A 57,137-nucleotide genomic window follows, 5' to 3' on the forward strand; every position below is an offset into this window, starting at 1 on the left:
GATACGGCAGGTCGCAAAATGGCGCGATAAAGGCATTAACCTGCGCGTCGCGGTCAACATTTCCGCACGTCAGCTGGCCGATCAGRCCATCTTCACCGACTTAAAACAGGTACTGCATGACCTGAATTTTGAGTATTGCCCCATTGATATTGAGCTGACGGAACGTTGCCTGATTGAGAATGAAGAACTGGCTCTTACTTTTATTCAGCAATTCAGTCGGTTAGGCGCACAGGTTCATCTGGATGATTTTGGTACCGGTTATTCGTCACTTTCTCAACTTGTGCGGTTCCCTATCGACGCCATAAAACTCGATCACGACTTTGTCAGGGACATTCAGAAGCAACCCGTTTCTCAGTCGCTGGTGCGTGCTATTGTCTCTGTCGCACAGGCATTAAATTTGCAGGTCATTGCCGAGGGCGTTGAGAGCGCTAAAGAAGATGCTTTTTTAACCAAGAACGGGGTAAATGAGCGGCAGGGCTTTCTGTTTGCGAAACCGATGCCAGCAGTCGCTTTTGAACGCTGGTATAAGCGCTATCTGAATAAGAAAATGCGCTAAGCCGGTCAGAAATGAGGACGAACATTCAGAACATATCTGGTTGTAATTACGGAATATATGATATTCCGTAATGGTTCCGGTTAATCCTGTTTCTCCTCTTCTCTTTTGATGTTATTTTTTGCATCATTAATTCCAGCCTCATTTCGATGAAAGGATAATGCCTATGTCTGATATCAACGCACAGCGCGTTGCCGAACGCATTGATACCGTACTGGATATCCTTGTCGCTGGCGATTACCACTCTGCGATCCGTAATCTTGAAATTCTTAAGGCGGAGCTGTTAAGTCAGGCGAAGGAAGACGCTGATTCCCCAGCCAGCAACCCCAGGGCACCCTGGGAGATTTGAACGTTTCATGCACGGTCTGAACGCGGGTACGCCCAGAATCAGGACCGTGCGTTATTAATCGACTCCACGGTTCCACACCGTAATAAAAATTAATGCTATGAATTCGCGACAACAGACAATTTTACAAATGGTGATCGATAAAGGTCAGATGAGCGTGGCTGAACTGGCTAAGATCACCGGTGTTTCCGAAGTGACGATTCGACAGGATCTCAACACCCTTGAAAAACAGAGTTATTTACGCCGTGCACACGGTTTTGCTGTCTCGCTGGATAGTGAAGATGTCGAAACGCGGATGATGACGAATTACACGCTCAAGCGGCAGCTGGCGGAATTTGCAGCGTCGCTGGTTAACCCCGGTGAATCGGTCTTTATCGAAAACGGCAGTAGCAATGCGCTGCTGGCGAGAGCCCTCGCGGAGCAAAAAGATGTCACCATCATTACGGTCAGTAGCTACATAGCCCATTTGCTCAAAGAGACCCCCTGCGAGGTTATCCTGCTGGGCGGGATCTACCAGAAAAAGAGCGAAAGTATGGTTGGGCCGCTCACTCGTCAGTTTATTCAGCAGGTTCACTTCAGTAAGGCATTTATCGGTATTGATGGCTGGCAGGCCGACACGGGCTTTACCGGGCGCGATATGATGCGCTCCGACGTAGTCAACGCCGTTCTGGAAAAAGGTAGTGAAGCCATTGTCCTGACGGACAGCTCAAAATTTGGCACATTACACCCCTACCCGCTTGGCCCGGTAGAGCGATTCAGTCGCGTGATTACTGATTCTAAAATCAGCGCCAGCGCGCAAATGCACATGGAACAGAGTGGGCTGACGGTAAATATTATCGACGCTCAGTAAACCCATATTTTTTCAGGTGATTAGCCAGCCGGCATATCACCTTTCCTCTGAGATGATTCTTATCTGCCAATTAAGACTATTTACCTGTCGTTTGCAGAGTAAAGTCGTAAAATTAATGTTAGCGATATAACAGGAAGTGACTATCACCTGCGTGATTAAAGTACCCCTGCGCAACACGGTTTTGCGGAAAGACTCTTTAATGTGCTTCTTTATTAACTATAATTAAAGAGAACTGGATCCCGTGAATCATTAATTCAGGAGAAAGTATTATGTTTGTAACGAGCAAAAAAATGACCGCCGCCGTACTGGCTATTACTCTGGCAATGTCTCTGAGCGCCTGTTCTAACTGGTCTAAACGCGACCGTAACACCGCAATTGGCGCGGGCGCTGGGGCTTTGGGTGGTGCAGTCTTAACTGACGGCAGCACGCTGGGTACGTTGGGTGGTGCCGCAGTCGGTGGCGTCATTGGCCACCAGGTAGGTAAATAATCGTAATTGATCTACGGTTGACCGGCTCGACACAATAATACGATTATTTTTTGTCTGTAATACAACATATATACTCTACATAATTCGGGTTGCGGGACAAAAGCCCGCAGGGGCGAGGTTAACAGATGGGACGGGTAACAAAGCCAACGCACCAGCAACGCGAAGTATGACGAATATATACAGTTAACAAAAAGCCACGGTACACATAATACCGTGGCTTTTTTCGTCAACCGCCAGCCAGCTTAACCTTCATGCCTTTGGCTTCGAGGAACGATTTAATCAAATCACGCTTATCACCCTGAATTTCAATAATGCCGTCCTTTACCGCGCCGCCGCATCCGCATTTTTTCTTCAGCTCTGCGGCTAATTTGGACAGTTCCGCATCAGCAAGGTCAATGCCGGTAATCAGGCAAACGCCTTTCCCTTTCCTTCCGCTGGTCTGACGCTGAATACGTACAATACCGTCACCTTTCGGACGCACCAGAGTCGCTTTGGGTTCATCAATTCGCCCCGTCTCTGTGGACCAGACCAGGCGGCTGTCAGAGTCTTTCATCAGGCACCTCGCTTCAGCGACGCATTAATCGTTTTCAGGGTCTGCGCTGGATCGTCTGACCGGGTCACCGGACGACCAATCACCATATAATCGACACCTGCGGCCAGCGCCTGCTCTGGCGTCATGATACGACGTTGATCGCCAGCCTCGCTACCCTGTGGACGGATACCTGGGGTGACCAACTTAAATTGCTCACCAAACGTCTGCTTAAAGCGCACCGCTTCCTGCGCTGAGCACACCACACCGTCCAGCCCGCACTTTTGCGTCAGAGCGGCCAGACGCTCTGCATGTTCCGCAGGTGACAACGTCACCCCCAGGTCCAACAAATCGCTGGCTTCCATACTGGTTAATACCGTTACTGCGATCAGAAGCGGCGCATCTTTACCAAATGACATCAGCGCTTCCCGCGCCGCTGTCATCATGCGCGCCCCGCCCGATGCGTGGACGTTAACCATCCATACGCCAAGATCCGCTGCCGCCGCAACTGCATGGGCCGTGGTATTCGGGATGTCGTGAAACTTCAGGTCCAGAAAGATATCGAATCCGCGCTGCTGTAGATCACGAACCAACTGTGGTCCAAATAGCGTAAACATCTCTTTGCCCACCTTCAGGCGGCAATCACGGGGATCGATTCTGTCGACAAATGCCAGTGCTTTATCGCGGTTATTATAATCCAGAGCAACAACGACAGGAGAATCGGTAACAGCGCGGGAAGAAGATGAAGCAGTAAACGTCATAACCAGACCTTCTTTAAGATGGGCGCCAGATGCGGCGCAATATGGGTAAACGGCGTGCATTCTACCCGGGGTAGCGAAGAATTAACAGACGCGATTCCCCTCTGCCAGACAGTTCTGGCACCGAAGCCTGAGTTTACGCTAAAAAAAAGCAATAAGGATGTTGTAACTAAATTTGCGTTTTTTTTGAAATTACAGACCATCCATTCCACGAATCGGCTTAATCGTTGACCAGGCGCGGCAGGAGGGACAGTGCCAGTACATGGTGTAAGCCGTAAAACCACACTTAGAGCAACGATAGCGCGGTTTACTGCGTACCTGTTCACCCACCATATCACGCAGCACCATCAGGCTCTCTTTTGCACGGCCCTCTTCGGCTTCATTCAGGTGGTAATCCATCAACTTATGGAATACACGCATGGTTGGATGACGCTGCAGCTGACGGGTAATGTAGATCTGTGCGGTTTCAGTTCCTTCCCGGGCTTCCAGAATATCGGCAAGCATTAGCTCAGCCGCTGCGCCAGTATTCTCTTCTACCGCACGGCGCAGGAATTCTGCCCATTCGTCATTTTTGCCCAGCTGTTGATAGCAGGTCTGCAGCATCTCCAGCGTCTCGCTGACCAGCTCTTTATCCTGGGAAATCACGCGCTGCAAGCTTTCCACCGCTTTCGCATAATCCCCTTTCGCCATCAGAACCCGGCCCATCATAATGGAAACCCTGGCGCTGTTTTTATCTGCTGCGGCCCCTTTTTTCAGCAGCGCCATGGCGCGATCCATATCTTCACTGCCCATTTGCTGCAAGGCAAGCTCACAGTAGAAATGGGCGATCTCAATACGCTGTTTATCTTTACCAAGCTTCACCAGCCGCTCAGCAACGTCAATCGCCTTCTGCCATTCGCTGGTTGCCTGGTAAATTTGCAGAAGCTGCTGTAGCGCCCCAACGCGGAAATCAGTTTCATCCGTCAACTGGTTGAACATGTCTTCCGCACGGTCATACAGGCCGGCAGCCATGTAGTCGCGCCCCAGTTGCTGAACGGCCAGCAGACGTTGCTCGTAGGTCAGCGACGCACTTTCCATGAGGGTTTGGTGGATACGGATAGCGCGGTCGACTTCGCCGCGCGAGCGGAACAGGTTTCCGAGAGTGAGATGAGCCTCAACGGTGCCGGTATCCTCTTTCAACATATCGAGGAACAGATCCACCGCTTTATCTTGTTGGTTACTCAGGAGGAAGTTAACCCCGGCGACATAGTCACGCGACAGGCGATTAGCTTCATCCTGTTTTGTTTGTTGCGCACTTCTGCGACCCATATACCAGCCATAAGCTGCAGCAACAGGTAAGAGCAGAAACAACAACTCCAGCATAGCGGATTATTCCTTCACAGCCGAAGAGTCGGCAGTGACTGCAATGTCGGTCGCTGGGGTGAGTTTAGTTTCCAGCCGCTTGATTTTACGTTCAGCCCGCGCCAGAGAGACACGTACGCGCAGCCAGAACAGACCGCAAATCAACCAGCCAATGGCGAAACCGGCAGCAAATAATACGGCCAGTAAGGTGGAGATACGATACTCCCCCTGCGCCAGCAGATAATTGAAGGTCACCTGTTGATCGTTTTGCGCGCCCAATGTTACCGAAATAACAAAAATCGCCAACACCAGTAAGAAAATGAGTAAATATTTCACATTACTTCCCGTTATGTGGTTTAAGCGAATAAATCGTGTTCAACTTACCGCATTCAGCCCTTTAAATTACCATTTTCACGGCGTGTGCGAAATGGGAAAGCTCCCTGCTATCTCATGATTTAAGGGCAAAGTGCGGAAATTCAACGGTGGTCAACCTTCTTGTTCTCGATCTGCAATCTCTTGCCTCTCTTCTGCTGGCGGCGATAAAGGGCCACAGATTCGCTGCGCCAGCCACGTTGCAAGTGTCACCAGAACCCACGAAATAAGCGTGGCAACCACTAAATCACGCGGCCAGTGCATTCCCAGCAGCAGACGACTCCCCATCACACCGGTTGCCCAGACTAACAAAATAGCAATCGTCACGGTACGCCTGCGCGGCCATAATAACCCAACGGCTAATAGCCCCCAACTGGCTGCAAACATAGTATGTCCAGAAGGAAATGCAAACCCGGTCTCTTTTTGCCAGTGCTGACGTAAGAAAGGCGCAATATTTTGCTCAGCAGAAAGCTGTTCTTTCACTAACTGACCGCGTTCCTTACGCTTTAAAGTGTAGAACTCATCCACCGGGACATGGTGCGTTTTTTCCAGCCATATGACAAACGGACGCGGTTCCTGAACCCGGTCTTTTACCCAGGATTTCAGCCCCTGACCCACTAAAATTGCGCCCGCCAGAATCATAAACAACACGACGGCGGCTTTTAAGCGAAAGCGTAAACACCAGAGAAACCAGGCACAAAGGATGACATGCGTAATAATCCCCCAGGGCTGAGTTACCGTTTCAGTGATCCAGTACAACGCTTTTAACCACCAGGTATTCTGCCCTGGCTGCCAATTCCAGCCCGAAATCCACACGGCTACAGGCATGATAAGAAGCAGAGCTGCCCCCACCGTCGTACGCTTTGCTATTGAGAGCATGACCACCCCTTTCGTCGATAAGTCTCACAATCATAACTGAAAATTACCCAGGCCGTAAAAATTGACAGATTTGTGCCATTCGGTTGTCATTCACACGGCGGCGATTAGGTGAAGTCCGTTGCCTTATGGCAAAATAAGACCATACAGAAGCCTGACAGACGATGGCACCAGCATTATCTGGAGAAATACATGCAGCTTAAACGAGTGGCAGAAGCCAAACTGCCAACCCCATGGGGTGATTTCCTGATGGTGGGATTTGAAGAACTGGCAACCGGACACGATCACGTCGCCTTAATTTTTGGCGATATTTCAGGCCAGACCCCCGTGCTGGCTCGGGTCCACTCTGAATGTCTGACCGGAGATGCACTTTTCAGCCTGCGCTGTGACTGCGGTTTCCAGCTTGAGGCAGCGCTGACGCATATTGCTGAAGAAGGCCGTGGAATTCTGCTTTATCATCGCCAGGAAGGTCGCAACATTGGTCTGTTGAATAAAATTCGTGCTTATGCGTTGCAGGATCAGGGATATGACACGGTTGAAGCTAACCATCAGTTAGGTTTTGCCGCCGATGAGCGCGATTTCACGCTGTGTGCAGATATGTTCAAACTGCTCGGCGTGGACGCTGTTCGCCTGCTCACCAATAACCCCAAAAAGGTGGAAATCCTGAGCGAAGCGGGAATTAATATTGTTGAACGCGTACCGCTGATTGTCGGGCGTAACCCAAATAACGAACATTATCTGGATACCAAAGCCGAGAAAATGGGGCATTTGTTAGGCAAATAGCGATGCGTTTAAAAAGCCTGCATTTTTCAATGCAGGCTTTTTTTGCTATTAATTCAGCATATTACGGATTACATAATGTAATATACCGTCGTTCTGGTAGTAGGTTAACTCCGTTGCGGTATCAATACGACAACGGCAAGGGACCACCTCCTTGCTGCCATCGGTCCTGGTCAGCGTCACCGGCACCGTTGCGCCTGGCTTGAGATTTTGCAAATCGGCAATATCAATCGCCTCTTCACCGTTCAGCCCCAGCGTCTGGCGCGTGACGCCTTGCGGGAACTCCAGTGGCAGGATCCCCATACCAATCAGGTTGGAGCGGTGAATACGTTCAAACGACTCCGCTATCACAACGCGAATACCCAGCAGGCGTGGCCCTTTTGCCGCCCAGTCACGGCTGGAGCCGGAACCGTATTCTTTACCGGCAATCACCGCCAGCGGCGTGTTGTCCTGCTGATAACGCATGGCCGCATCATAAATAGCAACCACTTCCGTTCCTGGCAGGTGACGCGTCATGCCACCCTCCACGCCCGGCACCATTTCGTTTCGGATACGGATATTGGCAAATGTACCGCGCATCATCACTTCATGGTTCCCGCGTCGTGAGCCGTAGGAGTTAAAATCTTTACGCTCAACGCCGTGGCTTTGCAAATAGCGCCCTGCCGGGCTGTCCGGCTTAATGGTACCCGCAGGCGAGATATGGTCGGTGGTAACGGAGTCACCCAACATAGCCAGAATCCGCGCGCCATGGATGTCCTGCACCGGGGCTGGCTTAACCTGCATATCGTCAAAAAACGGCGACAGGCGAATGTAGGTAGAGTCATCCTGCCAGCGGTAGGTATCTGAACGATCAACATGAATCGTTTTCCACTCAGGAGTACCTTCGAAAACTTCTGCGTACTCTTTGTGGAACATTTCCGAAGAGACGAGCTCAACAGCGCGGGCGATCTCTTGCGCGGACGGCCAGATATCTTTCAGATACACCGGGTCGCCTTTGTTATCATGTCCCAGCGGATCTGTTGCCAGATTGATGTTCATATTTCCGGCCAGCGCATAGGCCACAACCAGCGGAGGTGATGCCAGCCAGTTGGTTTTTACCAGCGGGTGGATACGCCCCTCAAAGTTACGGTTCCCGGAGAGCACCGCGCCGACCGTCAAATCCCCTTTCCTGATAGCCGTTTCAATCGGTTCCGGCAGCGGGCCTGAGTTACCGATACACGTGGTACACCCGTAACCCACCAGATTGAAGCCAAGCTCGTCGAGATACGGCGTGAGTTTCGCCTTCGCCAGATAGTCAGAAACGACTTTGGATCCCGGTGCCAGCGAGGCTTTCACCCATGGCTGACGTTTCAGCCCCAGCGTTACCGCTTTTTTAGCCAGCAGGCCCGCGGCCATCAGCACGCTGGGGTTTGAGGTGTTGGTACAGGAAGTGATAGCCGAGATCACGACCGCGCCGTCGGGTAACTGATACTGGTGACCGTTCAGAACATAATCGACCGGCTGGCGGTCCTTCTGCGCCGCATTTAGCTCAAGCTCACTACTGGCAGCAAATGCTTTCGGCACATCGCCCAGCGCAACACGATCCTGCGGGCGTTTGGGTCCAGCGAGGCTCGCCTCGACGTCGTTCATATCCAGTTCTAACGTGCTGGTAAAAACCGGTTCATCACCCGAATTTCGCCACATCCCCTGCGCCTTCGCGTAGGTTTCCACCAGCTCGACCTGATCCTCACTTCGTCCGCTCAGGCGCATGTATTCGAGGGTCACGCCATCAATCGGGAAGAAACCGCAGGTTGCCCCATATTCAGGCGACATGTTGGCAATAGTGGCACGATCCGCCAGCGGCAGAGAGTCCAGACCATCACCGTAGAATTCAACAAATTTGCCGACTACCCCGTGCTTACGCAGCATCTGGGTGACGGTCAATACCAGGTCAGTTGCGGTAATACCTTCACGCAGTTTTCCTGTTAATTTGAAACCCACCACGTCAGGGATCAGCATTGAGACGGGCTGGCCCAACATCGCGGCTTCTGCTTCAATGCCCCCCACGCCCCAGCCCAGAACGCCAAGGCCGTTGATCATCGTGGTGTGGGAGTCAGTCCCCACCAGCGTATCCGGGTACGCAATCCACTCGCCGTTTTGCAACTCGCTCCAGACCGCTTTGCCCAGATATTCAAGGTTAACCTGGTGACAAATCCCGGTTCCAGGCGGCACGACGCTGAAGCGGCTAAATGCCTGCTGTCCCCATTTCAGGAACACATAACGCTCATGGTTACGCTCCATTTCCAGACGCACGTTCTCTTCAAACGCGTCGTCGTCGCCAAAGCGATCAACCGTAACCGAGTGGTCAATAACCAAATCAACGGGCGACAGCGGGTTCACTTTTGCAGTATCACCACCAAGGCGTTTCACCGCCTCACGCATGGCAGCCAGATCCACCACCGCCGGAACACCGGTGAAGTCCTGCATTAAGACACGTGCCGGACGGTAGGCGATTTCGCGATCGGCATGGGCATTTTTCAGCCAGCCTGCCAGCGCGTGGATATCGTCTTCAGTAACAGAATCGCCGTCCTGCCAGCGCAGCATGTTTTCCAGCAGGACTTTGAGAGACTTGGGCAGACGGGTAATATCGCCCAGTGATTTTGCAGCCAGCGGCAGACTGTAGTAATGGTAGGTTTTGTCTTTGGCCTGCAGCGTATCCTTACTGGCTTCTCGTAGGGTTGACGACATAACTCCTCCTTAATGACAGGGTTGGATACCCTGAATCTCCTCAGGGTTAGTATTAAAGATAACACAAACAAAACGTAACGTTTTGATAACAACCCAAATTGATAAAAGAGGAAAAACCGTGCAGATGACTGGGCTAAGAAGCAAAACCTCGCCGCAGCGAGGTTTTCGATCAGTTTACAACAATCCAGATAAGTTCGGCCCAGAATAGCAGCGATAAAGAAAACGCCCCGATCCACGACCAATATTTCATATTTGCAGTAAGCATAGATGGCACCGACATAAGTTTAATTCTTAGTACTGAGAAAATCTCAGTGCGTTATTGCTGCGGTGTATAAAGAAATGGCGTGCAGCGTATTAATACCGGGCACGCAAAAAATGATAATAAAGGTGGTACTAATTATTGTTTCTGTTCTTCATCTTCATCAAATGAATCAATAAAAGCGCGCTGCTGTTCAGTAAGCTTCCATGAAGTCGGAATACCCGTAACAGACTTGTTTTTCTTATCCTGCACGCTGTCACGGCGCTGACATGTTTGATCCGAAGGTTGTACGGGTTGCCAGGAGGCCATCATTTACCCCCACACTTTCCAGATTAACAGCGCAACCACCACCCAGAACAGCGCGGAGCCGAGAAAAACAGTAAACCATGCTTTGCGTTTCAGTTCGGGGTCCCTGCGTGGTTCCTGGTTTCCGGAAGGCATTGCTGACCTCATACAATCGGTATCACTTATCATTTAAGCACCAACAATCGGTACAATTAATCATCAGATGAGACAAATCCTAATGAAACTTTAGCCAAAAATCCAGTGAATTTACGAATCGTTTCCAGTGAATAAATCAATCTTTTGATCGGAAATAAATATCTGGCAGGTGAAATTTGCGAGGTGGGTAATTAGACGCTACTTTATGACCGTTTTCCCCGATCATGAAAAGATGTTTATTTTTACAGATGCGATTTAATACAAATTTCGGTATCTCCCGATCGCAAGAGATACCGAACAAATAACGGCAGTGACTACTTTTCGGGTAATTTGATATCGTTAAACATGGCTTCGATTTCTTCATTCGAACGCAGCGCCACCGCCGCATCGACCACGTCACGCGTCAGGTGAGGCGCAAAGCGTTGAATAAAATCATACATATAGCTACGCAGGAAGGTACTACGGCGAAAACCGATTTTCGTGGTGCTATGGCTGAAAATGTCATGCGCGTTCACACGCACTAAATCAGGATCTGAAATCGGATCCACCGCCATACTGGCAATCACGCCGACCCCCAGCCCCAGACGAACGTAGGTTTTAATCACGTCAGCATCGGTTGCCGTAAACACAATACGCGGCGTCAGACCGGCCCGGTTAAAAGCCGTATCCAGCTCGGAGCGACCGGTAAAGCCGAAAGTGTAGGTGACCAGTGGATACTGCGCCAGCTCCTCTATCGTGACTGACCCTTTCGCCGCCAGTGGATGCTCCGGCGTGACGACAATTGAACGATTCCAGTGGTAGCACGGCAGCATCACCAGATCCTCATACAGGTGTAACGCCTCGGTGGCGATCGCAAAGTCGGCATTGCCTTTAGAAACCGCTTCTGCGATTTGCGTTGGCGATCCCTGGTGCATATGGAGTGAAACGCGGGGGTAGCGCTCAATAAAACCTTTGATAACGTTTGGCAGGGCGTAGCGCGCCTGGGTGTGGGTCGTTGCAATATAGAGTGACCCCTTATCGGGCCAGGTATGCTCGCCCGCCACAGACTTAATAGCGTCGACTTTAGACAGAACCTCACGCGCGATGCGAATAATCTCCTGACCAGCTGGTGTAACCTGGGTCAGGTGTTTACCGCTGCGGGCGAAAATCTGGATGCCAAGCTCGTCCTCCAGCATGCGAACCTGCTTGCTGATGCCCGGCTGAGAGGTGTAAAGTCCTTCGGCTGTTGAGGAGACATTAAGGTTGTGATTAACCACCTCAACAATATAGCGAAGCTGCTGTAATTTCATGTTAAACCGTCCAGATTAGCGCCATCAGATCATCGTTTGTACGCAGGCTTTGTGAGCTGCTAATACGATTTAATAATAAGAAAGTCATAAACTATAACCACTATATCATTTCTGTTCTTACTGTACAGACACGTTAAAAAAAGGGCCGCTTGCGCGACCCTTTAAATGCAATGACAACAGGTTGTTGTTATTTCTTACCTTCTACCCATTTGCCATCCACATAGAAGGCAGACCATCCGGTCGCCTTTCCATCTTTTTCAGCTGCGACATACTGCTGTTTGGTTTTACGGCTAAAACGCACCAGCGTCTTATTACCTTCCGGATCCTGCTGAGGCGCATCGGCCAGGTAACGCAGCTTTTCCGGCAAACGGTCGCGGAAACGATGAAGTTCTTCCACAAGCGGCGCACGCGTTTCGCGTGATTTCGGGAAGGTATTCGCAGCCAGGAAGACCCCGGCGGCACCGTCACGCAGCACGAAATACGCATCCGATTTTTCACACGGCAGTTCAGGCAGCGGCACCGGATCTTCTTTCGGCGGCGCCACTTCGCCGTTACGCAGGATCTTACGCGTGTTTTTACACTCGTCGTTGGTACAAGCCATGTACTTACCAAAACGCCCCATTTTCAGGTGCATTTCTGAACCACATTTCTCGCACTCCACGATCGGACCATCGTAACCTTTGATGCGGAACTCACCCTCTTCGATTTCATAGCCGTCGCAGGTCGGATTGTTACCACAGACATGCAGCTTACGCTTCGGATCGATAAGGTAGCTGTCCATCGCCGTCCCACATTTCTGACAGCGGCGCTTCGCACGCAACGCGTTGGTTTCGGCATCGTCGCCTTCCAGCACGTTCAGTACTTCGTTTTCCGGCACCAGGTTAATGGTGGTTTTACAGCGCTCTTTCGGGGATAACGCATAGCCGGAGCAGCCGAGGAAAACGCCGGTACTGGCGGTACGAATGCCCATTTTGCGACCGCAGGTCGGACAGTCGATGCTGGTCAGCACCATCTGATTCGGGCGCATCCCGCCCTCTTCCGGATCTTTCTCAGCCTTATCCAGCTGCTGAGTAAAATCGCTGAAGAAATGATCCAGCACGGCTTTCCACTCGGCTTCGTGGTTGGCTACCTGGTCAAGACTGTCTTCCATCTGCGCGGTAAAATCGTAGTTCATCAGTTCCCGGAAGTTCTCTTCCAGACGATCGGTGACGATTTCACCCATTTTTTCCGCATAGAAGCGACGGTTTTCAACGCGAACGTAGCCACGATCCTGAATCGTCGAAATGATCGACGCATAGGTGGACGGGCGACCGATACCGCGTTTCTCAAGTTCTTTAACCAGAGAAGCTTCGCTGAAGCGTGCTGGCGGCTTGGTAAAGTGCTGGGCTGGCGTCAGCTCTATGAGCGTCAGCGTGTCCCCTTTGTTCACCGCTGGCAGCGTACGGTCTTCATCACCCTTACGCAGGGCCGGCATGACCTTCGTCCAGCCGTCAAAACGCAGAATACGACCGCGTGCCTTCAGGCGGAAATCCCCCGCGCCAACGGTCAGCGTGGTGGAGTCGTACTGCGCTGGCGTCATCTGACAAGCGACAAACTGACGCCAGATCAGCTGATACAGTTTTTGCGCGTCGGCTTCCATGTCCTTCAGCGCTTCCGCCAGAACGGAAACATCAGAAGGACGAATCGCTTCGTGCGCTTCCTGCGAATTCTCTTTACTGGCGTACTGATTCGGGCTTTCCGGGAGATATTTTTTACCAAAATTATCGCCGATATAGCCACGAACCATGTTCACAGCATCCTGGCTCAGATTGGTGGAGTCGGTACGCATGTAGGTGATGTAGCCCGCTTCATACAGACGCTGCGCCATCATCATGGTTTTCTTCACACCGAAGCCCAGACGTGTACTTGCCGCCTGTTGCAACGTGGAGGTGATAAACGGCGCGCCAGGCTTGCTGCTGGTCGGCTTATCTTCGCGTTCCAGAACGCTATAGCGCGCTTTTTCCAGCAGGCTTACCGCAGCCAACGTCTGCTCGCGATTAACCGGACGGAAAGGCTTATCGTTCTGATGCGTTACCTGCAACGGCAGTGCATCACCGGACGGTGTATTCGTACTGGCGTCAATTTCCCAGTACTCTTCCGGGACAAACGCTTTAATTTCGCGCTCACGCTCAACGACCAGGCGTACCGCCACGGACTGGACGCGCCCCGCCGACAGGCCACGGGCGATCTTCTTCCACAGCAGCGGAGAGACCATGTAACCCACCACGCGATCCATAAAACGACGCGCCTGCTGGGCATTAACCCTGTCAATGTTCAGCTCACCGGGCTTATCGAACGCCTGACGAATCGCGTTTTTGGTAATTTCGTTAAACACCACGCGGCTGTAACGCGCGTCATCACCCCCGATCACTTCCCGCAGGTGCCATGCAATGGCTTCCCCTTCGCGGTCAAGGTCGGTTGCGAGATAGATATGATCGGCCTTTTCAGCCAGTTGTTTCAGTTCAGAGACGACCTTCTCTTTGCCGGGAAGCACTTCGTAGTGCGCATCCCAGTCATGCCACGGGTCGACCCCCATACGATTGACGAGAGCGCCACGTTCATCCTTTTTAGGCTTTTTAGCCGTTTTGGTGGAGGTAGAGTCGGCGCTCTTTTTAGCTGCTGAGCCACTGGTCGGCAAATCACGGATATGACCGACGCTGGACTTAACCACGTAGTCACTACCCAGATACTTGTTGATCGTTTTGGCTTTTGCCGGGGACTCAACGATGACAAGAGCTTTACCCATATTCACCTTTACCTAATTTGATTCTTCCAGGAATGCGTCGCACGTTGATTCACCTTCCACTGGCGACGAGACACCGATATGGTCTCTGCGACGGCGGATATCAACCCCTTGTTCCAACTCTGTACACGAAATAGTCAGGTGACTGAGTTATCAGGCTTTTTGGCCCCACAGGCGCTATAGCACGACGGAATTTCGGTCGAATGTCAAGCAAATCTGTTGCCAGATTGACGAAAGCGTCACACTGTACCTGATAAAATTCGTTACGCAACTTTATTAGCATGCAAAAACAAATCTCGCCAGTTATCCCCCCTTGACTCACCGCTACGCTTCATCATGGAATATTTGCCCATAAGCGACGCTCAGCGTAGACTAATGTCCTTGTTTAAGGAGTCAATAATGCATAAAGACACTCAACCTATCGATCGCGAAACACTGCTGAAAGAAGCCAATAAAATCATTCGTGAGCATGAAGACACGCTGGCGGGGATTGAAGCCACCGGTGTGACGCAGCGAAATGGCGTACTGGTCTTCAGCGGAGAGTACTTTTTAGACGAGCAAGGGTTACCCACCCCAAAAAGCACTGCGGTGTTTAATATGTTTAAACACCTGGCTCACGTGCTCTCTGAGAAGTATCACCTCATTGATTAATGCAAAACGCGAGGCTCCAGGCCTCGCGTTCTTGGTTCACATTAGCGGTTTTTGCCCCCGCTGCCACCAGCGTAACAGCAGACGGTCGGCGCTTTCCGCCGCACTGCCGGTGAAACGGTCCATCAGTTTCTTACGCTGCATGTAACGCACGTTCAGCACTTCATGCCCTTCCATCAGGCTGAGGATCACCTCATCACTGGTATTCACTTCATCCACCAGCCCTTTTTCCAGCGCCTGTTGACCATACCAGTGCTCACCGGTTGCGACCTGTTCAATGTCCAGAACCGGACGCATGCGATGAACAAAATCTTTAAACAGATGATGCGTTTCATTCAGGTCTTCGCGGAATTTCTGTCGCCCCTCTTCCGTGTTTTCGCCAAGCAGCGTCAGCGTTCGTTTGTATTGTCCTGCGGTGTGCAATTCAATATCAATATCTTTGCCTTTCAGGAAACGGTTGAAATTAGGGATCTGCGCCACGACGCCAATAGACCCCACGATGGCAAACGGCGCGGAGACAATTTTATCGGCCACACAGGCCATCATATAGCCGCCGCTCGCCGCCACTTTGTCGACCGTGACGGTCAACGGGATCTGCTTGTCACGCAGACGCTGGAGCTGCGATGCGGCCAGACCATAGCCGTGTACAACGCCGCCAGGACTTTCCAGGCGAACCACCACCTGATCCTGCGGTTTAACCACCGCTAACACTGCGGTTATCTCTTCACGCAGCGCGCTGACCTCATGCGCATCCATGCTGCCCTTAAAATCCAGTACCCAGACGCGGGGTTTGTCGGAAGACGGGCTTTCCCCCAGCTTCGCTTTGGCCTTAGCCGCCTTCGCCTCCAGTTTGTGTTTTTTCTTTTGTTCTTTGTGCCAGAGCTTCTGTTGATGGCTATCCAGTAGCGCCATCGCCAGTTCGTCCTTCATCTCTTTATATTGTTCGCTGAGATTCGTTACCCGCAGTTCGCCCCGCAGGCGTTTGCGCTGAGCAACATTCACGATAATGATGGCAATCGCCGCAATAGCGCCCACAACAGTGACGATTTTAGCCAAAAACAACCCATATTCAGACAACAATTCCACACGTCCCACCTTGGTTAAACAACACAACTGCGGTTCAGTTTACATCAGCGATCCTGAGTCGTCTCGCAGAGATATTCAGGGATAAAAAGTATGACAAAGTGTTCATTTTGCGGCGTTATCACCGTTGACTGATTGAAAAAGCGCAGGGTTTCAGGCATAAACCCGAAAAGTTAACGAAAAGATAACTGGCAGGGTGACCGATCGCGTCACCGAGGAGTAGCCGTGCATTACCAACCAAAACAAGATTTACTGCGGGATCGCATCATTCTGGTTACCGGTGCCAGCGATGGCATTGGTCGCGAAGCCGCACTCACCTATGCTCGCTACGGTGCAACCGTCATACTGATGGGGCGCAACGACGAGAAATTACGCCAGGTTGCCCATACCATCGCCCACGAAAGCGGCAGCCAGCCACGATGGTTTACCCTTGACCTTTTGACCTGCACATCGGCGGAATGTCACCAGCTTGCGCAGCGTATTGCTGCGCACTATCCCCGCCTCGACGGGGTTCTGCATAATGCCGGACTGCTGGGTGACATCGGTCCAATGAGCGAACAGGATCCGCAGATCTGGCAGGATGTCATGCAGGTCAACGTCAATGGGACGTTCATGCTGACTCAGGCGCTGCTTCCTTTATTACTGGCGTCCGATGCCGGTTCGCTGGTCTTTACCTCATCCAGCGTCGGTCGTCAGGGGCGTGCAAACTGGGGGGCCTATGCCGCCTCAAAATTTGCGACCGAGGGAATGATGCAGGTGCTGGCAGATGAATATCAAAACCGCCCTCTGCGGGTTAACTGTATCAACCCCGGTGGAACGCGAACCGGTATGCGCGCCAGTGCTTTTCCGGGCGAAGATCCGCAAAAGCTCAAAACCCCTGCCGATATCATGCCACTTTATTTATGGCTGATGGGCGACGACAGTCGTCGCAAAACCGGCATGACTTTCGACGCCCAACCGGGCCGTAAACCAGGAATTGCCCAATGAGTGAAGAACGCTATCAGCAGCGCCAACAGCGCGTAAAAGATCGGGTGGATGCCCGGGTCGCACAGGCCCAGGACGAGCGTGGCATTGTTATTGTCTTTACCGGCAACGGCAAAGGGAAGACAACCGCCGCATTCGGGACGGCGACCCGCGCTGTCGGACATGGTAAAAAAGTGGGTGTGGTGCAGTTTATCAAAGGCACCTGGCCCAACGGCGAACGTAATCTGCTGGAACCGCATGGCGTAGAATTTCAGGTCATGGCGACCGGATTTACCTGGGATACTCAGAATCGTGAATCCGACACGGCGGCCTGTCTGGCTGTGTGGGAACAGGGTAAACGAATGTTAGCCGATCCTGGTCTGGATATGGTTGTGCTGGATGAGCTGACTTATATGGTGGCCTATGATTATCTGCCGCTGGAAGCGGTGATCGACGCCTTAAACAACCGTCCGGCGCAACAAACGGTGATTATCACCGGTCGTGGCTGCCATCGGGATATTCTTGAACTTGCGGATACCGTCAGCGAGCTTCGTCCCGTCAAACATGCCTTCGAAGCGGGGGTGAAGGCGCAGATGGGCATCGACTACTAAAAAAGGCCCCTGGGGCCTTTTTCCTGTCAAGCTTACGGGTCATTAACCGTTGTTGTTACGACCACCTGAACGGCGACCACCGCCCATCTGGCTGTGACGTTTAACGGCACGACGGATCTGGTTAGCCTTCATGCGGCGGCGGTCTTTTTCCACCGCCACTTTAGAGGTGGTTTCGGGTTCCAGCTCCACCAGTTCACGCAGGTAGTTGGTCTGCGCAAGATCCAGTTCCGTCCAGCCACCGCGTGGCAACCCTTTCGGCAGTGGTATATCACCGTAGCGAACGCGAATCAGACGGCTCACCTGCACGCCAACCGCTTCCCACAGGCGACGAACTTCACGGTTACGCCCTTCAGTCAGCGTCACGTTATACCACTGGTTAATGCCTTCACCGCCGGTAAACTTGATGGTTTTAAACGCCGCCGGACCATCTTCCAGCTGCACGCCACGGCTCAGGTCGCGCAGCTTTGTTTCATCAAGCTGACCAAATACGCGCACTGCGTATTCACGCTCAACTTCGCGACTCGGGTGCATCAGGCGGTTCGCCAGTTCACCGTCGGTGGTAAACAGCAGCAGACCGCAGGTGTTAACGTCCAGACGTCCGACCGCAATCCAGCGCGCACCGCGCAGTTTAGGTAAGCGATCGAACACAGTTGGACGCCCTTCCGGGTCGTTACGGGTACACAATTCGCCTTCTGGTTTGTAATAGGCCAGAACGCGACAAATTTGCTCCGCAGACTCTTTCACGGAGATTAGATGACCGTCGATACGGATTTTCAGCGCCGGCGTCACTTCAACGCGATCGCCAAGCTTTGCGATTTTGCCGTCAACGCTCACGCGTCCAGCTTCAATAATCGATTCGATTTCACGGCGGGAGCCGTGGCCGGCACGCGCCAGCACTTTCTGTAACTTTTCGCTCATAGAGCTTCCTTTAGTGTCGCCTTCCCAGGCGTCGAACAGGAGAATCAATGGCGCTTTGTCACGCCATTTTAAGGCCGCGTAGTATACAGAGTTGTGCCCTTATAAGAAAGGTTTTACATCACCCACGCCTTCACGCAAGACCACCGGAGAATCATCGGTCAGATCGATAACCGTTGTCGGCTGTTGACCGAGATAACCACCGTGAATAATCAGATCCACCACTTTCTCCAGGCGATCCTTAATCTCTTCCGGATCCGACTCGGTAAACTCACTGCCAGGCAACATCAGCGAAGTCGAGAGCATTGGCTCACCAAGCGCTTCCAGAAGCGCAAGAGCAATGGGATTCGACGGTACGCGCAGCCCGATGGTTTTACGTTTTTCCTGCAACAGGCGACGCGGCACCTCTTTCGTCCCTTTCAGGATAAAAGTGTAATTGCCCGGCGTGTTGTTCTTGATAAGACGGAAGGCAACGTTATCAACAAATGAGTACGTCGACAGCTCGGACAAATCGCGGCACATCAAGGTGAAGTTGTGACCATCCGGCAGCTGGCGAATACGGCAAATGCGGTCCATCGCGCTTTTGTCTTCAATTTTACAACCGAGCGCGTAGCCGGAGTCGGTTGGATACACAATCACCCCGCCTTTACGCACAATCTCAACGGTCTGGTTGATCAGACGTTGCTGCGGGTTTTCAGGATGAATATAAAAAAACTGGCTCATACTTCCCTCACTGTGGTCTGGGGCTGTTCCCATAACTGCCATACACCTTCAACGCCCGCTGGCAGCCAGAGTTTGCGACCCAGTTCAATCCATGGGCAAGGTTGATGAAAATCAGACCCCTGTGATGCCCATAGATGATTCTGTCGCGCTAGCGTCGCCAGCTGGGTACGTTCATTGGGCGATTGCTGGCACTGCGCCACTTCCATCGCGTCTCCGCGATGGTCGGCAAAATGCGCAACCAATCTTTTCAGCCACTTGGCGCTAAGGTCGTAACGCCCCGGATGGGCCAGCACCGCCTTACCGCCAGAATGATGAATCACATCAATAGCTTGTTCTATTGTACACCACTGTGGCGGAACGTAACCGGTTTTCCCACGGGCAAGATAATTTTTAAAAACATCGGCCATCGTCGTCGCTTTTCCACTTTCCACCAGAAAGCGGGCAAAATGACCACGGGTCACCCCGCCGCCATTCGACAGCTTCAGCGCCGCCTCCCATGCGCCGGGGATATGGGCTTTCTCCAGCCTTTCGGCAATCAGCCGCCCGCGCGTTTGTCGTCGTTCCGTCTGCTGCGCCAGAAAATCCCGCAATCCCGGATTATCAATATCGATATTGAGTCCTACGATGTGAATTTCATGATTTTCCCACACCGTCGAGATCTCCACGCCGGCGATCAGGTTGAGCGCCAGGCCTGAACGTGAAATTTCATCTCTTGCTGCCGCAATCGCGGCGGTGGTGTCATGATCGGTAATCGCCAGCGTGCCAACCCGCATCTCTACCGCACGGTGTACCAACGCTTCTGGCGTCAATCGCCCATCAGATGCCGTTGTGTGACTGTGCAGGTCGTAAATCACTGCGTAATTCGTGTCGCTCAAAGCGAGCTCCCATCTCAATAAATGTACTTTCACGTACATCATAACGTTTCCGGGAAATTTACTGAAATCAGGTGTTGACAACAGACCATCGAACTAGTTAACTAGTTAACTAGTACGCAAGTTCACATGAAGAAGGTATCTGAGATGAAAGCAGCATATGTAGTGAAAGGTTGGTGGCGCACTTCCTGATTTCGGGCAGTGTATTCGCATGCTTACAGCAACCAGATACCCGGCCCGCCAAATGCGCGGGCTTTTTTTTGAACAAAATTAATGAGAATAACGATGCAAACACCAAAACCCACACTTGAACTCCTGACCTGCGATGCCGCCTACCGCGAGAATCCGACGTCGCTGTTTCATCAGGTCTGTGGCTCACGTCCGGCTACCCTGCTGCTGGAATCAGCCGATATTGACAGTAAAGATGATTTGAAAAGCCTGCTGCTGGTCGATAGCGCGTTGCGAATTACCGCGCTAGGTGACACCGTCACTATTCAGGCATTGTCTGACAATGGCACATCCCTGCTGACGTTGCTGGATGCGGCGTTGCCCACAGGCGTCGAAAACGAACGACAGCCTACGAGCCGGATTTTGCATTTTCCTGCCGTTAGCGCGTTGCTGGATGAAGATGCCCGTCTGTGCTCACTTTCCGTATTTGATGCCTTTCGCCTGCTCCAGGAACTGGTCAATGTGCCAGCCGACGAGCGCGAAGCCATGTTCTTCGGTGGTCTGTTCGCTTACGACCTCGTTGCAGGATTTGAAGATCTGCCGCAGCTCGAAGCCGACAACCGCTGCCCGGATTACTGCTTCTATCTGGCGGAAACGCTAATGGTGATCGACCACCAGAAAAGAAGCACCCGCATTCAGGCCAGCCTGTTTACGCAGAATGACGCGGAGAAACAGCGCCTGACCGATCGTCTCGCTCATCTCAGCCAGCAGCTGAACGAGCCTGCGCCGCCGCTGCCAGTGGTTTCCGTTCCACAAATGCGCTGCGAGTGCAACCAGAGCGATGAAGAGTTTGGCGCCGTAGTGCGTAACTTGCAGAAAGCGATTCGTGCGGGAGAAATTTTCCAGGTGGTACCGTCCCGTCGCTTCTCTTTGCCCTGCCCGTCACCTCTGGCAGCCTACTACGTGCTGAAAAAGAGCAATCCAAGCCCGTATATGTTTTTTATGCAGGATAACGATTTCACCCTGTTTGGTGCTTCCCCGGAAAGCTCACTCAAATACGACGCGACCAGCCGTCAGATTGAGATCTACCCGATTGCCGGAACGCGCCCACGCGGGCGTCGCGCCGACGGCTCACTGGATCGCGATCTCGACAGCCGTATCGAGCTGGAGATGCGTACCGACCACAAAGAGTTGTCCGAGCATCTGATGCTGGTTGACCTGGCACGTAACGATCTGGCACGCATCTGTACCCCCGGCAGCCGCTACGTTGCCGACTTAACCAAAGTTGACCGTTATTCCTTTGTGATGCACCTCGTCTCCCGTGTGGTCGGCGAACTGCGCAGCGATCTGGATGTGCTGCACGCCTACCGTGCCTGCATGAATATGGGCACGCTGAGCGGTGCGCCGAAAGTTCGCGCGATGCAGCTGATCGCCGAAGCGGAAGGCCGCCGCCGCGGGAGCTACGGTGGCGCGGTCGGTTATTTTACCGCCCATGGCGATTTGGATACCTGCATCGTCATTCGCTCCGCTCTGGTTGAAGACGGGGTTGCCACCGTGCAGGCCGGTGCCGGGATTGTGCTGGATTCTGTTCCGCAGTCTGAAGCCGACGAAACCCGTAATAAAGCACGCGCCGTTCTGCGCGCTATCGCCACCGCGCATCATGCACAGGAGACTTTCTGATGGCTGATATTCTGCTGCTCGATAATATCGACTCATTTACTTACAACCTGGCGGATCAGCTGCGTACTCACGGTCACAACGTGGTGATTTACCGTAACCATATTCCTGCACAGACCTTAATTGAGCGTCTGGCAACGATGAAAAACCCGGTGCTGATGCTCTCTCCGGGTCCCGGCATTCCCAGCGAAGCCGGCTGTATGCCGGAGCTGTTGACCCGGTTACGCGGCAAGCTGCCAATCATTGGCATCTGTCTGGGTCATCAGGCGATTGTCGAAGCGTATGGTGGCTATGTGGGCCAGGCAGGTGAAATTCTGCATGGTAAAGCCTCGAGCATTGAACATGACGGTCAGGCGATGTTTGCCGGTCTGGCGAATCCGCTACCGGTAGCACGCTACCATTCACTTGTCGGCAGCAACGTCCCGGCCGGGCTGACCATTAATGCCCATTTCAACGGAATGGTGATGGCGGTGCGTCACGATGCGGATCGCGTTTGTGGTTTTCAGTTCCATCCGGAATCGATTTTAACCTCCCAGGGGGCGCTTCTGCTGGAGCAGACGCTGGCCTGGGCCCAGCAGAAACTGGAGCCGGGCAATACGTTGCAGCCCATTCTGGAAAAACTGTACCAGGCACAGACGATGAGCCAGCAGGAAAGCCACCAGCTTTTCTCCGCCGTGGTTCGCGGCGAGCTGAAACCCGAACAGCTGGCCGCCGCGCTGGTTAGTATGAAAATTCGCGGTGAGCATCCGAATGAAATCGCCGGCGCCGCCACCGCGCTGCTGGAGAATGCTGCCCCGTTCCCGCGTCCTGACTATCTGTTCGCCGATATTGTCGGTACCGGCGGCGACGGCAGCAACAGCATTAATATCTCTACCGCCAGCGCCTTTGTTGCGGCGGCCTGTGGTCTGAAGGTGGCGAAACACGGCAACCGCAGCGTCTCCAGTAAATCAGGTTCTTCTGATCTGCTGGCGGCATTTGGTATCAACCTGGATATGAACGCGGATAAATCACGCGAGGCGCTGGATGAGCTGGGCGTGTGCTTCCTGTTCGCACCTAAATATCACGCCGGGTTCCGCCATGCGATGCCGGTACGCCAGCAGCTGAAAACCCGTACGCTTTTCAATGTACTCGGCCCATTGATTAACCCGGCGCACCCGCCGCTGGCGCTGATTGGCGTTTACAGCCCGGAACTGGTGCTGCCGATAGCAGAAACGCTGCGCGTATTGGGTTACCAGCGCGCCGCGGTAGTTCACAGCGGCGGAATGGATGAAGTTTCCCTGCACGCGCCCACTATCGTGGCGGAACTGCATGACGGTGAAATCAAAAGCTATCAGCTGACGGCGGAAGACTTCGGCCTGACGCCATACCATCAGGAACAATTGGCTGGCGGCACCCCGGAAGAAAACCGTGACATTTTAACACGCTTGCTACAAGGTAAAGGCGATGCCGCCCATGAGGCCGCCGTCGCTGCCAACGTCGCGATGTTAATGCGTCTGCATGGTGAAGAGGATCTCAGGACCAATGTGCAAACTGTTCTCAATGTTCTGCACAGTGGTTCCGCTTACGACAGAGTCACCGCACTGGCGGCAAGAGGGTAAATGATGCAAACCGTTTTAGCGAAAATCGTCGCAGACAAGGCGATTTGGGTAGAAGCCCGTAAACAGCAGCAGCCGCTGGCCAGTTTTCAAAATGATGTTCAGCCAAGCACGCGTCACTTTTATGACGCCCTTCAGGGCGCACGCACGGCCTTTATTCTGGAGTGCAAAAAAGCCTCCCCCTCCAAAGGGGTGATCCGTGACGATTTCGACCCGGCACGTATCGCGGGCATCTATAAGCACTACGCCTCGGCGATCTCAGTACTCACCGACGAGAAATATTTCCAGGGGAGCTTTGATTTCCTGCCTGTCGTGAGCAGTATTGCGCCGCAGCCGATTCTCTGTAAGGACTTTATTATCGATCCTTACCAGATTTATCTTGCGCGCCACTATCAGGCTGATGCCTGCCTGTTAATGCTTTCCGTGCTGGATGACGAACAATACCGTCAGCTTTCCGCCGTTGCCCACAGCCTGAAGATGGGCGTGCTGACAGAGGTCAGCAACGAAGAAGAGCTGGAACGTGCTATGCGGCTTGGGGCAAAAGTCGTCGGCATTAACAACCGCGATCTGCGCGACCTGTCGATTGACCTGAACCGCACCCGTCAGCTGGCGCCGAAGCTGGGCCACGGGGTGACGGTGATCAGTGAATCCGGGATTAACACATACGGCCAGGTGCGTGAGCTCAGCCACTTCGCCAACGGCTTCCTGATTGGCTCTGCGCTGATGGCGCACGATGACCTTAACGCAGCGGTTCGCCGCGTGCTGCTTGGCGAAAATAAGGTCTGCGGTCTGACCCGCGCTCAGGATGCCAAAGCGGCTTATGACGCAGGCGCGATTTACGGCGGCGTTATTTTTGTTCCCTCCTCGCCGCGCTTCGTCACCCTGGAGCAGGCTCGCGAGGTGATGGCTGCCGCACCGCTACAGTACGTCGGCGTGTTCCGTAATACCGATATTGCCGACGTCTGCGAAAAAGTGAACGCTCTTTCTCTGGCAGCTGTCCAGCTGCACGGCAGCGAAGACCAGGCCTGGGTCGATGCCCTGCGCGCCGCGCTGCCTGAGCATGTGCAAATCTGGAAGGCGCTGAGCGTTGGCGTCACGATCCCCGCCCGCGATTATCAGCATGTTAACCGGTACGTGCTTGATAACGGTCAGGGGGGCAGCGGTCAGCGTTTTGACTGGTCGCTGTTGCAGGGGCTATCGCTGGATAACGTTTTGCTCGCCGGTGGATTAGGCGCAGACAACTGCGTGGAAGCGGCGAAAACCGGCTGTGCCGGTCTCGATTTCAACTCTGGTGTAGAGTCACAGCCGGGCATCAAAGATGCACGCCTTCTGGCCTCGGTCTTTCAGACACTGCGCGCATATTAAGGAAGAAAAGATGACAACATTACTCAATCCCTACTTTGGTGAATTTGGCGGCATGTATGTGCCACAAATTCTGATGCCCGCCCTGCGTCAACTTGAAGAAGCATTCGTCAGCGCGCAGAAAGACCCTGAATTTCAGGCTCAGTTTACTGACCTGTTGAAAAACTATGCCGGGCGTCCAACTGCGCTGACCAAATGCCAGAATATCACCGCCGGCACCCGCACCACGCTGTATCTGAAGCGTGAAGACCTGCTGCACGGCGGGGCGCATAAAACGAACCAGGTATTGGGCCAGGCGCTGCTGGCGAAACGGATGGGCAAAACTGAAATTATCGCTGAAACCGGCGCGGGCCAGCACGGCGTTGCTTCGGCGCTTGCCAGTGCGCTGCTCGGTCTGAAATGCCGTATTTATATGGGTGCAAAAGACGTTGAGCGCCAGTCGCCGAACGTTTTCCGTATGCGTCTGATGGGCGCTGAGGTTATTCCGGTACACAGCGGTTCCGCCACGCTGAAAGATGCCTGTAATGAGGCGCTGCGCGACTGGTCCGGCAGCTATGAGACCGCGCACTACATGCTCGGTACCGCAGCGGGTCCGCACCCGTTCCCGACTATCGTTCGTGAATTCCAGCGTATGATCGGTGAAGAGACCAAAGTGCAGATCCTCGAAAAAGAGGGACGCCTTCCGGATGCCGTTATCGCCTGCGTAGGGGGTGGCTCTAACGCTATTGGCATGTTCGCTGATTTCATTGACGAACCCCAGGTGGGTCTTATCGGAGTGGAGCCAGGCGGGCACGGAATTGAATCCGGTGAGCATGGCGCACCGCTCAAACACGGGCGTGTCGGGATCTATTTCGGCATGAAGTCGCCGATGATGCAGACCGAAGATGGGCAAATTGAAGAATCCTATTCAGTATCCGCAGGCCTTGATTTCCCTTCCGTGGGACCACAGCATGCGTATCTCAACAGCATCGGGCGCGCGGATTACGTGTCAATAACCGATGATGAAGCGCTGGAGGCGTTTAAAACACTCTGCCTGCATGAAGGGATTATCCCGGCGCTGGAATCCTCTCACGCGCTGGCCCATGCGCTGAAAATGATGCATGAGAACCCGGAAAAAGAGCAGCTGCTGGTGGTGAATCTCTCCGGTCGCGGCGACAAAGACATCTTCACCGTACACGATATTCTGAAAGCACGAGGGGAAATCTGATGGAACGTTATGAAAACCTGTTTGCCAGGCTGAACGACCGCAAGGAAGGTGCTTTTGTTCCCTTTGTCACATTAGGTGACCCAGGCGTTGAGCAATCGCTGAGGATTATCGACACGCTGATTGAAGCCGGTGCCGACGCGCTGGAATTAGGGATCCCTTTCTCTGATCCGTTAGCCGACGGTCCGACCATTCAAAACGCGACGTTGCGGGCCTTTGCCGCGGGCGTCACGCCTGCTCAATGCTTTGAGATGCTCACGCTGATTCGCAAAAAGCATCCCACCATTCCCATTGGATTGCTGATGTACGCCAACCTGGTGTTCACTAACGGCATCGATGAGTTTTACGCCCGATGCGCAGAGGCTGGCGTGGATTCAGTCCTGGTGGCCGATGTGCCGGTGGAAGAGTCCGCACCGTTTCGCCAGGCGGCGTTGCGCCATAATATTGCCCCGATTTTCATCTGTCCGCCAAATGCGGATGATGACCTGCTGCGCCAGATTGCCTCCTGGGGTCGCGGTTACACCTATCTGCTGTCGCGGGCTGGGGTAACGGGTGCGGAAAATCGTGCCGCCCTGCCGCTGCATCATCTGGTCGAAAAGCTGAAAGCGTATCATGCCGCACCGCCGTTGCAGGGATTCGGCATCTCTGCGCCCGGGCAGGTCTCTGCGGCCATTAGCGCAGGTGCTGCCGGCGCGATTTCTGGTTCGGCGATTGTGAAAATCATTGAGAAAAACGTCGACAAGCCAGAGCAGATGCTGGCTGCACTTAAAGCCTTTGCGGAACCCATGAAGGCTGCCACGCGCGCGTAACGCCCGTCTCTGCCGCCAGCGCTTTTCTGGCGGCATATCCGATTTTTTCATCACGCGGTGAACCTTCAGGTGCGCAAACGTTCTGTCGCAGAAGATTGTTGGTCACGATCATTCCTCCCCTCAGCTGAATTACTTAAAAGAGTGCATCCGGGAACAGGATTTGCGGTAACAGGGACGAGAATGAATGATGGCAAAAAAAAAGCTGACTGCGAACAGTCAGCTTTTTAACGTTGAAGATGTGCTTAAAAACGATAACCCGCGGAGAACATAAACACCCACGGATCCAGACGCACGCTGTCACTGTATCGGCCTGCAGGCAGAACCGTACCGTTGGATTTATACTTAGCGGTCGTATCAATATCCATATACCAGACCGACATGTTGATCAGCCAGTCGCGGTTAATCAGATAATCCATACCGACCTGACCCGCCGCACCCCAGGAGTCTTTCAGACTCAGATCAGACAAACCCGCGCCTTTTCCGTTGTCATTAAAGTCTTCGTTAAAGAAGGTGGTGTAGTTCACACCCACGCCAACGTACGGACGCAGTTTGCTGCTGGAATCACCGAAGTACCACTGCGCCATTAACGTTGGTGGTAAATGGTGAACGGTAGCAATATCACCGGTTACGGCTGTTCCGACCTTATGGCGGAATGGCGTCGCGGCCAGCAGTTCAATACCGATATTGTCGGTCGCCATATAGGTGAACGTCAGGCCGAGCTGCGTGTTGTTACTGACATTAAAACCGCCCAAATGACCCAGCGTCCCCCCCGCCCCTTCAGTCGGCCTTACTGTTGCTGACCCCGCACGAATGAAGAACTCGCCTTCCTCATGCGCGAAAGCGTTACCAGAGAGAAGAGTTGTTACTGCCAATGCCGCCACTGTTAACTTTTTCATATCCGCTCCATCGTTATGGTTATAACTGCGTGACGAATATACCTACATTGAAGTAGTAAGTGATCCAATCTGGATCACATTACGCCCTGTAATTTAACATTTATTAATCCAGATCAAATTAGAACTTGCATCCAGAATCCTGGTTAAAGTAATTCAGATCAAATTTGACATATTTCCGCATTGAAAATATTAGCAGCCCCCTCTTGTCCCCGAATCAAGACCGCGATGTCGACAATCTTCCCGTTCAGTTTACTGACGTCGTTATCCCCTTTTGCGCGGTGTGGCAGACGCCAGCCAAAATGGTCTCGCTGTGCAACACGTTCTGGCACATCAGAGGAAGACGTAAGAGGACGATTTACGAGAACTTGCCGGGAATTGGCTATGCCCGGCAAGGATGATGAGATAAACAAAGCCTGTAATATTGCCCGCGCCGGGATGAATTACCTCTGCTTTACAAAGATATGCTTTTCCATACAAGCCTTGATGCTGCCACTGTAGGGTTATCCAGGGTACAATTGCCCGCTAATCAACATCTGCAAAACTCAAGGAGAGTGCATGTCTATCACGGCGAAGTCCGTATACCGTGACACGGGGAACTTTTTCCGTAATCAATTTATTACCATCCTGCTGGTATCGTTGTTGTGCGCGTTTATCACAGTGGTGTCAGGGCATGCCTTCTCACCCAGCGACGCGCAGATTGCGCAGCTCAGTGAAGGGGAGCATCTTGCGGGGAGCGTCGGGCTGTTTGATCTGGTGCAGAATATGACGCCTGAGCAGCAACAGATCCTCTTACGAGCGTCTGCGGCATCAACCTTTTCAGGATTAATCGGTAATGCTGTCCTGGCGGGCGGCGTGATATTAATGATTCAGCTGATTTCGGCGGGACATCGGGTTAGCGCGCTGCGGGCTATTGGTGCCAGCGCACCGGTTTTACCTAAGCTGTTTATCCTGATTTTCCTGACAACGCTGCTGGTGCAGATCGGCATTATGCTGGTCGTCGTGCCGGGGATCCTGATGGCCATCCTGCTCTCACTTGCGCCAGTCATGCTCGTTCAGGACAAGATGGGCGTATTTGCCGCTATGCGCAACAGTATGCGTCTGTCATGGTCTAATATGCGACTGGTGGCACCTGCGGTAATTAGCTGGCTGCTGGCAAAAACACTGTTGCTGCTGTTTGCCCCTAACTTTGCTGTATTGACGCCAAACGTTGGCGCGGTGGTGGCGAATACGCTGAGCAATTTAATTTCTGCCGTGTTGCTCATCTATCTGTACCGCCTGTATATGTTAATTCGTCAATAACCCCTGTGCGCGTCGGTGGCTCGCTTCCCCGACGCGTTTGATTACGGAATCGAAGAATGAAGCAGTTTCTTGATTTTTTACCGCTGGTCGTCTTCTTTGCTTTTTATAAGATTTACGACATCTATGCCGCAACCTCCGCGCTGATTGTCGCCACGGCGATCGTGCTGATCTACAGTTGGGTTCGCTATCGCAAAGTTGAAAAGATGGCGTTGATCACCTTTGTGCTGGTTGCCGTATTCGGCGGTCTGACTATTTTCTTCCACAACGATGAGTTTATTAAGTGGAAGGTCACCGTGATTTACGCCCTGTTTGCCGGTGCTTTACTGATAAGTCAGTGGGTGATGAAAAAACCGTTGATTCAGCGCATGTTGGGTAAAGAACTTACGTTGCCTCAGGCCGTCTGGTCAAAACTGAATCTGGCCTGGGCTATCTTCTTTATTCTCTGCGGTCTTGCCAATATCTACATTGCGTTCTGGCTGCCGCAAAATATCTGGGTCAATTTCAAAGTGTTTGGCCTCACCGCGTTAACGCTGATCTTTACCCTGCTCAGCGGCGTGTATATCTACCGCCACCTTCCACAAGAAGACAAATCATAAGAGCACAAACCAGGCCTGCGGGCCTGGTTTTTTTGACGCTGCACTTTTCCCTGCATTTCCCTGCACAGATTGCTTGAATCATGAAGATTTTGTGGAGATTGCCTCCCCTTTATTGTAATGAGAATGGTTATCATTGATATTCCGTATCGCATTTTAATAATACGGATATCAGTTAATGAATAAGATAACAAAAATAAATCCGCGCCCTCTGGCGCTGTTGATTGCCACTGTGTTAAGCGGAAATGTCTTTGCTGCTGATGATGACATGATGAACGACGGTGAAACCATGGTGGTACACACCACTGCGGAAGAGGCGCTTAAACAGCAGCCGGGCGTGTCTGTTATCACCGCTAAAGATATTGAAAAATCACCTCCGGTGAATGACCTCTCCGATATTATCCGCACGATGCCCGGTGTAAACCTGACGGGTAACAGCGCCAGCGGCAGCCGTGGGAATAACCGCCAGATTGATATCCGTGGGATGGGGCCAGAAAATACATTGATCCTGATTGACGGCATTCCCGTGACGTCAAGAAACTCCGTGCGCTACAGCTGGCGCGGAGAGAGAGACACGCGTGGTGATACCAACTGGGTTCCTGCTGAAATGGTTGAGCGTATCGAAGTACTGCGTGGCCCTGCCGCCGCACGCTACGGCTCTGGCGCGGCGGGCGGCGTGGTGAACATCATCACTAAACAGCCCACCAATGACTGGCATGGTTCTTTATCGCTGTACACTAACCAGCCCGAGAATGACAAAGAAGGTGCCACCAGGCGCGCCAATATTAACCTCAGTGGTCCGCTTATTGACGACGTACTGACCATGCGTCTGTACGGGAATATCAATAAAACCGATGCGGATGCCGCCGACATCAACACGCTGCAAAATGGATCATACGCCGCAGGCCGCGAAGGTGTGCGTAATAAGGATATTAATACCCTGCTCTCCTGGAAACTGACGCCGGAGCAGATTATCGATTTTGATTACAGCTATAGCCGTCAGGGGAATATTTACGCCGGGGATACCCAGTACAGCAACGGTAACCTTAGTCCGGGCGATTTAGTCAGCTCTTTATATGGCGATGAAACAAACCGGATGTATCGCCAGTCCTGGGGATTAACGCACAACGGCATCTGGGACTGGGGACAGTCTAAATTCGGCGTCTATTACGAGAAAACCAATAATACCCGCATGCAGGAAGGTTCGACCGGTAAAGTGGAAGGGATGATTAACAATACCGATTACGCCACCAGCCGCCTTGAATCTTATCGTTCTTCCGGAGAGCTGAATATTCCCCTCTTCTGGATAGTCGACCAGACGTTAACTCTGGGGGCGGAGTGGAACCGCGATGAGCTTGACGATCCGGCCTCAATGCAGGCAACGGATAACGCCGGTACCATAATTGGTGACGTTTCAGGTGATCCCGCGAATCGCAGCACAAAAAATAGCGCTACCCTGACTGGCATCTATCTGGAAGATAATATTCAGGCCCGCCCGGGCACCGACATCATTCCGGGTATTCGTTTTGACTATCATAACGAATTCGGCAGCAACTGGAGTCCGAGCCTGAATATGTCACAAGAATTAGGTGATATGTTTAAGCTGAAAGCCGGTATCGCCAGGGTCTTTAAAGCGCCAAACCTGTACCAGTCCAGCAAAGGTTATTTGCTTTCCACACGCGGCAATGGCTGCCCTAACACCATCACCACGGGCAGTTGCTATCTGTTAGGTAATCCGGATCTCGACCCGGAAATCAGTATTAATAAAGAGGTCGGCCTCGAATTTAATTATGAGGGCTGGGATGCTGGCATCACCTGGTTCCGGAACGATTATAAAAATAAAATCGTTGCCGGTACCGACATTCTTGGTTATGCCTCTAACGGCAACAATATTCTGCAATGGGAAAACGGCGGTAAGGCGGTTGTCGAAGGTCTGGAGGGCAATGTGGTGATCCCATTGTTGCCGGAGACCTTAAGCTGGCGAACCAATGCCACTTATATGATCAAGTCTGAGAGTAAAGATACCGGTAATCCACTGTCTATCATCCCTAAATATACGATCAATAGCATGCTGGACTGGCAGGTTAACGACAAGCTATCCGCCAACGTGCACTGGACACAGTATGGTCGTCAGAAACCGCGTGAATATGCTGAAATTCGCAATGAAAACAGCGGAATGTCAGACAAAGAGATCGGCGCCTATTCCATTGTCGGTATTGGCGCTAACTATCAGTTTACGAAGAATCTGCGACTGAATACGGGCATCAGTAACCTGTTCGATAAGCGAATTTATCGCGAGAACGACGGTGCCTCTACCTACAATGAGCCGGGACGTGCCTACTACGCGGGCGTCACTGTGTCCTTCTGATCGACCAGATGCCCGCCTCGCGGGCGTCTCCCCTCTGTTCTCCATGCCGAAATCATAGTAGCATCGCGCGGTTATCTTTCTTTATAGTCGGTTCAACAATGACAACAACAAATAGCGCCCCGCAGGGCGAACTGGTTTTACGCACTCTGGCCATGCCTGCCGACACCAATGCGAATGGTGACATTTTTGGCGGCTGGCTGATGTCTCAGATGGATATTGGCGGCGCCATTCAGGCCAAAGAAATTGCACACGGCCGGGTGGTGACCGTGCGTGTTGAGGGAATGAGCTTTCTGCGACCTGTCGCGGTTGGCGATGTTGTGTGCTGCTATGCGCGCTGCGTTAAACGTGGCACCACGTCTGTCAGCATCAATATTGAAGTCTGGGTGAAGAAAGTCGCCTCAGAGCCAATTGGGCAACGTTATAAAGCGACCGAAGCGCTGTTCATCTATGTAGCTGTGGATCCAAACGGCAAGCCCCGCCCGCTTCCGGTTCAGGAATAGTAAAAAGCCTCCAGCAATGGAGGCTTTTTTGCTTCTGGCGTAACGTCACTCGATCTGGGTGGTGCCATTAATACGAAAAACGATATTCACCACAATGCCGGAACCCGGTTTACCCGTTTCATAGCGCCATCTGCGCATCGCATTTTTTACTTCACGCTCAAACATATTGGCAGGCTGTGCGGACAGAATCTGCACGTTATCCACGCGTCCGTCTGACGTTACGTCGAATTTCACTTTAACACGCCCTTCAATTCTCAGCGCCTGAGCGCGTGGAGGATATTGCGGCTGGTTACGGCTTAATGCGCGTGGGCCGGAAGGCACGCTCACCGCCGGCTTGCTGCTTGCAGGCGCGGTGCTGGTGGCTGGGCGCGCAGGTGCCGTATTCTCAAACGGCGATGCCGGGCGAGGCTCAGCCGGTTTCACATCGCGTTTCGGCTGTTCCTGTACCTTTTTCACCGGTTTAGGCTTCGGCTTAGGCTTTGGCTTCGGTTTTTCAATCACCACCGGCGCTTCTTTTGGCGGCTCGGGGATGGGTTCTGGCTCTGGCTCAGGTTCGACAACAGGTTCCGGCGGCGGCTGAACCGCCTGTGGTGGCTCCAGATCGGCTGGCGCGACCATTGTCACAGAAATAGGCTGCGCAGGGGCAGGCAGTTCAATAACCTGATGTACCGAGGAGTACAACACCCCCGCAATTAAGGCACCATGGATGCCAATGGCGAGAAGTGTCGGCCAGGGAAAGCGGCGAGGTAAATCAAGGGTCATTGAAGTCATAATCATTTCAGTTAAAAAACCAGGCCTCGATTTTAAATGCAAATAGCAATCATATTCAATAAGCCAGCACGGTAAGCACACTTTAAAATGCAATTTTGTCCTAAAAAATCCCGGTGAAACGTGCGGTCTTAACAAAGCCGTTATCTTTGCGTTGCAGTTATGAGTCCTTTCAAATAACGTACTTTACAACTCATACCGAACAAGGAGCTCTACCCGTGCTATATGTCATCTACGCTCAGGACAAAGCAGACTCTCTCGAAAAGCGCCTTTCCGTGCGCCCTGCCCATCTCGCGCGCCTGCAGCTTCTCCATGATGAAGGACGACTGTTAACCGCAGGCCCGATGCCAGCCGTCGACAGTAACGATCCCGGTGCCGCAGGTTTTACCGGTTCGACGGTCATTGCTGAATTTGAATCTCTCGAAGCGGCCCAATTTTGGGCAGAAGCCGACCCCTACGTTGCTGCGGGCGTTTATGCGAACGTGTCGGTGAAACCCTTCAAAAAGGTATTTTAGATTTAAAAAATATCTTTATATTTCAAACAAATAAAAACCATCTAAAACTCCAGCAGAGGGCGCATTTAGGTACACATTAATCTAAACGTCCTCTCTTTTTGCTACCACCTGTACTTTCAGTCTGACATATGGCAGGAGGTTTCTATGTGTAATGCTTTTCACCGTTAATGACGCGTGAAGATTACCTTGCCCTGTTCGCTGATGAATCAAAACGCGACATTCCATGCGACCCAGAACCCATCGGAAGTTACTGGTCCTCTTAACATTGCCATCAACCCTTGACACTGTTCATTTATACAGTTTAAATTTAACTGTATATTCAACCAGTAAAAAGAGGTTTTTATGTTTGTAGAACTCGTTTACGATAAGCGCAATGTTGCAGGTTTGCCGGGGGCAAGAAACATCATTCTTAACGAGCTGACAAAGCGCGTACACCGGATCTTCCCTGATGCCGAAGTGAGAGTTAAGCCGATGCAGGCCAACGCTCTGAATAGTGATTGCACAAAAACTGAAAAAGAGCGCCTTAACCGTATGCTGGAAGAGATGTTTGAGGAGTCTGACATGTGGTTAGTGGAGGAGTGATAAGCTATGGACAACATTATCATTTCTGGCGTCAGGATTTATTTCCCTAAGCCAGGTGAAAGGCTTCCTGTTCCTCCTGATAACACGCATAACTTTGCAGTTAAAGGAACCGTAGGTAAGCGGTGTTGCCTTCTGGGTTTCTTGCATAAAAACTGGCACGTTCTGGCTCTGCCTGAATATGAACATACCGGGGCTGCGATAATGGAAGCGGTCAGGCAAGGTAAGAAGCGCTGGCGCTGACCTTTATATTATTGCAGCGATTTAATTGCATGTTCTCACTATATCACCGGACAATCATCAAACTTATGCCACGTACCCAGTCTGTCCAGTCGCAGTGTATCTTTATGATTTTGGAGAGTTAACCCCAGTAAGGTCAAATTTAAATTGTTTAGCACCGTCTTGATAGAACTCTGCCTCAAGGATTAATTTTTTATGTTTTCGCAATTCTTTGATAAATTTTGTTGAATTATTGAAGAATATAACATCTGTTCTACCACCAGATGTTTCTGACATTGCATATTTTTGTATTTTACCGTCATCAAACTTCACATAAACATGGCAGCCACTATAAGAGTGGCAAAGGAACTGCCCTTTGCTAATCGCTATTATCGCCTCAGACAAAGCCAGGTCTTCAGCTTTTTGTCCAGCTTCAAGCTCAGTCTTTTTCGATCGAAGGATTAACATCAAATTTGACCCTCCGTTATACGGGAAATCAAAATCCACCGCATTGTCTGAATCAGTTTGTACAAACTTTTGAGCGGTGCCACGCATCTCATCTTTGTTGTACGATGAATACCAGTCAGCCGCTGATACATTCCCTGAGATAAATAAACCAACAAAGATCACAATAAGCTTCTTCATATCCGTATTCCATCAGTAAAAGATGGTCAAATCCTACCATCAGTTGACGGTGAGGTCAGCAGGTACGGCAAAAACCCACAGTTAAGCGGGTTTAGTGTATGCACTACGATAACGGTAAGTCGGCGAGCTCAGAGAGCTTGCAGTTACTGAAGGAGGCACTGATGTGATGCAGCCAGCGGTTAAGGTTCAAAGCGAGATGAACATCGACTTACTCGCAGGCAAGTCAGTAGATCATGAGTTTTTACTCAACCAGTAACTTATTCTTTCTCTGAAATCTCCCCTAAGTGCTTTTGGGAGATTTCTGGCGATTACATCTAACTGCGGTTGATAGTCTGCTATGAGGGTGTTGTTTGGCCTATCAACATTGGCAGCCTTAATTTTTTTAGCAAGCGCTTTGACTTTGAAATCATCTAATTGTGGATGACCGCTAAGGTTAGTGATAACCACAAAACCAGATATGTCAATCAGCTTATTTTGGGCTGGTCTTGCCTCAACATCACTCCCGCAGTGCTTACATTTTGCGGCTTCCGGCTTGATCATCTCTGCGCAAAATGGGCATTTCAACAGTCCTTCATTAAGTTGAGAACGCCCAACAGAGCTAATATTTTTCTTAATGATTAGTGAATGTATAAGAGCTACGAGGAACAACAGCGCACCGTAAAGCCACCAGCCAAAGAAGCCACGGCCTTTACTTTTCGCAATAGCTGCCGGGATACATCCGAGAATCGCGCAAAATATGATTAGTTCCACATCCCTGTCCTCAAAATTAACCATGAAGTGATGTTATCACAGGAGTAGAGCAAGACAATGCGGGGAAGATGTCATGCAAAACTCGTCGCCTGGCGGGTTAATTACCAGGAATAGCGCTGACTTTCTCAGCACATCTAATTGCTGTATACCCGTCACTGGCGGGAGAACGCGGATGCTGAGTTTATAGTCAGTTTTAGTTCTCAGTGAATTAGCAAGGTTCAAAGGATCGGCTAATGTCTGTTGCTCTTCTGGTGCCATATCAGAACATAGTCCCTTTTGATAAACACGGATTAAGCGCATATGAACACCGCCGTTTATTGCCTCAGGGATCTTAACAACAGATTTTATCTGCCAGTCCCTCGCATTAAGATAGCCACTATAAAACCCCAACCACTGACCGGTAGCAGAAGGCCTTAGCGTTACAGAACGTTTTTATGCGGAATTGTTCGAAATAAGCCGAATGACAATACAAAAAGGTATTTTAATACACGTTATCCTCAGGCTGCCGCTTTGTTGGCTGCGCGCCTCATGAACGAGGGGGTATTGAGGATGTATTTAAGCAGACAGACTGGCATCATTGGGCACCGCAGGCGGTGCCCTTTTTCACTCAGAGATCGTGGAACGCAAACAGCAGTGAATTACGCTGATGGTTGAGGATACACTTTCTGATGGAGTGGATACGCATATTCCGACGTGACTGCCCTTCAAGCCAGCGCGCCTTACGGCGACTGGCCTGACGCAGCATCCGCCAGCGTCCCACTTCCGGTCTACTACGCTTCATGATAACTACTCTTACAGTGCAAGAGTCGGCATTATACCCCTCCCCAAGAAGCAGACCAGCGCTTTTCCGGTGTTTTTATTTGCCAGATGAATCATGATGCGTAAACTCTTAACAATACGCATTAACAAGGATTTTTAATCTATGACAACCTTCTACACAGTGGTGAGTTGGCTGGTCATTCTGGGATACTGGCTGCTCATTGCTGGCGTAACATTACGCATACTGATGAAACGCCGCGCAGTCCCTTCCGCCATGGCCTGGCTGCTGATCATTTATATTCTGCCACTGGTAGGAATTATCGCGTATTTATCCTTTGGTGAACTTCACCTGGGCAAGCGTCGTGCCGAACGCGCCAGAGCCATGTGGCCCTCCACTGCCAAGTGGCTCAACGACCTCAAAGCCTGCGAACATATCTTCGCTGAAGAAAACAGCAGCGTAGCTTCGTCGCTGTTTAAACTGTGTGAACGACGCCAGGGAATCGCAGGTGTTAAAGGCAACCAGCTCCAGTTACTGACCGACTCTGACGATGTAATGCAAGCCCTCATTCGTGATATCCAGCTGGCGCGGCATAATATTGAGATGGTGTTCTACATCTGGCAGCCTGGCGGCATGGCCGATCAGGTCGCGGAGTCGCTTATGGCTGCGGCCCGTCGTGGAATTCATTGTCGGCTGATGCTTGACTCTGCAGGCAGCGTCGCGTTCTTCCGCAGCCCGTGGGCGGCAATGATGCGCAATGCGGGGATTGAAGTTGTCGAGGCGCTGAAGGTTAACCTGATGCGTGTATTTTTACGCCGCATGGATCTGCGCCAGCACCGAAAAATGGTGATGATCGATAACTATATTGCCTACACCGGCAGCATGAATATGGTAGACCCACGCTTCTTTAAACAGGACGCGGGCGTCGGTCAGTGGGTTGACTTAATGGCGCGTATGGAAGGCCCGGTCGCTACAGCGATGGGCATTGTCTACTCCTGCGACTGGGAAATTGAAACCGGTAAGCGTATTTTGCCGCCACCGCCGGATGTCAATATTATGCCTTTTGAACAGGCCAGCGGTCATACCATTCATACCATTGCCTCCGGGCCAGGTTTTCCGGAAGATCTGATCCACCAGGCGTTGCTGACCGCTGCTTATTCAGCTCGCGAATATCTGATCATGACCACCCCTTACTTCGTCCCGAGTGACGACTTACTGCACGCCATCTGTACGGCGGCGCAACGCGGTGTGGACGTCAGTATTATTCTGCCGCGTAAAAATGATTCGATGCTGGTCGGTTGGGCAAGCCGCGCTTTCTTCTCTGAGCTGCTTGCTGCCGGGGTAAAAATCTATCAGTTTGAAGGCGGTCTGTTACATACCAAGAGCGTGCTGGTTGACGGAGAACTGAGCCTGGTCGGCACCGTAAATCTGGATATGCGTAGCCTGTGGTTAAACTTTGAAATCACGCTGGTGATTGACGATGCCGGATTTGGCGGCGATCTCGCGGCAGTTCAGGACGACTATATTTCCCGGTCCCGCCTGCTTGATGCCCGTTTGTGGGTAAAACGCCCACTCTGGCAGCGGATCACGGAGCGACTGTTTTACTTCTTTAGTCCGTTGCTGTAAAACGTGCCCCATAGACGGTAAACAGGTAGTCATTATGGATATGGATCTGAACAATCGCCTGACTGAAGATGAAACGCTTGAGCAGGCTTACGATATTTTTCTCGAACTGGCGGCCGATAACCTCGATCCGGCAGATATTATTCTGTTCAACCTGCAGTTCGAGGAGCGCGGCGGCGCGGAGTTATTCGATCCGTCGCAAGACTGGCAGGACCATGTCGATTTTGACCTGAATCCTGACTTTTTTGCCGAGGTGGTCATTGGTCTTGCGGACACGGAAGACGGTGAAATTAACGACATCTTCGCACGTGTGTTGCTGTGTCGTGAGAAAGACCACAAGCTGTGTCATATTCTCTGGCGAGAATAAGTATAAAGCCGCAAACGCGGCTTTTTTTTAATCCGGCAACTGAGTACCACAGCGATTACAAAACTGCGCGCTGTGCTCGTGCTGCCCTTGCTGGCAGGACGGACACCTCCGTTGCTGATTCCGTTTCTGAAATGCCGTGCTCATATGGGTCGTAATCAGCCCGGTTGGGATCGCAATAACCGAATAACCAATCAGGATCAGGACCGAAGCCACAATCCTTCCCAGCGGAGTGTGCGGAGTGATATCGCCATAACCTACCGTCGTGACCGTCACAATAGCCCAGTACACGGATGCGTTTAGCGTCACAAACCCATATTTTGGCCCTTCAATCAGATACATCAGCGCGCCAAAGATAATCATCACAATGGCAATAAACGAATAAAACAGTATCAGCTGATGCCGGGCGCTCATAATAGCCCCCCAGAACACCCGCAGCGAAGGCATAAAACGCAGCAATTTCAGGATGCGTAACACGCGAATTGCCCGCATGGCGCGCCAGGCAAACACATATTCCAGGCTGATTTCCGGCCACATCCACATCACGTACATCGGCAATACGGTGGCCAGATCGATAAATCCCCAAAAACTGAAAACATATTTCGCCGGATCAGGCCAACTGAATACCCTTAGCAAGTATTCCATTGTGAATACCAGCGTCACGATTAACTCGAGCCAGACAAAAATATGCCACTCATCGAACGTCAGGTGATATTGCGTCCCAACGCCGGATTCAACAAAAATAATGAGCACGCTGAGCAGCGCAAACAGTGCGCACAGCGTCTCAAAACGACGCCCCGAATGTGTGTTCAGATCGAACAAACGATGGTAAAGACCGCGACGAACGGATGAAATGGATGGGGACACGTTAACCTCGCAAAAATAAGGGCTGACGTAATGCCAGCCCTTCACCAGATTATAACGGGTCTACTTTCAGGCAGGAAACTGCATGTCGGAAACTGCCTTCAAGTACTGGCCGCGTTTTTGCACACTCTGGTCCGGCAATCGGACAGCGCGTGCGGAATACGCATCCCGATGGCGGATTGATCGGCGACGGCAACTCCCCTTCCAGCAGCTGAATGGTTTTATTCTTCTCCAGATCGGGATCGGGAATCGGCACCGCTGACATCAGCGCTTTGGTATAGGGATGCAGCGGATTATGGTACACCTCATCATAAGTCCCCAACTCCACGGCATGTCCCAGATACATCACCAGTACGCGATCGGAGATATGCTTGACGACCGCAAGATCGTGAGCAATGAAGATCAGCGACAGTCCCATTTCACGCTGCAGCTGCTGCAACAGATTCACCACCTGCGCCTGAATCGACACATCCAGCGCGGAAACCGGCTCATCACAAATAATCAGCTTTGGTTCAAGGATCAGCGCGCGCGCAATACCAATACGCTGACACTGACCGCCGGAGAACTCATGCGGGTAACGGTTAATCAGATTCGGCAGCAGCCCCACCTTCATCATCATCGCTTTCACCCGGTCACGAACTTCCTGACGCGGCAGCTTAGGGTGGTAGGTACGTAGCGGCTCGGCAATGATTTCACCGATTGTCATACGCGGATTCAGGGACGCCAGCGGATCCTGGAAAATCATCTGAATATCATTGCGCACATCGCGCCACTCATCAGGCTTCATGCCCAGCAGATCTTTGCCTAACCAGGCAACGCGTCCGTCAGTGGCTTTAACCAGACCAATAATCGCCCGGGCAAAGGTGGATTTACCACAGCCCGATTCCCCCACCACACCCAGCGTTTCCCCCTCGTACAGGCGCAGGGTCACGCCATCGACAGCCTTCAGCGTCTTCGCGGGTTGCCAGAACCATTGCTTCCCGTCTTTGATATCGAAATGAACTTTCAGATCGGCGATTTCGAGGAGGACTTTGCGTCCTTCGGCGAGCGCATTCATAGCAGTTCCTCCACCGGTTTAAAGCAGGCGCGCAGACGACCCGGACTGAACTCCTCCAGCGGGGGAGCGCTATTGCAAATCTCCATCGCATGTGGACAGCGCGGCTGGAACGGACAACCTTTTGGTAAGCGCAGCAAGTTCGGTGGATTGCCTGGAATCGTCAACATCTCATCCCCTTCGGCATCCAGACGAGGCACCGCGCTGAGTAGCCCGATGGAGTACGGATGCACAGGCTGATAAAACACGTCGCGTGCCTTGCCATATTCCATCGTACGTCCGGCATACATCACCAGCACTTTGTCACAAATGCCTGCCACTACCCCGAGGTCGTGGGTAATCATGATAATGGCGGTATTGAACTCACGCTTAAGCTCGTTGAGCAGAGTCATGATCTGTGCCTGGACGGTCACATCCAGCGCCGTGGTGGGCTCGTCGGCAATCAGCAGCTTCGGCCTGCACAGCAACGCCATCGCAATCATCACCCGCTGGCGCATACCACCAGAGAACTCATGTGGATACATTTTCATGCGCTTACGCGCTTCCGGCATTTTTACCGCATCCAGCATCCTGACGGATTCTTCAAAGGCCTCGGCTTTACTCATCCCTTTGTGCAACATCAGGACTTCCATCAGCTGCCCGCCCACCCGCATATAAGGGTTCAGCGAAGTCATCGGGTCCTGAAAAATCATCGAGATTTGTTCAGCACGCAGCTTGTTCAGCTCTCGCTCCGGCAGATTCAGGATTTCACGACCGTTAAAGGTTGCGGAACCGCCAATACGACCGTTCCCCGCCAGCAGCCCCATCAGGGCAAACGCGGTTTGCGATTTCCCTGAGCCTGATTCGCCGACAATCCCTAATGTCTCCCCGGCGCGCAGAGAAAAGTTTAAGTTGTTCACCGCGGTTACATCCCCGTCGGGGGTGCTAAACGTCACGCGCAGATCTTTCACGTCCAGCAGTGCGTTAGCCTGTTGTTGCGCGAGCGGCGCGGTTGAGGTTTCAATGACACTCATGGCTGCACTCCTTAACGGTCTTTCGGGTCGAGGGCATCACGCAGGCCATCGCCGATAAAGTTAAAACAGAACAAAGTCACGACAAGGAATCCGGCCGGGAACAGCAGCAGCCACGGTGAGACCTCCATCGAGTTGGCGCCATCGCTTAACAGCGCGCCCCAACTGCTCAACGGCTCCTGGGTGCCTAACCCGAGAAAGCTCAGGAATGATTCAAACAGAATCATGCTCGGTACCAGCAGCGAGGCGTATACCACCACCACGCCTAACACGTTCGGCACAATATGACGGACAACAATACTGCCGGTTGAAACACCGCCGACCTGAGCGGCTTCAATAAACTCTTTCCGCTTGAGGCTTAAGGTTTGTCCACGCACGATACGCGCCATATCCAGCCATGACACCATCCCAATCGCCACAAAAATCAGCAGGATGTTTTGTCCAAAAAAGGTCACCAGCAGAATCACGAAGAACATAAACGGGAAGGAGTTGAGGATTTCCAGCAGGCGCATCATCACGGAATCTGTTTTTCCGCCCAGATAGCCGGAAAGCGAGCCGTACAATGTACCAACGATCACCGCAACCAGTGCCGCGGCAATCCCCACCATCAATGAGATCCGCCCGCCGATGGCCACACGTACCAGCAGGTCGCGTCCGGAGGAGTCAGTACCGAAGTAGTGTCCAGATTCCATATCCGGCGCGCTGGACATCATTCCCCAGTCGGTATCGAAATAGGTAAACTGCGACAGCATCGGCGCCAGCGTCACAAACAGGGCGATAAAGATGAGGACGATCAGGCTGGCTACCGCCGCCCGGTTATGCATAAAGCGACGACGAGCATCCTGCCACAGGCTGCGTCCTTCGACCTCCAGCTTTTCACTGAAATTCTCCAGCGTCTCGCTGTTTTTCTTACTTAACATCATAGCGAGCTCCAGTATCAGTAACGAATTTTCGGGTCAATGACGGCGTATAACACATCGACAATAGCGTTAAACACAATGGTCAACGCACCAACCAGAATGGTCAGACTCAGCACCAGCGAGTAGTCACGGTTCAATGCGCCATTAACAAACAGCTGGCCGATTCCTGGCAGCCCATAGATGGTTTCAATCACCATTGAGCCGGTAATAATGCCAACAAACGCCGGTCCCATATAGGAGAGAACAGGCAACAGTGCCGGTTTCAGAGCGTGGCGGAAAATGATCCGTTTCATTGGCAGCCCTTTTGCCCGCGCGGTACGAATAAAATTGGAGTGCAGCACTTCAATCATCGAACCACGCGTAATGCGGGCGATACTGGCGATATAAGCCAGGGATAACGCCACCATCGGCAGGATCATAAATTTCAGCGCCCCACCGTTCCACCCGCCGCCGGGCAGCCATTTCAGAGTGATTGCGAATATCATGACTAACAAAGGCGCGACCACGAAGCTGGGGATAACAACCCCGGTCATGGCGACCCCCATCACCGCGTAATCCCAGCGCGTGTTTTGTTTCAGCGCCGCGATCACCCCTGCGCTCACGCCAATGATAACCGCGAGGAAAAAGGCTGCCGCCCCCAGTTTTGCAGATACCGGGAAGCTTGAGGCCACCAGATCGTTGACGGTGTAATCTTTATATTTGAAAGAAGGCCCAAAATCACCGTGCGCCAGCTGTTTCAGATAGCTGAAGTATTGCGTACTGATGGGATCATTCAGATGGTATTTCGCTTCAATATTTGCCAGTACTTCTGGCGGCAGCGCACGTTCACCGGTGAAAGGGCTACCCGGCGCAAGGCGCATCATAAAGAATGAGATCGTTATAAGAATAAATAGCGTCGGAATTGCTTCCAGACAGCGACGTAAGATAAATTTCAACATTGCCCGTACCTTCTGGCGTGTGCCTTTACACCTCTTTAAGCGAATCATCCGCAAAAGAGGTGTGAATAGTGCGATGAAAAAAAAGACACTGTGGGGTAAACCCTGTTTACCCCACGCTTTGCCATTAATGCTTGATAATATACAAGTCTTTAACGTGGATATTATCCATCGGGTCTTTACCGCTGTAGCCACCTACCCACGGTTTCACCAGGCGCGCGTTTACATAGTAATACACCGGCACAATCGCAGAATCTTTATCCAGCTGTTGTTCCGCTTTGCTATACAGTTCAGTGCGTTGCGCTTCGTCGGATGACTTCAATGTATCAGCAATTAGCTTGTCAAATGCCGGGCTCTTATAATGTGCAGTGTTGTTTGAACTGTCAGACAGCATGGTGTTGAGGAAAGAGGTTGGTTCGTTGTAATCCGCACACCAGCCTGCACGGGCGACATCAAAGGTTCCCTGATGACGGGTATCCAGGAAGGTTTTCCACTCCTGGTTTTCCAGCTTCACATTGGCACCGAGGTTTTTCTTCCAGATAGAAGCAACGGCGATAGCCAGTTTTTTATGCAAATCGGAAGTGTTATACAGCAGGCTGAACGTCAATGGTTTGTCCGCGGTATACCCGGCGTCAGCCAGCAATTTTTTGGCCTCTTCGTTACGTTTTTCCTGTGACCACGTGAACCACTCAGGCTCAACCAGTTTGGCATCATCAGTGTACGGCGGCGTGTAGCTATAGGCTGGCAGGTCACCCTGGTTTTTCACTTTGTTGACAATGATGTCGCGATCCAGCGCCAGTTTCAGCGCGGTACGCACGCGCACATCGGTAAACGGTGCTTTCTGGTTATTGATTTCGTAATAGTAGGTGCACAGATACGGGTCAACGTGAACTTCGTTCGGGATCTCTTTTTTCAGCTTCTGGAACAGTTCAATCGGCATGTTGTTATAAGTCATGTCGATTTCACCACTGCGATAGCGGTTTACGTCGGTCACTTCAGAAGCAATTGGCAGATAGGTTACCTGGTTGATGACGGTTTTGGCGTTATCCCAGTAATTTGTATTACGCTCAAGAACAATACGCTCGTTCACTACCCAGTCTTTTAATTTGTAGGAACCATTGGTGACGATATTGGCAGGCTGAGTCCATTTCTCACCGAATTTTTCAACAACGGCTTTAGGAACAGGTGAAACAGACGAGTGAACAAGCAATTTATAGAAATACGGAACCGGTTCGCTGAGGGTGACTTCAAAAGTATGATCGTCAAGGGCCTTCACGCCCAGATCGGTGATTGGTTTTTTACCGGCGATAATGTCATCAATATTGACGATATGGCCATACTGCAAGTAGCTGGCGTACGGCGAAGCGGTATTGGGATCGGCCAGACGCTGCCAGCTATAAACAAAATCTCCTGCCGTTACCGGCGTGCCATCTGACCATTTAGCGTCTTTACGCAGATGGAAGGTCCAGACTTTAAAATCCTTATTTTCCCACTTTTCAGCCACGCCCGGCGACGGCTTGCCGTCGACATCGCTGATTAATAAGCCTTCAAATAAATCACGGCTAATATTGGATTCCGGTACACCTTCGATTTTATGCGGGTCGAGGGACTGAACTTCCGAGCCATTATTACGAACCAGTGTTTGTTTCTCTGCCAGTTGAACACCTGCGGGAACGACCGCAGCCGTAGCGACATTTCCTGCGACAAGCGCAGTGATAATCCCTGCGGCGATTAAACTTTTTTTTGCGTTGTTGATCATTGTGTATGTACTCCCTCGTTATAATTACTGGTTTTTTAACCAGCCTGATAATCCTGGATTAGGATTTCTGTACAGCACCGGAGACTTTCTGCTGTCAGATCGTTCGACTACCTGCTATCACCAACCTTATTTATTCTGGCGGTTCGAATGACCACCTTACGTCGGTTCTTTACTCTGTGCCTCCCCTGTCAGAGACACATTGTTATTCTGCCGCGATATCTTGTTGAAAATAATTCTCATCAACGTGAAATCTGCTGCCAAATATCTGGTCGGAAAGTATCAAATGCGTTTCTCATCCGCCAATACATTTTACAAATTTGTTACGCAATTCTCTTTTAGAGAAAAAAAACCACGATAACGGAACGTATCGCAATCGAGAGTTGCAATATAAACACATAAAAAACAATAAGATAACAATAAACACCCTGTTCTGTGCTCTTATGGGTCTGCAGGAGCGGCAGATGCACATAAATTTAACAATTGGCTATTATTTAGCACATTCATCTGAAGGAGTGTTGAAATAACTAATATCATTTCAATAATCCTTCATCAAGCCTAAGAGTATGATGTTAACAAAATAACATCCAAAGGAATGGGAAGCTGGACTTCGGACTCAATAAATGGCTTAAAAATCAACAGAGAGCAGGAGAGTAACCGTCATCGTGTTTTGTTATTAACACGACGACAGATAGAAATAGTCAGAAAAATTACGGATATTAATAAACGGAGCACATGTGGCTCCGTTTCAAATGAAAGGTGTCAGCTTACAAGCCCAGGGAAAATGGCTTTAATTCCCGTTACGATGAATTCAATCCCAAGTGCCATCAATAATAACCCCATAATACGCGTTATGACGTTGATCCCCGTCTGGCCTAATACGCGAACCAGCCACGGCGCCATGCGGAACAGCCCCCAGCAGCTGAGCGCAAACAGCGCAATAGCCACAAAAAAACCAAGCAGATACAGAATGCTGTGGTAACGCGTTCCCCAGACGATCGTCGAACTGATGGCACCAGGCCCAGCCATCAGCGGTAACGCCAGTGGCACAACCCCCACGTTTTCACGGATAGCCGTTTCTGATTTTTCCTGTTTGTTCTGCTTATCCTCCCCCAGCTTTCCACTGATCATCGACATCGCAATGGTCACCACCAGGATCCCGCCAGCGATTCTGAAAGAATCAATAGAAATACCGAAGAGTTGCAAAATGCCATCGCCGAGGAAAAGAGAGATCCACAATATAATGGCAACCGACAGGTTAGCAGTAAGATTCGTTTTGTTTCGCGCCACCGCCGTTTGATAGCTGGTCATGCTGATGAAAACAGGAAGAATCCCGACCGGGTTGACTAACGCAAACAACCCAATGAAAAACTTGAAGAAGACAGGAAAATCAAAAAGCGTTTGAATCACGGTTAGCTCCGAAGCGTTAGCCGGATAAAGTAAATGAAAAAAAATAGTGACATACTCTAAACAATTCAGGTTGCGGGACAAAACGGCGTTGTCACTTTGAACAGCGCTTGCGCTGGCCCCAAGGGGCGAGGCTCAGGGATGGTCGACCAACAAAGCCCGCACGTCCGCAACGTGAAGTATGACGAGTACAAAACCGTGCTGAAGATACGCCTTTTATCAGCATTTTTCACCTACCAAAACGCAAAATAGCGACCACTCCTCAGTGTTATCAATATGTTTTAATTATGCTAATGTATTCAATATTCACCACTACAATGTATACACACTTAACGTAAAAGGCTAAAAGCCCCTGCTGAAAGGTGTCAGCTTTGCAAAAATTTGACGCAGATCACGTAAATGCTACTCAGAAGTGAGTAATCTCTCTTACGTACCTGAACATAGCGCGTTAGAGTTAGTGAACGCGAATGCCTAAGCTCTTTTAGTAAATCAAAACATAATGAACGTTAAGTAACAGATTGATTTTCAAACCTTTATGTAAAGTTATGTCGTTCTGTCTATACTCTCGTACCGGGCAGATGATTTACTAAAAAAGTTTAACATTATCAGGAGAGCATTATGGCTGTTACTAATGTCGCTGAACTTAACGCACTCGTAGAGCGTGTGAAAAAAGCCCAGCGTGAATATGCCAGTTTCACTCAAGAACAAGTAGACAAAATCTTCCGCGCCGCCGCTCTGGCCGCTGCAGATGCTCGAATTCCCCTCGCTAAGATGGCCGTTGCTGAATCCGGCATGGGCATCATCGAAGATAAAGTGATTAAAAACCACTTTGCTTCCGAGTACATTTATAACGCATATAAAGATGAAAAGACCTGTGGCGTGCTGGCTGAAGACCACACCTTCGGGACTATCACCATCGCTGAGCCGATCGGTATCATCTGCGGTATCGTTCCAACGACTAACCCGACGTCTACGGCGATCTTTAAATCTCTGATCAGCCTGAAGACTCGTAACGCCATTATCTTCTCCCCGCATCCGCGTGCTAAAGAAGCGACCAACAAAGCTGCTGACATCGTTCTGCAGGCTGCGATTGCTGCGGGTGCGCCAAAAGATCTGATTGGCTGGATCGATCAACCTTCCGTTGAGCTGTCTAACGCGTTGATGCACCACCCGGACATCAACCTGATCCTTGCGACCGGTGGTCCGGGCATGGTTAAGGCGGCTTACAGCTCCGGTAAACCTGCTATCGGCGTTGGCGCAGGTAACACGCCAGTTGTTATCGACGAAACCGCTGATATCAAACGTGCTGTGGCTTCCGTACTGATGTCCAAGACCTTTGATAACGGCGTAATCTGTGCTTCAGAACAGTCTGTTGTCGTTGTTGATTCCGTATACGACGCCGTTCGTGAACGTTTCGCCAGCCACGGCGGCTACATGCTGCAGGGCAAAGAGCTGAAAGCGGTTCAGGACGTTATTCTGAAAAATGGCGCACTCAACGCCGCTATCGTTGGTCAGCCAGCCTACAAAATTGCTGAGCTGGCAGGCTTCTCCGTACCAGAAACCACCAAAATTCTGATCGGTGAAGTGACCGTGGTTGACGAAAGCGAACCGTTCGCTCACGAAAAACTGTCTCCAACGCTGGCAATGTACCGCGCGAAAGATTTTGAAGACGCGGTAGATAAAGCGGAAAAACTGGTAGCAATGGGTGGTATCGGTCATACCTCCTGTCTGTATACCGACCAGGATAACCAGCCGGAACGCGTTGCTTACTTCGGTCAGATGATGAAAACCGCGCGTATCCTGATTAACACCCCGGCTTCTCAGGGTGGTATCGGTGACCTGTATAACTTCAAACTCGCACCTTCCCTGACTCTGGGTTGTGGTTCCTGGGGTGGTAACTCCATCTCTGAAAACGTTGGTCCGAAACACCTGATCAACAAGAAAACCGTTGCTAAGCGAGCTGAAAACATGTTGTGGCACAAACTTCCGAAATCTATCTACTTCCGCCGTGGCTCTCTGCCAATCGCGCTGGATGAAGTGATTACTGATGGACACAAACGTGCGCTCATCGTGACCGACCGTTTCCTGTTCAACAACGGCTATGCAGACCAGATCACCTCCGTGTTGAAAGCGGCTGGCGTCGAAACTGAAGTCTTCTTTGAAGTTGAAGCTGACCCGACGCTGACTATCGTACGTAAAGGCGCAGAGCTGGCGAACTCCTTCAAACCAGATGTGATTATCGCTCTGGGCGGTGGTTCCCCGATGGATGCGGCGAAAATCATGTGGGTGATGTACGAGCATCCGGAAACTCACTTCGAAGAACTGGCACTGCGCTTTATGGACATCCGTAAGCGTATCTACAAGTTCCCGAAAATGGGTGTGAAAGCGAAAATGATTGCTATCACCACCACTTCCGGTACCGGTTCTGAAGTCACGCCGTTCGCCGTTGTGACCGACGACGCAACCGGTCAAAAATATCCGCTGGCTGACTACGCGCTGACCCCGGATATGGCGATTGTCGATGCCAACCTGGTAATGGACATGCCGAAGTCCCTGTGTGCTTTCGGTGGTCTGGATGCGGTAACTCACGCCCTGGAAGCTTACGTTTCCGTGCTGGCTTCTGAGTTCTCCGACGGTCAGGCTCTGCAGGCGCTGAAACTGCTGAAAGAAAACCTGCCAGCGTCCTACCATGAAGGGTCTAAAAACCCGGTAGCACGTGAGCGTGTTCACAGTGCAGCGACCATCGCCGGTATCGCGTTTGCTAACGCCTTCCTGGGTGTGTGTCACTCCATGGCGCACAAGCTGGGTTCTCAGTTCCACATTCCTCACGGTCTGGCGAACGCCCTGCTGATCAGCAACGTTATTCGTTATAACGCGAACGATAACCCGACTAAACAGACTGCATTCAGCCAGTACGACCGTCCTCAGGCACGTCGTCGCTACGCTGAAATCGCCGATCATCTGGGTCTGAGCGCTCCGGGCGACCGTACTGCGGCGAAAATCCAGAAACTGCTGGCATGGCTGGATGAAATCAAGGCTGAACTGGGTATTCCTAAGTCTATCCGTGAAGCTGGCGTGCAGGAAGCTGACTTCCTGGCTCACGTTGACAAGCTGTCTGAAGATGCTTTCGACGATCAGTGCACCGGCGCTAACCCGCGCTACCCGCTGATCTCCGAGCTGAAACAGATCCTGCTGGATACCTACTACGGTCGTGAGTACTCTGAAGGCGAAACTTTCGTTAAGAAAGAAGTGGTTGCCCCGAAAGCAGAGAAAAAAGCGAAGAAATCCGCTTAATCTGATATTTGCTAAGTTCTGACGAAAGCGGCCTCAATTGAGGCCGCTTTTTTTATCTCTTTATTTGTCATATCAGAGAGCGTAACGCTTATCAGATATGCGCTATTACTCGTGGCAATAGCTTTCCTGAATGGTGGTCAGAGAGCCCACCTCAAGCGCTTCTTTGTAATGTTTACGACACACCGAGACATAGCGTTCATTCCCGCCAATGACGACCTGCTCACCTTCGTTGTAAGGCCTTCCTGCTTGATCCAGGCGCAGTACCATGCTGGCCTTACGTCCACAAAAGCAGATTGTTTTTAACTCAACCAGTTTATCTGACCACGAGAGTAAGTATTGGCTGCCACCAAATAATTCGCCACGGAAGTCGGTTCTTAAACCATAGCAAAGAACCGGGATATCCAGTTGATCAACCACTTCCGATAAGTCATAGACCTGCTGACGGGTCAGGAACTGACATTCATCCACCAACACACAATGTATAGCCTGTTGCTGATTTTCCGCACGGATCTCTTCCAGCAATGATGAATTTTGGTTAAACAATTTTGCAGGCGAAGACAATCCTATACGTGAGCTGACTTTCCCCGCACCATAGCGATCGTCAATTTCCGCCGTATATACAACGGTACGCATCCCACGTTCCTGATAATTGTATGAAGACTGGAGTAAAGCAGTCGACTTACCTGCATTCATTGCTGAATAGTAGAAATATAGCTGTGCCATCGGCCACAGGACCTCACCTGAGTGAAATATAGAAAGTACGGAGTGTATCATAATTTACGGGCCTATCGCCGCCAGGCAGGTGTGAGAGGTTGTATATACGTCACATAGCGAACACATGTTTGTTCGCGGTGGGATAACGCCCTGATAAAGAAAAAATGTGATAACGGGGTGAGCAAAGATCGAGCAATGATACACATTCCGTCACAAATTGTGCCTCAGAAATTCATCAATCTGGCTTATCATCTGGAAACAAAATGGAAACCCTGTACTTATTGTTACTGTTCTTCATAACGGCTCGAATGTAATAGCGGATTCCGGTATGCGAAACTAATACAAAAGGTTGAAATCACTGCAAAGCGATACTATTTTGCGGCGATAAAATGTGACCTGAATCTGGAATTTTTACTCCTCCGCCAGGAGTATCCCCCCGACCAATAAGCTCATTTTAGTCCCTCTGCTCAGGCAAAATTTAAGGCACGATATATATTATGAGCAAAAAATAAATCGCAATTTTGAATTCCTTACATTCCTGGCTATTGCACATCTGAATTTAACGCTCTATTATTACCTCAACAAACCACCCCCAATATAAGTTTGAGATTACTAAAATGAGCGAAGCACTTAAAATTCTGAACAACATCCGTACTCTTCGTGCGCAGGCAAGAGAATGCACCCTTGAAACGCTTGAAGAAATGCTGGAAAAATTAGAAGTTGTTGTTAACGAACGTCGTGAAGAAGAAAGCGCGGCGGCCGCTGAAGTTGAAGAGCGCACTCGTAAACTGCAACAATATCGTGAAATGCTGATTGCTGACGGTATTGACCCGAATGAACTGCTGAATAGCATGGCTGCAGTTAAATCTGGTACCAAAGCGAAGCGCGCAGCACGTCCGGCTAAATATAGCTACGTTGACGAAAACGGTGAAACTAAAACCTGGACTGGCCAGGGTCGTACACCGGCTGTGATCAAAAAAGCGATGGAAGAGCAAGGTAAACAACTGGACGATTTCCTGATCAAGGAATAATCCGTAATTAGTTTGCTTACAATCCCGCCACTGGCGGGATTTTTTTTGTCGCTTATCAGGCGACCTCCCCCATCAGAGTTATGCAAAAAAAAACGGCGCTGAGCTAACAGCACCGTTACACAAAAAAAATTATAACGTACGGTTACTTCTTAATACCCATCTCTTCTTCGAGCCAGGCCTTAAATTCGTTGCCAAGCGTATTATGACGAATGCCGTATTCCACGAAAGCCTGCATGTAACCTAATTTATTACCGCAGTCGTGGCTTTTCCCTTTCATATGATAAGCTTCAACCGTTTCTTTTTCGATCAGCATATCAATCGCATCAGTTAACTGAATTTCATCCCCGGCGCCCGGAGGGGTTTTCGCCAGCAGAGGCCAGATATCTGCACTAAGAACATAACGCCCCACTACCGCAAGGTTTGAAGGCGCGACATCGGCTTTCGGCTTTTCAACAACGCCAACCATTGGCACACTCTCACCCGGTGCAAGCTCAACGCCTTTGCAATCCACAACGCCATAGGCGGTGACGTCTTCAACCGGTTCCACCATAATCTGGCTACAGCCTGTCTCGTCGAAACGACGAATCATTTCAGCAAGGTTATCGCGGGATAAATCAGATTCATATTCATCAAGAATTACGTCAGGAAGAATAACGGCGACTGGCTCATCCCCCATAACCGGATGCGCGCACAGAACGGCATGACCCAGACCTTTTGCCAGCCCCTGGCGCACTTGCATAATAGTTACGTGCGGTGGGCAAATGGATTGTACTTCTTCGAGAAGCTGACGCTTAACGCGTTTTTCCAGCATTGCTTCCAGTTCAAAACTGGTATCAAAGTGGTTTTCGATGGAGTTTTTCGAAGAGTGAGTTACCAGCACAATTTCAGTGATGCCAGCAGCAATACATTCGTTCACGACGTACTGAATTAATGGCTTATCAACCAGCGGCAGCATCTCTTTCGGGATGGCTTTCGTTGCCGGCAACATCCTGGTTCCTAATCCCGCTACCGGGATAACGGCTTTTTTGACTTTCGAGTTAATGGCAGCCATTTAAATTCTCCTGGACTGTTCATGTATTGAACGTGTTCATCAATCTGTATCGCATCCGAGTATATCAGCACTGACATCAGCTCCAGGACTGAAAAGGACGCGCGTTGGTATAATTAAGACAAATACGTATAAATCTGGAGCCGATGGTAACACTGGCAGAGAAAACAAGGGTAAGGCAATTTATCGCCCTCCTCTCGTTTGTTCATTCCGCAGACAGCATCAGACGAAGACGCCCTCCGGCTCCCCAAATTTGGCACTGCCAGGACTCGCAGCGCTGGCTTAATTGATTAAGGTAAGTATTGCCTAATGTCCCCAGCGGTACTCCATTGCTGATTTGAACATTATGGGTTCCCGTATTTAATGTGGCGTTCAACCCGGCAGAAACCAGAATCAGATTCTTTAACCCGCTGTGATAATAACCAACTAATAGTGGGAATTGCCCCGGTAAATTGGCCTGCCTGAGCAGATGGTTAACCTGTTTCAATAATGCGTCCAACTCAGGTAAACGCTGATTCTGGTGCGCAAGCTGCTCCTGCAACAAACCATTAAATAACGCCCGCAGCAACAACGCAGCCAGAACGCCATTATCCCCGGCTCGCGTAACATCCAGACAATAAAAGGCGAGGTCGTTATCGGACAGGGGTGCGATATCAAGAACCAACCCCGGCTTATCAGCGGCGACAAGCTGGCGATAATTTACCCGACAATGTGAAATAACCTGCTGGACTGGCGGCTGTAACTCCTGCAGTAATTTTGCCGCCGCCGCAGGATTATCGACCATCGCATCCCAGTCGCGAAAAAGACGTTCTTCTTCCTCAACTCTGGAATTAAACATGTTCGGATAAAGACAGGCAAAAACGGTTTCCCGAAGCCTGTTAAGATCCTTCACCGGCTTCAGCAGAACATCTTCAACTCCCAGACGCAGCGCCTTCGCGATGTCCGCCATATTTTCTGTCGCGGAGATCACCAGAATTGGCGTCCGATCGCCACGATTGCGCAAATGCTCCACCAGCTCAAGGCCGTTCATCACAGGCATCGCCAGATCGCAAATCATCAGATCAGGGACAAAATCCGCTAATACTTCCAGCGCCTCCAGTCCGTTTGTCGCCTGTGCTGTTATCGCTCCCAATGAGGAAAACCACGAATCCAGAAGCGAGCGAAACACCGGCTCATCTTCAACAATAAGAATCTGTTTTCCAACCAATGGCTGCGTCATGTTCTCTCCCCTGACTGGCTTTAATCAATAGTGGCACGCTATTGCCACCCTCGCCTGTCAGAATTTGCTTAAGTGTGCATTTAAAGGTGCGTCAAACGTCGGTACGTACCAGAGGTAAGAGTTCGTCCATCTTTTTCTCTACCGCCAGTTGGCCTGCCGCAATCGCGGCGTCGGCACGATGAAAATCCAGAGTAGAGATCTGCGGACAAAACGGTTGAATCAGAATATCAGGGGGATCGCCAGCCATACGGTTACGTTTAAGCCGATTTTCCAGAACCTGAATCGAGGTCGTCATGATTTCCATCGCCGTTGGCGGGGTCGCGACGCGACGCGCGGCAATATTGCCGAGACGCTCCTTTAACCGCGCGCGCCAGGACAATCCCTCACCATCGTTTTCGGGGCTGTCATCACTGACATTCAGAGAGAGCAAATCTTGCTGCATCAGATGAGCGTCGTGCTGCAAATCAACCGCAATCACGATATCCGCCCCTAAAGCCCTGGTCAGCGATATCGGAACCGGATTGACAACACCACCATCCACCAGCCAGTAACCATTATGGCCAACGGGGGACATTAAACCTGGAATACTACAGGAAGCACGAACGGCAAGATGCAGATCGCCTTCGGTAAACCACAGTTCACGACCGGTGCTCAGATTCGTTGCTACCGTGGCAAAACGTCGGGAACATTGTTCAATTTCGCCTACCGGCATAATTTCACGATACTGATTGAAGACCCGCTCGCCGCGAAGCAAACCGCCCCTGCGCCAGGAGAGATCCATCAACCGCAGAACATCCCAGTAGCTGAATGAACAGACCCACTCTTCAAGAGCGGGTAATTTGTTACAGGCATAAGCCGCTCCCACCAATGAACCAATGGAACAGCCTGCAACAATATCAATGTCAATGCCCATATGTTTCAGGGCCTTGATAACACCAATATGCGACCAGCCGCGAGCAGCACCGGAACCTAGCGCCAGCCCTATTTTTATTTTTCTCATTTTCCCTGCAAACTTCCCCTGGCTCGCGGACATGGCAACATCGCCCCCGCTCAGTTAACATAGTGCTACCCAGGCGACTTATACGCCTTTTTTTATTTCAGGAAGATGATTTGTGTCTCAGCTTTGTCCCTGTGGTAGCGCTGTCGAGTATAGCCTATGTTGCTACCGTTATGTGTCTGGTGAACAAGTAGCGCCCGATCCGTCACACCTCATGCGTTCTCGCTACAGCGCTTTTGTGATGAAAGACGCAAATTACTTAATCAGGACCTGGCATCCGAGCTGTAATGCTGGTGCCTTCCGCGATGATATTATTGCTGGTTTCGCCCATACCGAATGGCTGGGATTATCCATTTTTGAACATGCCACTTCTGAAAAAGAAGCGACCGGATACGTCAGCTTTGTCGCCCGCTTTCGCGAGCAGGGTAAAACCGGCGCAATCATTGAACGTTCTCGTTTTTTAAAAGAAAACGGTGAGTGGTACTATATTGACGGAACACGCCCGCAGTTTGGACGAAACGATCCCTGCCCTTGCCGGTCAGGTAAAAAATTTAAAAAGTGCTGCGGCTAGTCAATGACCGACGGTACTTAGCAAACACTCTCAACAGGATCCCCCTTGCAATGCATGCACTACAACGAAAAGTTCTGCGCACTATCTGCCCTGACCAGAAAGGTTTGATCGCGCGTATTACCAATATTTGCTACAAGCACGAACTGAACATCGTGCAGAACAATGAATTTGTTGACCATCGTACCGGACGCTTTTTTATGCGTACCGAACTGGAAGGCATTTTCAATGATTCCACTCTGTTGGCCGATCTGGACAGTGCATTACCGGAAGGATCGATTCGCGAGTTGAATCCGGCCGGCCGTCGCCGCGTGGTGATACTGGTCACTAAAGAAGCTCACTGTCTTGGCGACCTGTTGATGAAAGCCAACTACGGGGGACTTGATGTAGAAATCGCCGCCGTTATTGGCAACCATGAAACCCTGCGCTCGCTGGTGGAACGTTTTGAAATTCCTTTCGAACTGGTGAGCCATGAAGGACTCACCCGTGAAGAACACGATCGGCAGATGGCGGATGCCATTGATGCGCATCAGCCTGATTACGTGGTGCTGGCGAAATATATGCGCGTTCTGACGCCAGAGTTTGTGAAGCGATTCCCGAACAAGATTATCAATATTCACCATTCGTTCCTGCCCGCTTTTATCGGTGCCCGTCCATATCATCAGGCCTATGAGCGCGGCGTTAAAATAATTGGCGCAACGGCGCACTATGTGAATGACAATCTGGATGAAGGCCCAATCATCATGCAGGATGTGATTCATGTGGATCATACCTACACGGCAGAAGATATGATGCGCGCAGGCCGCGACGTTGAAAAGAACGTGTTGAGCCGCGCCCTGTATCAGGTGCTGGCGCAGCGCGTATTTGTCTACGGCAACCGAACGATTATTCTTTAATCGACAGATAAATGAATTGGTTACCTTTACATCTTTACGCGTAAAAATCAGGCAACCAGTGTATTTTTATCAACGGAATACTTTACAGTGGCGCGTCATTTGATATGATGCGCCCCGCTTCCCAAAAGGAAGCCGACAAATCAATTAGCATTACCCCGTGGTGGGGTTCCCGAGCGGCCAAAGGGAGCAGACTGTAAATCTGCCGTCATCGACTTCGAAGGTTCGAATCCTTCCCCCACCACCAATATTTCGCATTACTTCTACAATTTGAATTACCCCTGGTGGGGTTCCCGAGCGGCCAAAGGGAGCAGACTGTAAATCTGCCGTCATCGACTTCGAAGGTTCGAATCCTTCCCCCACCACCATCTCTATCTGTTGCACTCCAGCCAAATCACTCTCCTGTTCTCTCTATTCTGCCCATGTGGGGAAGGATGAGAAGCTTCGACTAAGGTTCGATTCGAGCGCCAGCGAGAAAGCGTTGCCGCAGGCAACGACCCGAAGGGCGAGGCGCTATGCGCCGAGTAATC

General features: G+C 51.2%; 57 protein-coding genes, 2 tRNA genes, 1 other RNA gene, 1 pseudogene and 1 other annotated feature (1 of these 62 running past the window's edge). Of the genes and pseudogenes, 30 read left to right on the forward strand and 31 right to left on the reverse strand.

The genetic code is table 11. The features are described 5' to 3' along the window. The 4 genes from C3432_RS00005 to osmB form a co-directional block, all read left to right on the forward strand. On the forward strand, positions 1 to 556 hold a 556-nt coding region (locus C3432_RS00005), incomplete at its 5' end, for an EAL domain-containing protein (protein WP_146050984.1). Positions 557 to 719: 163 nt separating this feature from the next. Next, positions 720 to 902: a YciZ family protein gene (locus C3432_RS00015; RefSeq protein WP_103774680.1), complete on the forward strand. Its 183-nt coding sequence runs from the start codon at positions 720 to 722 to the stop codon at positions 900 to 902. A gap of 97 nt (positions 903 to 999) precedes the next feature. Then, positions 1,000 to 1,749 carry a DNA-binding transcriptional regulator YciT gene (gene yciT / locus C3432_RS00020; RefSeq protein WP_103774681.1) on the forward strand — a complete coding sequence of 250 codons (750 nt, stop codon included), beginning with the start codon at positions 1,000 to 1,002 and terminating at the stop codon, positions 1,747 to 1,749. A gap of 269 nt (positions 1,750 to 2,018) precedes the next feature. Further along, positions 2,019 to 2,237, forward strand: a complete 219-nt coding sequence (gene osmB / locus C3432_RS00025; RefSeq protein WP_000498253.1) for an osmotically-inducible lipoprotein OsmB — start codon at positions 2,019 to 2,021, stop codon at positions 2,235 to 2,237. A 226-nt stretch (positions 2,238 to 2,463) separates the two neighbouring features. On the opposite strand, the gene yciH is transcribed toward osmB, so the two are convergent. From yciH to pgpB, 5 genes are all read right to left on the reverse strand, one after another. Continuing rightward, entirely contained in the window at positions 2,464 to 2,790 is a 327-nt protein-coding gene (yciH, locus tag C3432_RS00030; RefSeq protein ID WP_103774682.1) for a stress response translation initiation inhibitor YciH, read from the reverse strand. Further along, positions 2,790 to 3,527 (reverse strand): orotidine-5'-phosphate decarboxylase, encoded by a 738-nt coding sequence (pyrF, locus tag C3432_RS00035; protein ID WP_103774683.1) that lies wholly within the window; start codon positions 3,525 to 3,527, stop codon positions 2,790 to 2,792. Before pyrF ends, yciH begins: the two co-directional genes overlap by 1 nt. A gap of 189 nt (positions 3,528 to 3,716) precedes the next feature. After that, positions 3,717 to 4,886, reverse strand: coding sequence for a lipopolysaccharide assembly protein LapB (lapB, locus tag C3432_RS00040; RefSeq protein WP_103774684.1), 1,170 nt, complete (start codon positions 4,884 to 4,886; stop codon positions 3,717 to 3,719). Positions 4,887 to 4,892: 6 nt separating this feature from the next. Beyond that, on the reverse strand, positions 4,893 to 5,201 hold the full coding sequence (locus C3432_RS00045) for a LapA family protein (protein WP_103774685.1): 309 nt from the start codon (positions 5,199 to 5,201) through the stop codon (positions 4,893 to 4,895). A 150-nt stretch (positions 5,202 to 5,351) separates the two neighbouring features. Next, positions 5,352 to 6,116, reverse strand: coding sequence for a phosphatidylglycerophosphatase B (pgpB, locus tag C3432_RS00050; RefSeq protein WP_103774686.1), 765 nt, complete (start codon positions 6,114 to 6,116; stop codon positions 5,352 to 5,354). Positions 6,117 to 6,305: 189 nt separating this feature from the next. Between pgpB and ribA the strand changes: the two genes are divergently transcribed. Continuing rightward, positions 6,306 to 6,896, forward strand: coding sequence for a GTP cyclohydrolase II (gene ribA / locus C3432_RS00055; RefSeq protein ID WP_103774687.1), 591 nt, complete (start codon positions 6,306 to 6,308; stop codon positions 6,894 to 6,896). 48 nt (positions 6,897 to 6,944) lie between these two features. Here the strand turns inward: ribA and acnA are convergent, their stop codons facing one another. From acnA to topA, 6 genes are all read right to left on the reverse strand, one after another. Then, on the reverse strand, positions 6,945 to 9,620 hold the full coding sequence (gene acnA, locus C3432_RS00060; protein ID WP_103774688.1) for an aconitate hydratase AcnA: 2,676 nt from the start codon (positions 9,618 to 9,620) through the stop codon (positions 6,945 to 6,947). 169 nt (positions 9,621 to 9,789) lie between these two features. Continuing rightward, entirely contained in the window at positions 9,790 to 9,885 is a 96-nt protein-coding gene (gene ymiC, locus C3432_RS28280; protein ID WP_258041585.1) for a small membrane protein YmiC, read from the reverse strand. 132 nt (positions 9,886 to 10,017) lie between these two features. After that, a complete protein-coding gene (locus tag C3432_RS27595; RefSeq protein WP_181012879.1) occupies positions 10,018 to 10,191 on the reverse strand; it encodes a hypothetical protein in 174 nt (57 codons plus the stop codon). Continuing rightward, positions 10,192 to 10,332, reverse strand: a complete 141-nt coding sequence (locus C3432_RS00065; RefSeq protein WP_219816705.1) for a YmiA family putative membrane protein — start codon at positions 10,330 to 10,332, stop codon at positions 10,192 to 10,194. It lies immediately after the preceding gene. Positions 10,333 to 10,634: 302 nt separating this feature from the next. After that, a complete protein-coding gene (gene cysB, locus C3432_RS00070) occupies positions 10,635 to 11,609 on the reverse strand; it encodes an HTH-type transcriptional regulator CysB (RefSeq protein ID WP_103774690.1) in 975 nt (324 codons plus the stop codon). Positions 11,610 to 11,796: 187 nt separating this feature from the next. Further along, positions 11,797 to 14,394 (reverse strand): type I DNA topoisomerase, encoded by a 2,598-nt coding sequence (topA, locus tag C3432_RS00075; protein ID WP_103774691.1) that lies wholly within the window; start codon positions 14,392 to 14,394, stop codon positions 11,797 to 11,799. A gap of 396 nt (positions 14,395 to 14,790) precedes the next feature. On the opposite strand from topA, the gene C3432_RS00085 reads away from it, so the two are divergent. After that, entirely contained in the window at positions 14,791 to 15,042 is a 252-nt protein-coding gene (locus C3432_RS00085; RefSeq protein ID WP_103774693.1) for a YciN family protein, read from the forward strand. 36 nt (positions 15,043 to 15,078) lie between these two features. Here the strand turns inward: C3432_RS00085 and sohB are convergent, their stop codons facing one another. Further along, on the reverse strand, positions 15,079 to 16,125 hold the full coding sequence (sohB, locus tag C3432_RS00090; protein ID WP_103774694.1) for a protease SohB: 1,047 nt from the start codon (positions 16,123 to 16,125) through the stop codon (positions 15,079 to 15,081). A gap of 222 nt (positions 16,126 to 16,347) precedes the next feature. On the opposite strand from sohB, the gene C3432_RS00095 reads away from it, so the two are divergent. Both C3432_RS00095 and cobO read left to right on the forward strand, forming a co-directional pair. Further along, positions 16,348 to 17,109, forward strand: coding sequence for a YciK family oxidoreductase (locus tag C3432_RS00095; protein WP_103774695.1), 762 nt, complete (start codon positions 16,348 to 16,350; stop codon positions 17,107 to 17,109). Then, positions 17,106 to 17,696, forward strand: a complete 591-nt coding sequence (gene cobO, locus C3432_RS00100) for a cob(I)yrinic acid a,c-diamide adenosyltransferase (RefSeq protein WP_103774696.1) — start codon at positions 17,106 to 17,108, stop codon at positions 17,694 to 17,696. Before C3432_RS00095 ends, cobO begins: the two co-directional genes overlap by 4 nt. A gap of 42 nt (positions 17,697 to 17,738) precedes the next feature. Here the strand turns inward: cobO and rluB are convergent, their stop codons facing one another. The 3 genes from rluB to rnm form a co-directional block, all read right to left on the reverse strand. Further along, complete coding sequence (gene rluB / locus C3432_RS00105; protein WP_103774697.1) at positions 17,739 to 18,614, reverse strand: 23S rRNA pseudouridine(2605) synthase RluB; 876 nt, start codon at positions 18,612 to 18,614, stop codon at positions 17,739 to 17,741. A 99-nt stretch (positions 18,615 to 18,713) separates the two neighbouring features. Further along, positions 18,714 to 19,334, reverse strand: a complete 621-nt coding sequence (locus C3432_RS00110) for an L-threonylcarbamoyladenylate synthase (protein WP_103774698.1) — start codon at positions 19,332 to 19,334, stop codon at positions 18,714 to 18,716. Continuing rightward, a complete protein-coding gene (rnm, locus tag C3432_RS00115; RefSeq protein WP_181012854.1) occupies positions 19,331 to 20,209 on the reverse strand; it encodes an RNase RNM in 879 nt (292 codons plus the stop codon). The genes C3432_RS00110 and rnm overlap by 4 nt, the downstream gene beginning before the upstream one ends. 165 nt (positions 20,210 to 20,374) lie before the next feature. After that, positions 20,375 to 20,468, forward strand: a sequence feature (Trp leader region). A gap of 23 nt (positions 20,469 to 20,491) precedes the next feature. Here rnm and C3432_RS00120 point away from each other — a divergent pair. Genes C3432_RS00120 through trpA form a run of 5 tightly spaced genes read left to right on the forward strand, consistent with a single transcriptional unit; the run spans position 20,492 to position 27,021 of the window. Then, positions 20,492 to 22,054: an anthranilate synthase component 1 gene (locus C3432_RS00120; protein ID WP_103774699.1), complete on the forward strand. Its 1,563-nt coding sequence runs from the start codon at positions 20,492 to 20,494 to the stop codon at positions 22,052 to 22,054. Then, positions 22,054 to 23,649, forward strand: a complete 1,596-nt coding sequence (trpD, locus tag C3432_RS00125) for a bifunctional anthranilate synthase glutamate amidotransferase component TrpG/anthranilate phosphoribosyltransferase TrpD (RefSeq protein WP_103774700.1) — start codon at positions 22,054 to 22,056, stop codon at positions 23,647 to 23,649. The genes C3432_RS00120 and trpD overlap by 1 nt, the downstream gene beginning before the upstream one ends. Before the next feature lie 3 nt (positions 23,650 to 23,652). Next, positions 23,653 to 25,011, forward strand: a complete 1,359-nt coding sequence (gene trpCF / locus C3432_RS00130) for a bifunctional indole-3-glycerol-phosphate synthase TrpC/phosphoribosylanthranilate isomerase TrpF (RefSeq protein ID WP_103775599.1) — start codon at positions 23,653 to 23,655, stop codon at positions 25,009 to 25,011. Positions 25,012 to 25,021: 10 nt separating this feature from the next. Continuing rightward, positions 25,022 to 26,215 carry a tryptophan synthase subunit beta gene (trpB, locus tag C3432_RS00135; protein ID WP_103774701.1) on the forward strand — a complete coding sequence of 398 codons (1,194 nt, stop codon included), beginning with the start codon at positions 25,022 to 25,024 and terminating at the stop codon, positions 26,213 to 26,215. Continuing rightward, on the forward strand, positions 26,215 to 27,021 hold the full coding sequence (gene trpA / locus C3432_RS00140) for a tryptophan synthase subunit alpha (protein ID WP_103774702.1): 807 nt from the start codon (positions 26,215 to 26,217) through the stop codon (positions 27,019 to 27,021). The genes trpB and trpA overlap by 1 nt, the downstream gene beginning before the upstream one ends. Before the next feature lie 242 nt (positions 27,022 to 27,263). Here the strand turns inward: trpA and ompW are convergent, their stop codons facing one another. Beyond that, entirely contained in the window at positions 27,264 to 27,917 is a 654-nt protein-coding gene (ompW, locus tag C3432_RS00145) for an outer membrane protein OmpW (RefSeq protein ID WP_103774703.1), read from the reverse strand. A 555-nt stretch (positions 27,918 to 28,472) separates the two neighbouring features. Between ompW and C3432_RS00155 the strand changes: the two genes are divergently transcribed. The 4 genes from C3432_RS00155 (at position 28,473) to yciA (ending at position 32,677) form a co-directional block, all read left to right on the forward strand. Then, positions 28,473 to 29,216 (forward strand): YciC family protein, encoded by a 744-nt coding sequence (locus C3432_RS00155; protein ID WP_103774704.1) that lies wholly within the window; start codon positions 28,473 to 28,475, stop codon positions 29,214 to 29,216. 56 nt (positions 29,217 to 29,272) lie between these two features. After that, on the forward strand, positions 29,273 to 29,812 hold the full coding sequence (locus C3432_RS00160) for a septation protein A (protein WP_103774705.1): 540 nt from the start codon (positions 29,273 to 29,275) through the stop codon (positions 29,810 to 29,812). Positions 29,813 to 29,987: 175 nt separating this feature from the next. Continuing rightward, a complete protein-coding gene (locus tag C3432_RS00165; protein ID WP_103774706.1) occupies positions 29,988 to 32,177 on the forward strand; it encodes a TonB-dependent siderophore receptor in 2,190 nt (729 codons plus the stop codon). A 98-nt stretch (positions 32,178 to 32,275) separates the two neighbouring features. Continuing rightward, positions 32,276 to 32,677: an acyl-CoA thioester hydrolase YciA gene (gene yciA / locus C3432_RS00170; RefSeq protein ID WP_103774707.1), complete on the forward strand. Its 402-nt coding sequence runs from the start codon at positions 32,276 to 32,278 to the stop codon at positions 32,675 to 32,677. Between the two features lie 45 nt (positions 32,678 to 32,722). Here yciA and tonB read toward each other — a convergent pair whose 3' ends face one another. After that, positions 32,723 to 33,448: a TonB system transport protein TonB gene (tonB, locus tag C3432_RS00175; protein WP_181012855.1), complete on the reverse strand. Its 726-nt coding sequence runs from the start codon at positions 33,446 to 33,448 to the stop codon at positions 32,723 to 32,725. 215 nt (positions 33,449 to 33,663) lie between these two features. Between tonB and C3432_RS00180 the strand changes: the two genes are divergently transcribed. The 4 genes and pseudogenes from C3432_RS00180 (at position 33,664) to C3432_RS00195 (ending at position 34,782) form a co-directional block, all read left to right on the forward strand. Further along, complete coding sequence (locus C3432_RS00180) at positions 33,664 to 33,960, forward strand: YciI family protein (protein ID WP_103774708.1); 297 nt, start codon at positions 33,664 to 33,666, stop codon at positions 33,958 to 33,960. 167 nt (positions 33,961 to 34,127) lie between these two features. Next, positions 34,128 to 34,211, forward strand: a pseudogene (locus C3432_RS27875) (SOS response-associated peptidase); the annotation flags it as partial. Positions 34,212 to 34,302: 91 nt separating this feature from the next. After that, positions 34,303 to 34,542 carry a DinI family protein gene (locus C3432_RS00190; protein WP_103774709.1) on the forward strand — a complete coding sequence of 80 codons (240 nt, stop codon included), beginning with the start codon at positions 34,303 to 34,305 and terminating at the stop codon, positions 34,540 to 34,542. A 6-nt stretch (positions 34,543 to 34,548) separates the two neighbouring features. Beyond that, positions 34,549 to 34,782, forward strand: a complete 234-nt coding sequence (locus tag C3432_RS00195) for a hypothetical protein (RefSeq protein WP_103774710.1) — start codon at positions 34,549 to 34,551, stop codon at positions 34,780 to 34,782. Between the two features lie 102 nt (positions 34,783 to 34,884). On the opposite strand, the gene C3432_RS00200 is transcribed toward C3432_RS00195, so the two are convergent. The 3 genes from C3432_RS00200 to C3432_RS27345 form a co-directional block, all read right to left on the reverse strand. Next, positions 34,885 to 35,403, reverse strand: a complete 519-nt coding sequence (locus C3432_RS00200; RefSeq protein WP_103774711.1) for a hypothetical protein — start codon at positions 35,401 to 35,403, stop codon at positions 34,885 to 34,887. 231 nt (positions 35,404 to 35,634) lie between these two features. Then, entirely contained in the window at positions 35,635 to 36,153 is a 519-nt protein-coding gene (locus C3432_RS00205) for a zinc ribbon domain-containing protein (RefSeq protein ID WP_146050887.1), read from the reverse strand. 607 nt (positions 36,154 to 36,760) lie between these two features. Next, the gene (locus C3432_RS27345) at positions 36,761 to 36,934 is read right to left on the reverse strand and encodes a YciY family protein (RefSeq protein WP_146050888.1); all 174 of its coding nucleotides are present in this window, start codon (positions 36,932 to 36,934) and stop codon (positions 36,761 to 36,763) included. A gap of 141 nt (positions 36,935 to 37,075) precedes the next feature. Here C3432_RS27345 and cls point away from each other — a divergent pair, with 141 nt between their 5' ends. Beyond that, a complete protein-coding gene (cls, locus tag C3432_RS00210) occupies positions 37,076 to 38,536 on the forward strand; it encodes a cardiolipin synthase (RefSeq protein ID WP_103774713.1) in 1,461 nt (486 codons plus the stop codon). Between the two features lie 34 nt (positions 38,537 to 38,570). Further along, positions 38,571 to 38,900, forward strand: coding sequence for an HI1450 family dsDNA-mimic protein (locus tag C3432_RS00215; protein WP_103774714.1), 330 nt, complete (start codon positions 38,571 to 38,573; stop codon positions 38,898 to 38,900). Positions 38,901 to 38,927: 27 nt separating this feature from the next. On the opposite strand, the gene C3432_RS00220 is transcribed toward C3432_RS00215, so the two are convergent. The 7 genes from C3432_RS00220 to C3432_RS00250 form a co-directional block, all read right to left on the reverse strand. Then, the gene (locus C3432_RS00220; RefSeq protein WP_103775601.1) at positions 38,928 to 39,764 is read right to left on the reverse strand and encodes an ion transporter; all 837 of its coding nucleotides are present in this window, start codon (positions 39,762 to 39,764) and stop codon (positions 38,928 to 38,930) included. A 49-nt stretch (positions 39,765 to 39,813) separates the two neighbouring features. Continuing rightward, entirely contained in the window at positions 39,814 to 40,818 is a 1,005-nt protein-coding gene (gene oppF, locus C3432_RS00225) for a murein tripeptide/oligopeptide ABC transporter ATP-binding protein OppF (protein ID WP_103774715.1), read from the reverse strand. After that, complete coding sequence (gene oppD, locus C3432_RS00230) at positions 40,815 to 41,828, reverse strand: murein tripeptide/oligopeptide ABC transporter ATP-binding protein OppD (protein WP_103774716.1); 1,014 nt, start codon at positions 41,826 to 41,828, stop codon at positions 40,815 to 40,817. The genes oppF and oppD overlap by 4 nt, the downstream gene beginning before the upstream one ends. Before the next feature lie 11 nt (positions 41,829 to 41,839). Next, positions 41,840 to 42,748 carry an oligopeptide ABC transporter permease OppC gene (gene oppC / locus C3432_RS00235; protein WP_103774717.1) on the reverse strand — a complete coding sequence of 303 codons (909 nt, stop codon included), beginning with the start codon at positions 42,746 to 42,748 and terminating at the stop codon, positions 41,840 to 41,842. Positions 42,749 to 42,762: 14 nt separating this feature from the next. Further along, positions 42,763 to 43,683 (reverse strand): oligopeptide ABC transporter permease OppB, encoded by a 921-nt coding sequence (gene oppB, locus C3432_RS00240; protein ID WP_103774718.1) that lies wholly within the window; start codon positions 43,681 to 43,683, stop codon positions 42,763 to 42,765. A gap of 124 nt (positions 43,684 to 43,807) precedes the next feature. Next, positions 43,808 to 45,439 carry an oligopeptide ABC transporter substrate-binding protein OppA gene (gene oppA / locus C3432_RS00245; protein WP_103774719.1) on the reverse strand — a complete coding sequence of 544 codons (1,632 nt, stop codon included), beginning with the start codon at positions 45,437 to 45,439 and terminating at the stop codon, positions 43,808 to 43,810. A 759-nt stretch (positions 45,440 to 46,198) separates the two neighbouring features. Next, positions 46,199 to 46,846, reverse strand: coding sequence for a YchE family NAAT transporter (locus C3432_RS00250; protein WP_103774720.1), 648 nt, complete (start codon positions 46,844 to 46,846; stop codon positions 46,199 to 46,201). A gap of 615 nt (positions 46,847 to 47,461) precedes the next feature. On the opposite strand from C3432_RS00250, the gene adhE reads away from it, so the two are divergent. Next, positions 47,462 to 50,137 (forward strand): bifunctional acetaldehyde-CoA/alcohol dehydrogenase, encoded by a 2,676-nt coding sequence (adhE, locus tag C3432_RS00255; protein ID WP_103774721.1) that lies wholly within the window; start codon positions 47,462 to 47,464, stop codon positions 50,135 to 50,137. A 105-nt stretch (positions 50,138 to 50,242) separates the two neighbouring features. On the opposite strand, the gene tdk is transcribed toward adhE, so the two are convergent. Beyond that, positions 50,243 to 50,860, reverse strand: coding sequence for a thymidine kinase (tdk, locus tag C3432_RS00260; protein WP_103774722.1), 618 nt, complete (start codon positions 50,858 to 50,860; stop codon positions 50,243 to 50,245). 608 nt (positions 50,861 to 51,468) lie between these two features. On the opposite strand from tdk, the gene hns reads away from it, so the two are divergent. Then, a complete protein-coding gene (gene hns, locus C3432_RS00265) occupies positions 51,469 to 51,882 on the forward strand; it encodes a histone-like nucleoid-structuring protein H-NS (protein WP_042318627.1) in 414 nt (137 codons plus the stop codon). A 142-nt stretch (positions 51,883 to 52,024) separates the two neighbouring features. Here the strand turns inward: hns and galU are convergent, their stop codons facing one another. From galU to rssA, 3 genes are all read right to left on the reverse strand, one after another. Beyond that, positions 52,025 to 52,933: a UTP--glucose-1-phosphate uridylyltransferase GalU gene (gene galU / locus C3432_RS00270; protein WP_103774723.1), complete on the reverse strand. Its 909-nt coding sequence runs from the start codon at positions 52,931 to 52,933 to the stop codon at positions 52,025 to 52,027. 202 nt (positions 52,934 to 53,135) lie between these two features. Beyond that, positions 53,136 to 54,149, reverse strand: a complete 1,014-nt coding sequence (gene rssB / locus C3432_RS00275; RefSeq protein ID WP_103774724.1) for a two-component system response regulator RssB — start codon at positions 54,147 to 54,149, stop codon at positions 53,136 to 53,138. 91 nt (positions 54,150 to 54,240) lie between these two features. Then, complete coding sequence (gene rssA, locus C3432_RS00280) at positions 54,241 to 55,149, reverse strand: patatin-like phospholipase RssA (protein WP_103774725.1); 909 nt, start codon at positions 55,147 to 55,149, stop codon at positions 54,241 to 54,243. Positions 55,150 to 55,261: 112 nt separating this feature from the next. Here rssA and C3432_RS00285 point away from each other — a divergent pair, with 112 nt between their 5' ends. The 5 genes from C3432_RS00285 to C3432_RS00305 all read left to right on the forward strand — a co-directional run. After that, positions 55,262 to 55,717 (forward strand): YchJ family protein, encoded by a 456-nt coding sequence (locus tag C3432_RS00285; protein WP_103774726.1) that lies wholly within the window; start codon positions 55,262 to 55,264, stop codon positions 55,715 to 55,717. Between the two features lie 50 nt (positions 55,718 to 55,767). Then, positions 55,768 to 56,610: a formyltetrahydrofolate deformylase gene (purU, locus tag C3432_RS00290; RefSeq protein WP_103774727.1), complete on the forward strand. Its 843-nt coding sequence runs from the start codon at positions 55,768 to 55,770 to the stop codon at positions 56,608 to 56,610. 159 nt (positions 56,611 to 56,769) lie between these two features. Continuing rightward, a tRNA-Tyr gene (locus C3432_RS00295) sits at positions 56,770 to 56,854 on the forward strand. A gap of 36 nt (positions 56,855 to 56,890) precedes the next feature. Further along, positions 56,891 to 56,975: transfer RNA gene (locus C3432_RS00300), tRNA-Tyr, on the forward strand. Between the two features lie 45 nt (positions 56,976 to 57,020). Further along, positions 57,021 to 57,137: non-coding RNA, RtT sRNA (locus C3432_RS00305), on the forward strand (it continues 15 nt past the right edge of the window).

Origin of the sequence: Citrobacter amalonaticus (genome assembly GCF_002918555.1) — a bacterium.
GTDB classification, from domain to species: domain Bacteria; phylum Pseudomonadota; class Gammaproteobacteria; order Enterobacterales; family Enterobacteriaceae; genus Citrobacter_C; species Citrobacter_C amalonaticus_A.

Excerpts from the sequence above, each read along its gene's own strand:
- C3432_RS00015 (WP_103774680.1), top strand. The coding sequence starts at position 720 with ATGTCTGATATCAACGCACAGCGCGTTGCCGAACGCATTGATACCGTA.
- yciT (WP_103774681.1), top strand. The coding sequence starts at position 1,000 with ATGAATTCGCGACAACAGACAATTTTACAAATGGTGATCGATAAAGGT.
- osmB (WP_000498253.1), top strand. The coding sequence starts at position 2,019 with ATGTTTGTAACGAGCAAAAAAATGACCGCCGCCGTACTGGCTATTACT.
- yciH (WP_103774682.1), bottom strand. The coding sequence starts at position 2,790 with ATGAAAGACTCTGACAGCCGCCTGGTCTGGTCCACAGAGACGGGGCGA.
- pyrF (WP_103774683.1), bottom strand. The coding sequence starts at position 3,527 with ATGACGTTTACTGCTTCATCTTCTTCCCGCGCTGTTACCGATTCTCCT.
- lapB (WP_103774684.1), bottom strand. The coding sequence starts at position 4,886 with ATGCTGGAGTTGTTGTTTCTGCTCTTACCTGTTGCTGCAGCTTATGGC.
- pgpB (WP_103774686.1), bottom strand. The coding sequence starts at position 6,116 with ATGCTCTCAATAGCAAAGCGTACGACGGTGGGGGCAGCTCTGCTTCTT.
- ribA (WP_103774687.1), top strand. The coding sequence starts at position 6,306 with ATGCAGCTTAAACGAGTGGCAGAAGCCAAACTGCCAACCCCATGGGGT.
- acnA (WP_103774688.1), bottom strand. The coding sequence starts at position 9,620 with ATGTCGTCAACCCTACGAGAAGCCAGTAAGGATACGCTGCAGGCCAAA.
- ymiC (WP_258041585.1), bottom strand. The coding sequence starts at position 9,885 with ATGCTTACTGCAAATATGAAATATTGGTCGTGGATCGGGGCGTTTTCT.
- C3432_RS27595 (WP_181012879.1), bottom strand. The coding sequence starts at position 10,191 with ATGATGGCCTCCTGGCAACCCGTACAACCTTCGGATCAAACATGTCAG.
- C3432_RS00065 (WP_219816705.1), bottom strand. The coding sequence starts at position 10,332 with ATGAGGTCAGCAATGCCTTCCGGAAACCAGGAACCACGCAGGGACCCC.
- cysB (WP_103774690.1), bottom strand. The coding sequence starts at position 11,609 with ATGAAATTACAGCAGCTTCGCTATATTGTTGAGGTGGTTAATCACAAC.
- topA (WP_103774691.1), bottom strand. The coding sequence starts at position 14,394 with ATGGGTAAAGCTCTTGTCATCGTTGAGTCCCCGGCAAAAGCCAAAACG.
- C3432_RS00085 (WP_103774693.1), top strand. The coding sequence starts at position 14,791 with ATGCATAAAGACACTCAACCTATCGATCGCGAAACACTGCTGAAAGAA.
- cobO (WP_103774696.1), top strand. The coding sequence starts at position 17,106 with ATGAGTGAAGAACGCTATCAGCAGCGCCAACAGCGCGTAAAAGATCGG.
- rluB (WP_103774697.1), bottom strand. The coding sequence starts at position 18,614 with ATGAGCGAAAAGTTACAGAAAGTGCTGGCGCGTGCCGGCCACGGCTCC.
- C3432_RS00110 (WP_103774698.1), bottom strand. The coding sequence starts at position 19,334 with ATGAGCCAGTTTTTTTATATTCATCCTGAAAACCCGCAGCAACGTCTG.
- C3432_RS00120 (WP_103774699.1), top strand. The coding sequence starts at position 20,492 with ATGCAAACACCAAAACCCACACTTGAACTCCTGACCTGCGATGCCGCC.
- trpD (WP_103774700.1), top strand. The coding sequence starts at position 22,054 with ATGGCTGATATTCTGCTGCTCGATAATATCGACTCATTTACTTACAAC.
- trpCF (WP_103775599.1), top strand. The coding sequence starts at position 23,653 with ATGCAAACCGTTTTAGCGAAAATCGTCGCAGACAAGGCGATTTGGGTA.
- trpB (WP_103774701.1), top strand. The coding sequence starts at position 25,022 with ATGACAACATTACTCAATCCCTACTTTGGTGAATTTGGCGGCATGTAT.
- trpA (WP_103774702.1), top strand. The coding sequence starts at position 26,215 with ATGGAACGTTATGAAAACCTGTTTGCCAGGCTGAACGACCGCAAGGAA.
- ompW (WP_103774703.1), bottom strand. The coding sequence starts at position 27,917 with ATGAAAAAGTTAACAGTGGCGGCATTGGCAGTAACAACTCTTCTCTCT.
- C3432_RS00155 (WP_103774704.1), top strand. The coding sequence starts at position 28,473 with ATGTCTATCACGGCGAAGTCCGTATACCGTGACACGGGGAACTTTTTC.
- C3432_RS00160 (WP_103774705.1), top strand. The coding sequence starts at position 29,273 with ATGAAGCAGTTTCTTGATTTTTTACCGCTGGTCGTCTTCTTTGCTTTT.
- C3432_RS00165 (WP_103774706.1), top strand. The coding sequence starts at position 29,988 with ATGAATAAGATAACAAAAATAAATCCGCGCCCTCTGGCGCTGTTGATT.
- yciA (WP_103774707.1), top strand. The coding sequence starts at position 32,276 with ATGACAACAACAAATAGCGCCCCGCAGGGCGAACTGGTTTTACGCACT.
- tonB (WP_181012855.1), bottom strand. The coding sequence starts at position 33,448 with ATGACTTCAATGACCCTTGATTTACCTCGCCGCTTTCCCTGGCCGACA.
- C3432_RS00190 (WP_103774709.1), top strand. The coding sequence starts at position 34,303 with ATGTTTGTAGAACTCGTTTACGATAAGCGCAATGTTGCAGGTTTGCCG.
- C3432_RS00195 (WP_103774710.1), top strand. The coding sequence starts at position 34,549 with ATGGACAACATTATCATTTCTGGCGTCAGGATTTATTTCCCTAAGCCA.
- C3432_RS00200 (WP_103774711.1), bottom strand. The coding sequence starts at position 35,403 with ATGAAGAAGCTTATTGTGATCTTTGTTGGTTTATTTATCTCAGGGAAT.
- C3432_RS27345 (WP_146050888.1), bottom strand. The coding sequence starts at position 36,934 with ATGAAGCGTAGTAGACCGGAAGTGGGACGCTGGCGGATGCTGCGTCAG.
- cls (WP_103774713.1), top strand. The coding sequence starts at position 37,076 with ATGACAACCTTCTACACAGTGGTGAGTTGGCTGGTCATTCTGGGATAC.
- C3432_RS00215 (WP_103774714.1), top strand. The coding sequence starts at position 38,571 with ATGGATATGGATCTGAACAATCGCCTGACTGAAGATGAAACGCTTGAG.
- oppF (WP_103774715.1), bottom strand. The coding sequence starts at position 40,818 with ATGAATGCGCTCGCCGAAGGACGCAAAGTCCTCCTCGAAATCGCCGAT.
- oppD (WP_103774716.1), bottom strand. The coding sequence starts at position 41,828 with ATGAGTGTCATTGAAACCTCAACCGCGCCGCTCGCGCAACAACAGGCT.
- oppC (WP_103774717.1), bottom strand. The coding sequence starts at position 42,748 with ATGATGTTAAGTAAGAAAAACAGCGAGACGCTGGAGAATTTCAGTGAA.
- oppB (WP_103774718.1), bottom strand. The coding sequence starts at position 43,683 with ATGTTGAAATTTATCTTACGTCGCTGTCTGGAAGCAATTCCGACGCTA.
- oppA (WP_103774719.1), bottom strand. The coding sequence starts at position 45,439 with ATGATCAACAACGCAAAAAAAAGTTTAATCGCCGCAGGGATTATCACT.
- adhE (WP_103774721.1), top strand. The coding sequence starts at position 47,462 with ATGGCTGTTACTAATGTCGCTGAACTTAACGCACTCGTAGAGCGTGTG.
- tdk (WP_103774722.1), bottom strand. The coding sequence starts at position 50,860 with ATGGCACAGCTATATTTCTACTATTCAGCAATGAATGCAGGTAAGTCG.
- hns (WP_042318627.1), top strand. The coding sequence starts at position 51,469 with ATGAGCGAAGCACTTAAAATTCTGAACAACATCCGTACTCTTCGTGCG.
- galU (WP_103774723.1), bottom strand. The coding sequence starts at position 52,933 with ATGGCTGCCATTAACTCGAAAGTCAAAAAAGCCGTTATCCCGGTAGCG.
- rssB (WP_103774724.1), bottom strand. The coding sequence starts at position 54,149 with ATGACGCAGCCATTGGTTGGAAAACAGATTCTTATTGTTGAAGATGAG.
- rssA (WP_103774725.1), bottom strand. The coding sequence starts at position 55,149 with ATGAGAAAAATAAAAATAGGGCTGGCGCTAGGTTCCGGTGCTGCTCGC.
- purU (WP_103774727.1), top strand. The coding sequence starts at position 55,768 with ATGCATGCACTACAACGAAAAGTTCTGCGCACTATCTGCCCTGACCAG.